Annotated in this window: 58 protein-coding genes (1 of these 58 only partly in view); 25 read left to right on the forward strand and 33 right to left on the reverse strand. The window is 73.7% G+C overall.

The window, feature by feature from the left end; genetic code table 11:
• A protein-coding gene (locus F1C15_RS15065) for an amino acid ABC transporter permease (protein ID WP_056053771.1) crosses the window boundary here: on the reverse strand, nt 1-227 show its start. The gene continues 706 nt to the left of window position 1, outside the view; only the first 227 of its 933 coding nucleotides appear in the window; its start codon is at nt 225-227; its stop codon lies off the left edge, out of view.
• Nucleotides 191-1027 (reverse strand): ABC transporter substrate-binding protein, encoded by an 837-nt coding sequence (locus F1C15_RS15070; RefSeq protein ID WP_185232153.1) that lies wholly within the window; start codon nt 1025-1027, stop codon nt 191-193. Before F1C15_RS15070 ends, F1C15_RS15065 begins: the two co-directional genes overlap by 37 nt.
• Nucleotides 1028-1101: 74 nt before the next feature.
• On the opposite strand from F1C15_RS15070, the gene F1C15_RS15075 reads away from it, so the two are divergent.
• The 4 genes from F1C15_RS15075 to F1C15_RS15090 all read left to right on the forward strand — a co-directional run bounded on the left by F1C15_RS15075 (nt 1102) and on the right by F1C15_RS15090 (nt 3921).
• On the forward strand, nt 1102-2445 hold the full coding sequence (locus F1C15_RS15075) for a glycosyltransferase 87 family protein (RefSeq protein WP_255465341.1): 1344 nt from the start codon (nt 1102-1104) through the stop codon (nt 2443-2445).
• Nucleotides 2442-2615, forward strand: coding sequence for a thiamine-binding protein (locus tag F1C15_RS15080; RefSeq protein WP_185232155.1), 174 nt, complete (start codon nt 2442-2444; stop codon nt 2613-2615). The genes F1C15_RS15075 and F1C15_RS15080 overlap by 4 nt, the downstream gene beginning before the upstream one ends.
• A gap of 31 nt (nt 2616-2646) precedes the next feature.
• Nucleotides 2647-2976: a thiamine-binding protein gene (locus tag F1C15_RS15085; protein WP_185232157.1), complete on the forward strand. Its 330-nt coding sequence runs from the start codon at nt 2647-2649 to the stop codon at nt 2974-2976.
• A gap of 102 nt (nt 2977-3078) precedes the next feature.
• Nucleotides 3079-3921 carry a TIR domain-containing protein gene (locus F1C15_RS15090; protein ID WP_185232159.1) on the forward strand — a complete coding sequence of 281 codons (843 nt, stop codon included), beginning with the start codon at nt 3079-3081 and terminating at the stop codon, nt 3919-3921.
• A gap of 919 nt (nt 3922-4840) precedes the next feature.
• Here the strand turns inward: F1C15_RS15090 and F1C15_RS15095 are convergent.
• The 3 genes from F1C15_RS15095 to F1C15_RS15105 form a co-directional block, all read right to left on the reverse strand.
• The gene (locus tag F1C15_RS15095) at nt 4841-5197 is read right to left on the reverse strand and encodes a hypothetical protein (RefSeq protein ID WP_185232161.1); all 357 of its coding nucleotides are present in this window, start codon (nt 5195-5197) and stop codon (nt 4841-4843) included.
• Between the two features lie 47 nt (nt 5198-5244).
• The gene (locus tag F1C15_RS15100) at nt 5245-5667 is read right to left on the reverse strand and encodes a hypothetical protein (protein WP_185232163.1); all 423 of its coding nucleotides are present in this window, start codon (nt 5665-5667) and stop codon (nt 5245-5247) included.
• 963 nt (nt 5668-6630) lie between these two features.
• Nucleotides 6631-7026 carry a hypothetical protein gene (locus F1C15_RS15105; RefSeq protein WP_185232165.1) on the reverse strand — a complete coding sequence of 132 codons (396 nt, stop codon included), beginning with the start codon at nt 7024-7026 and terminating at the stop codon, nt 6631-6633.
• A 56-nt stretch (nt 7027-7082) separates the two neighbouring features.
• On the opposite strand from F1C15_RS15105, the gene F1C15_RS15110 reads away from it, so the two are divergent.
• Entirely contained in the window at nt 7083-7394 is a 312-nt protein-coding gene (locus F1C15_RS15110) for a hypothetical protein (protein ID WP_185232167.1), read from the forward strand.
• 56 nt (nt 7395-7450) lie between these two features.
• Here the strand turns inward: F1C15_RS15110 and F1C15_RS15115 are convergent, their stop codons facing one another.
• From F1C15_RS15115 to F1C15_RS15130, 4 genes are all read right to left on the reverse strand, one after another.
• Nucleotides 7451-7720, reverse strand: a complete 270-nt coding sequence (locus F1C15_RS15115) for a hypothetical protein (protein WP_185232169.1) — start codon at nt 7718-7720, stop codon at nt 7451-7453.
• 28 nt (nt 7721-7748) lie between these two features.
• Nucleotides 7749-8642: a P22 phage major capsid protein family protein gene (locus F1C15_RS15120; protein WP_185232171.1), complete on the reverse strand. Its 894-nt coding sequence runs from the start codon at nt 8640-8642 to the stop codon at nt 7749-7751.
• A 1082-nt stretch (nt 8643-9724) separates the two neighbouring features.
• Nucleotides 9725-10441 carry a hypothetical protein gene (locus tag F1C15_RS15125; RefSeq protein ID WP_185232173.1) on the reverse strand — a complete coding sequence of 239 codons (717 nt, stop codon included), beginning with the start codon at nt 10439-10441 and terminating at the stop codon, nt 9725-9727.
• A 329-nt stretch (nt 10442-10770) separates the two neighbouring features.
• A complete protein-coding gene (locus F1C15_RS15130; RefSeq protein ID WP_185232175.1) occupies nt 10771-12234 on the reverse strand; it encodes a recombinase family protein in 1464 nt (487 codons plus the stop codon).
• On the opposite strand from F1C15_RS15130, the gene F1C15_RS15135 reads away from it, so the two are divergent.
• From F1C15_RS15135 to F1C15_RS15145, 3 genes are all read left to right on the forward strand, one after another.
• The gene (locus tag F1C15_RS15135; protein ID WP_370543632.1) at nt 12217-12477 is read left to right on the forward strand and encodes an MTH1187 family thiamine-binding protein; all 261 of its coding nucleotides are present in this window, start codon (nt 12217-12219) and stop codon (nt 12475-12477) included. The genes F1C15_RS15130 and F1C15_RS15135 overlap by 18 nt on opposite strands.
• A gap of 90 nt (nt 12478-12567) precedes the next feature.
• Nucleotides 12568-12804: a hypothetical protein gene (locus tag F1C15_RS15140; RefSeq protein WP_185232179.1), complete on the forward strand. Its 237-nt coding sequence runs from the start codon at nt 12568-12570 to the stop codon at nt 12802-12804.
• A gap of 190 nt (nt 12805-12994) precedes the next feature.
• Entirely contained in the window at nt 12995-14281 is a 1287-nt protein-coding gene (locus tag F1C15_RS15145) for an MFS transporter (protein ID WP_185232181.1), read from the forward strand.
• A 73-nt stretch (nt 14282-14354) separates the two neighbouring features.
• Here F1C15_RS15145 and F1C15_RS15150 read toward each other — a convergent pair whose 3' ends face one another.
• From F1C15_RS15150 to F1C15_RS15170, 5 genes are all read right to left on the reverse strand, one after another.
• The gene (locus F1C15_RS15150; RefSeq protein ID WP_197981183.1) at nt 14355-14975 is read right to left on the reverse strand and encodes a response regulator transcription factor; all 621 of its coding nucleotides are present in this window, start codon (nt 14973-14975) and stop codon (nt 14355-14357) included.
• Between the two features lie 109 nt (nt 14976-15084).
• Entirely contained in the window at nt 15085-16344 is a 1260-nt protein-coding gene (locus tag F1C15_RS15155) for a hypothetical protein (RefSeq protein WP_056053792.1), read from the reverse strand.
• Nucleotides 16341-17504 carry a sensor histidine kinase gene (locus F1C15_RS15160; protein WP_056053795.1) on the reverse strand — a complete coding sequence of 388 codons (1164 nt, stop codon included), beginning with the start codon at nt 17502-17504 and terminating at the stop codon, nt 16341-16343. Before F1C15_RS15160 ends, F1C15_RS15155 begins: the two co-directional genes overlap by 4 nt.
• A 127-nt stretch (nt 17505-17631) precedes the next feature.
• On the reverse strand, nt 17632-18840 hold the full coding sequence (locus F1C15_RS15165; RefSeq protein WP_185232183.1) for a homoserine O-acetyltransferase: 1209 nt from the start codon (nt 18838-18840) through the stop codon (nt 17632-17634).
• Nucleotides 18841-18979: 139 nt separating this feature from the next.
• Nucleotides 18980-20308, reverse strand: a complete 1329-nt coding sequence (locus F1C15_RS15170; protein ID WP_185232185.1) for a bifunctional o-acetylhomoserine/o-acetylserine sulfhydrylase — start codon at nt 20306-20308, stop codon at nt 18980-18982.
• 191 nt (nt 20309-20499) lie between these two features.
• On the opposite strand from F1C15_RS15170, the gene F1C15_RS15175 reads away from it, so the two are divergent.
• From F1C15_RS15175 to F1C15_RS15200, 6 genes are all read left to right on the forward strand, one after another.
• A complete protein-coding gene (locus F1C15_RS15175) occupies nt 20500-21276 on the forward strand; it encodes an SDR family oxidoreductase (protein ID WP_185232187.1) in 777 nt (258 codons plus the stop codon).
• 909 nt (nt 21277-22185) lie between these two features.
• Entirely contained in the window at nt 22186-23040 is an 855-nt protein-coding gene (locus F1C15_RS15180) for a glycosyltransferase family 2 protein (protein WP_219731554.1), read from the forward strand.
• Nucleotides 23037-24050, forward strand: a complete 1014-nt coding sequence (locus F1C15_RS15185; protein WP_185232189.1) for a glycosyltransferase family 2 protein — start codon at nt 23037-23039, stop codon at nt 24048-24050. The genes F1C15_RS15180 and F1C15_RS15185 overlap by 4 nt, the downstream gene beginning before the upstream one ends.
• Entirely contained in the window at nt 24047-25459 is a 1413-nt protein-coding gene (locus F1C15_RS15190; protein ID WP_219731555.1) for a glycosyltransferase, read from the forward strand. Before F1C15_RS15185 ends, F1C15_RS15190 begins: the two co-directional genes overlap by 4 nt.
• On the forward strand, nt 25456-26763 hold the full coding sequence (locus F1C15_RS15195) for a hypothetical protein (RefSeq protein ID WP_056053810.1): 1308 nt from the start codon (nt 25456-25458) through the stop codon (nt 26761-26763). Before F1C15_RS15190 ends, F1C15_RS15195 begins: the two co-directional genes overlap by 4 nt.
• A gap of 71 nt (nt 26764-26834) precedes the next feature.
• Nucleotides 26835-27758, forward strand: coding sequence for a PhzF family phenazine biosynthesis protein (locus F1C15_RS15200; RefSeq protein ID WP_255465343.1), 924 nt, complete (start codon nt 26835-26837; stop codon nt 27756-27758).
• Here F1C15_RS15200 and F1C15_RS15205 read toward each other — a convergent pair.
• Entirely contained in the window at nt 27755-28402 is a 648-nt protein-coding gene (locus F1C15_RS15205) for a hypothetical protein (RefSeq protein ID WP_185232191.1), read from the reverse strand. The genes F1C15_RS15200 and F1C15_RS15205 overlap by 4 nt on opposite strands.
• Before the next feature lie 144 nt (nt 28403-28546).
• On the opposite strand from F1C15_RS15205, the gene F1C15_RS15210 reads away from it, so the two are divergent.
• The 5 genes from F1C15_RS15210 to F1C15_RS15230 all read left to right on the forward strand — a co-directional run bounded on the left by F1C15_RS15210 (nt 28547) and on the right by F1C15_RS15230 (nt 32055).
• Nucleotides 28547-29299: a YqjF family protein gene (locus F1C15_RS15210; RefSeq protein ID WP_185232193.1), complete on the forward strand. Its 753-nt coding sequence runs from the start codon at nt 28547-28549 to the stop codon at nt 29297-29299.
• Between the two features lie 69 nt (nt 29300-29368).
• Nucleotides 29369-29977 (forward strand): phosphoribosyltransferase, encoded by a 609-nt coding sequence (locus F1C15_RS15215; protein ID WP_082514309.1) that lies wholly within the window; start codon nt 29369-29371, stop codon nt 29975-29977.
• A complete protein-coding gene (locus F1C15_RS15220) occupies nt 29974-30717 on the forward strand; it encodes a Type 1 glutamine amidotransferase-like domain-containing protein (protein ID WP_082514310.1) in 744 nt (247 codons plus the stop codon). Before F1C15_RS15215 ends, F1C15_RS15220 begins: the two co-directional genes overlap by 4 nt.
• On the forward strand, nt 30714-31412 hold the full coding sequence (locus F1C15_RS15225) for a uracil-DNA glycosylase (RefSeq protein ID WP_185232195.1): 699 nt from the start codon (nt 30714-30716) through the stop codon (nt 31410-31412). Before F1C15_RS15220 ends, F1C15_RS15225 begins: the two co-directional genes overlap by 4 nt.
• Before the next feature lie 46 nt (nt 31413-31458).
• Nucleotides 31459-32055 (forward strand): GNAT family N-acetyltransferase, encoded by a 597-nt coding sequence (locus tag F1C15_RS15230; protein WP_056053824.1) that lies wholly within the window; start codon nt 31459-31461, stop codon nt 32053-32055.
• A gap of 204 nt (nt 32056-32259) precedes the next feature.
• On the opposite strand, the gene F1C15_RS15235 is transcribed toward F1C15_RS15230, so the two are convergent.
• The 4 genes from F1C15_RS15235 to F1C15_RS15250 form a co-directional block, all read right to left on the reverse strand.
• On the reverse strand, nt 32260-32865 hold the full coding sequence (locus tag F1C15_RS15235; RefSeq protein WP_185232197.1) for a TetR/AcrR family transcriptional regulator: 606 nt from the start codon (nt 32863-32865) through the stop codon (nt 32260-32262).
• A complete protein-coding gene (locus F1C15_RS15240; RefSeq protein WP_056053831.1) occupies nt 32862-33200 on the reverse strand; it encodes a multidrug efflux SMR transporter in 339 nt (112 codons plus the stop codon). Before F1C15_RS15240 ends, F1C15_RS15235 begins: the two co-directional genes overlap by 4 nt.
• Before the next feature lie 247 nt (nt 33201-33447).
• Complete coding sequence (locus tag F1C15_RS15245) at nt 33448-35517, reverse strand: cell wall anchor protein (RefSeq protein WP_185232199.1); 2070 nt, start codon at nt 35515-35517, stop codon at nt 33448-33450.
• Nucleotides 35518-35671: 154 nt separating this feature from the next.
• On the reverse strand, nt 35672-36772 hold the full coding sequence (locus F1C15_RS15250; protein WP_185232201.1) for a hypothetical protein: 1101 nt from the start codon (nt 36770-36772) through the stop codon (nt 35672-35674).
• A 168-nt stretch (nt 36773-36940) separates the two neighbouring features.
• Here F1C15_RS15250 and F1C15_RS15255 point away from each other — a divergent pair, with 168 nt between their 5' ends.
• Nucleotides 36941-38377 (forward strand): amidase, encoded by a 1437-nt coding sequence (locus F1C15_RS15255; RefSeq protein WP_185232203.1) that lies wholly within the window; start codon nt 36941-36943, stop codon nt 38375-38377.
• Between the two features lie 141 nt (nt 38378-38518).
• On the opposite strand, the gene F1C15_RS15260 is transcribed toward F1C15_RS15255, so the two are convergent.
• From F1C15_RS15260 to F1C15_RS15280, 5 genes are all read right to left on the reverse strand, one after another.
• On the reverse strand, nt 38519-39256 hold the full coding sequence (locus F1C15_RS15260; RefSeq protein WP_185234435.1) for an ABC transporter ATP-binding protein: 738 nt from the start codon (nt 39254-39256) through the stop codon (nt 38519-38521).
• A gap of 131 nt (nt 39257-39387) precedes the next feature.
• Nucleotides 39388-40167, reverse strand: coding sequence for an ABC transporter ATP-binding protein (locus tag F1C15_RS15265; RefSeq protein WP_185232205.1), 780 nt, complete (start codon nt 40165-40167; stop codon nt 39388-39390).
• The gene (locus F1C15_RS15270) at nt 40164-41105 is read right to left on the reverse strand and encodes an ABC transporter permease (RefSeq protein ID WP_185232207.1); all 942 of its coding nucleotides are present in this window, start codon (nt 41103-41105) and stop codon (nt 40164-40166) included. The genes F1C15_RS15265 and F1C15_RS15270 overlap by 4 nt, the downstream gene beginning before the upstream one ends.
• Nucleotides 41102-42055: an ABC transporter permease gene (locus F1C15_RS15275; RefSeq protein WP_185232209.1), complete on the reverse strand. Its 954-nt coding sequence runs from the start codon at nt 42053-42055 to the stop codon at nt 41102-41104. The genes F1C15_RS15270 and F1C15_RS15275 overlap by 4 nt, the downstream gene beginning before the upstream one ends.
• Nucleotides 42052-43575, reverse strand: coding sequence for an ABC transporter substrate-binding protein (locus F1C15_RS15280; protein ID WP_056053856.1), 1524 nt, complete (start codon nt 43573-43575; stop codon nt 42052-42054). Before F1C15_RS15280 ends, F1C15_RS15275 begins: the two co-directional genes overlap by 4 nt.
• Before the next feature lie 267 nt (nt 43576-43842).
• Between F1C15_RS15280 and F1C15_RS15285 the strand changes: the two genes are divergently transcribed.
• A complete protein-coding gene (locus F1C15_RS15285; RefSeq protein WP_056053871.1) occupies nt 43843-44277 on the forward strand; it encodes a siderophore-interacting protein in 435 nt (144 codons plus the stop codon).
• A gap of 1 nt (nt 44278) precedes the next feature.
• Nucleotides 44279-45235: a siderophore-interacting protein gene (locus F1C15_RS15290; protein ID WP_185232211.1), complete on the forward strand. Its 957-nt coding sequence runs from the start codon at nt 44279-44281 to the stop codon at nt 45233-45235.
• A 25-nt stretch (nt 45236-45260) separates the two neighbouring features.
• Here F1C15_RS15290 and F1C15_RS15295 read toward each other — a convergent pair whose 3' ends face one another.
• From F1C15_RS15295 to F1C15_RS15305, 3 genes are read right to left on the reverse strand one after another with little or no spacing between them, the layout of a single operon-like run.
• Nucleotides 45261-46082 carry an SDR family NAD(P)-dependent oxidoreductase gene (locus F1C15_RS15295; RefSeq protein ID WP_185232213.1) on the reverse strand — a complete coding sequence of 274 codons (822 nt, stop codon included), beginning with the start codon at nt 46080-46082 and terminating at the stop codon, nt 45261-45263.
• Complete coding sequence (locus F1C15_RS15300; RefSeq protein WP_255465346.1) at nt 46079-46435, reverse strand: Fe-S oxidoreductase; 357 nt, start codon at nt 46433-46435, stop codon at nt 46079-46081. Before F1C15_RS15300 ends, F1C15_RS15295 begins: the two co-directional genes overlap by 4 nt.
• On the reverse strand, nt 46432-47832 hold the full coding sequence (locus tag F1C15_RS15305) for an NAD(P)/FAD-dependent oxidoreductase (protein ID WP_185232215.1): 1401 nt from the start codon (nt 47830-47832) through the stop codon (nt 46432-46434). The genes F1C15_RS15300 and F1C15_RS15305 overlap by 4 nt, the downstream gene beginning before the upstream one ends.
• Before the next feature lie 170 nt (nt 47833-48002).
• Here F1C15_RS15305 and F1C15_RS15310 point away from each other — a divergent pair, with 170 nt between their 5' ends.
• Nucleotides 48003-48173 carry a CsbD family protein gene (locus F1C15_RS15310; protein WP_167258932.1) on the forward strand — a complete coding sequence of 57 codons (171 nt, stop codon included), beginning with the start codon at nt 48003-48005 and terminating at the stop codon, nt 48171-48173.
• Nucleotides 48174-48306: 133 nt separating this feature from the next.
• On the opposite strand, the gene F1C15_RS15315 is transcribed toward F1C15_RS15310, so the two are convergent.
• The 6 genes from F1C15_RS15315 to F1C15_RS15340 all read right to left on the reverse strand — a co-directional run bounded on the left by F1C15_RS15315 (nt 48307) and on the right by F1C15_RS15340 (nt 54381).
• A complete protein-coding gene (locus F1C15_RS15315) occupies nt 48307-49104 on the reverse strand; it encodes a crotonase/enoyl-CoA hydratase family protein (RefSeq protein ID WP_185232217.1) in 798 nt (265 codons plus the stop codon).
• Entirely contained in the window at nt 49101-49925 is an 825-nt protein-coding gene (locus tag F1C15_RS15320) for an arginase family protein (RefSeq protein WP_370543602.1), read from the reverse strand. The genes F1C15_RS15315 and F1C15_RS15320 overlap by 4 nt, the downstream gene beginning before the upstream one ends.
• 5 nt (nt 49926-49930) lie before the next feature.
• Nucleotides 49931-51064, reverse strand: a complete 1134-nt coding sequence (locus F1C15_RS15325; RefSeq protein ID WP_185232219.1) for an acyltransferase — start codon at nt 51062-51064, stop codon at nt 49931-49933.
• Nucleotides 51065-51074: 10 nt separating this feature from the next.
• Entirely contained in the window at nt 51075-51797 is a 723-nt protein-coding gene (locus tag F1C15_RS15330; protein WP_056053889.1) for a PspA/IM30 family protein, read from the reverse strand.
• A gap of 100 nt (nt 51798-51897) precedes the next feature.
• Nucleotides 51898-53820 carry a YgcG family protein gene (locus F1C15_RS15335; RefSeq protein ID WP_185232221.1) on the reverse strand — a complete coding sequence of 641 codons (1923 nt, stop codon included), beginning with the start codon at nt 53818-53820 and terminating at the stop codon, nt 51898-51900.
• 153 nt (nt 53821-53973) lie between these two features.
• Nucleotides 53974-54381, reverse strand: coding sequence for a hypothetical protein (locus F1C15_RS15340; protein ID WP_185232223.1), 408 nt, complete (start codon nt 54379-54381; stop codon nt 53974-53976).
• A gap of 89 nt (nt 54382-54470) precedes the next feature.
• On the opposite strand from F1C15_RS15340, the gene F1C15_RS15345 reads away from it, so the two are divergent.
• Together F1C15_RS15345 and F1C15_RS15350 are read left to right on the forward strand one after the other, a co-directional pair.
• The gene (locus F1C15_RS15345; RefSeq protein ID WP_200931966.1) at nt 54471-55358 is read left to right on the forward strand and encodes a DMT family transporter; all 888 of its coding nucleotides are present in this window, start codon (nt 54471-54473) and stop codon (nt 55356-55358) included.
• A 212-nt stretch (nt 55359-55570) separates the two neighbouring features.
• Nucleotides 55571-55786: a hypothetical protein gene (locus F1C15_RS15350; RefSeq protein WP_185232225.1), complete on the forward strand. Its 216-nt coding sequence runs from the start codon at nt 55571-55573 to the stop codon at nt 55784-55786.
• The last annotated feature ends 36 nt before the right edge of the window (nt 55787-55822 follow it).

Genomic DNA, 55822 nt, shown 5'->3' on the forward strand with positions numbered 1-55822 from the left:
CAGCCGGGCGTGCTCGTCACCGCCCACCAGGCGAGGGCCGCGAAGACCACGGTGCTGATCGCCGCGACCACGACCGAGCGGGTCGACTGCCGGCGGCGGTACGCGCGCCGCCCGAGCTCGAGGTCGCTGACCGGGGCGGGGGCCGGGCCGCCGGCCGCGGGGCCCGTGCCGGCGGCGACCGGTGCCGGCGCTACGAGAGCTCCGGCACGTCGTAGTCGGCGAGCCACTGCTGCTGCAGCTCGTCGAGGGTGCCGTCGGCCCGCAGCGCGTCGACGGCCGCGGTGACGTCGGAGGTCAGGTCGCTGCCGAGCGGCAGGACGATGCCCAGCTCGTCGCTCGCGCCCTCGGCGGCGGGCAGCTGGCCGAGGACGACGCCGCCCTCGACGAAGTACGTGGCGGTGGGCACGTCGAGCACGATGGCGTCGACCTGGCCCGACTCGAGCGCCGCCTTGGCGTCGTCGTTGGAGTTGTAGGCCTGCACGCCGCCGTCGGGGTCGATGGCGGTCTCGGCGGCCGTGAAGCTCGTGGTCGCGCTCTGGGCACCGATCGCGAGGCCCTTAAGGTCGGCGACGCTCGTCGCGTCGGCGGCGGCCGTGCCGGGCAGCGTGACGACGGCCTGGCGGGTCTCGTAGTAGGGCGACGAGAAGTCGACGGCCTTCTTCCGCTGGTCGGTGATCGAGAACTGCTGCAGGTTCAGGTCGTACGTCTTCGGGCCGGGCGCGATGGCCTCGTCGAAGGTGGTGCGCACCCAGACCACGTCGGAGTCGTCGTAGCCGAGCTGCTCGGCGACGGCGTAGGCCACGGCCGACTCGTAGCCCTCGCCCGTCGTCGGGTCGTCGCCCTCGACCCAGGGGCTGTACGCGGGCTCGCCGGTGGCGACCGTGAGCTTGCCCTCCGTCACGAGGCCGACGCCCCCGCCGGAGGCGTCGCCCGACTCGCCGGAGGCGCCGGAGCAGGCGGTGAGGAGGCCGACGGCCACGAGGGCGGTCGCGACGGCGGAGGCTCGACGGAGTCGGGTGAGGCGCATGGGACGAGAGTACCGGCGGCGACCGACGGACGACGCCTCGGAGACGCCCCGTGACGGGCGGCTAGCCTGTGCGCATGACCCGCGCCGCGCCTCCCTCGTCCGGACGCGCCGACACGGGGAGCGTGCCCCTCCCGACCGGGTCGACGGCGTCCGCTGCCCCCGTGGCCTCGGGCCGGGGCGCCGCGGGGGCCGTGCGCCGGGCCGCCGCCTCGCCCGTGCTGCTCGGCGTCGCCGTCGTGCTCGTGCACCTCTGGCTCGGGCACGCGGCGCTGACCGGCCCGAACCAGCCGATGGGCGACGTGCTCAGCGTCTACTCGACCTGGATGCAGCGCGGCGTCGGCGCGGGGGACTGGGTCGGCATCGACCGGCCGTGGGTGTACCCGATCCTGGCGGCCGTGCCCATGCTGCTGGCCCGCGTGGGCGGCCCCGAGCACTACGGCACGGCGTGGCTCACGATCGTCCTGCTGCTCGACGCCGCCGCGCTCGCCGTCCTGACCCGCGGCGGCCGCCGCGAGCTCGCCGCCGCGTGGTGGTGGCTGGCGTTCCTCGTCGTGCTGGGGCCCATCGCCGTGGGGCGCATCGACGCCGTCACGGTCGCCCTCGCCCTGGTCGGCCTGCTCCTGCTCACCGCGCGCCCCGCGCTGGCCGCCGCCCTGCTCACCGTCGCCGCCTGGGTCAAGGTCTGGCCGGCGGCCCTCGTCGTCGCCGCGCTGATCGCCGTGCGCCGGCGCCGTGACGTCCTCACCGCGGCGGTGACGACGAGCGTCGTCGTCGTCGCGATCTCGCTCGTGCTCGGCAGCGGCGCGACCGTGCTCGGCTTCGTCGGGCAGCAGGCGGGCAGGGGCCTCCAGGTCGAGTCGCTCACCGCGGTGCCGTGGCTGTGGCGGGCGGCCTCCGGGGCCGCCGACACGACCGTCTACTACGACCGCGACATCCTGACCTTCCAGGTCGCCGGGCCGGGCGTCGCGCTCGCCGCCCAGGCGACGACCGTCGTCATGGCGCTGGTCGTGATCGCCGTGGTGCTGCTGGGGCTGCGGGCCGTGCGCTCCGGGGCGTCGGCCCCGCGCCTCCTCGCCCCCCTCTCGCTCGGGCTGGTCACGGCCCTGATCGTCACCAACAAGGTGGGCTCGCCGCAGTTCGTCTCGTGGCTGGCCGTGCCCGTCGTGGTCGGGCTCGTGCTGCAGCGCCGGGGCGGGCCCTCGTTCGTCGTGCCGGCAGCGCTCAGCCTCGTCGTCGCGGGCCTGACCCAGGTGATCTACCCGTGGTGCTACGACTCACTCCTCGCCGCCGAGCCCTGGATCGTGCTCGTGGCGACCCTGCGCGGGGTCGCCGAGGTGGGGCTGCTCGCGCTCGCCGCGGCCCAGCTGTGGCGACTCGGCAGGACGGCGACGGCAGTGCGGGGCAGGATGGGCGCATGATCGTCGCCTTCTCCGTCTCGCCCAGCGGCGGTGCCCCCGCCGGCCACCTCGACCCGGAGGCGCACGGCGACTCCGTCCACGACGCCGTCGCCGCGGCCGTGGCGGTCGTCCGGGCGTCGGGCCTGCCGAACCGCACCTCCTCGATGTTCACCGAGATCGAGGGCGCGTGAGTGGCATAAGACTACATAGAAGGGGCAAACGATGATCGTGGCTTTTAGCTTGGCGCCCAGTGGCGGTGCCTCTGCGTCAGAGGACGGTGCGGTGCATGAGGCTGTTGCGGCTGCCGTCGGTGTTGTACGCGCCTCTGGCCTGCCGAACCAGACGTCCTCGATGTTCACTGAGATTGAAGGCGACTGGGATTCCTGCATGACAGTTATCAGGGCTGCGACCGAAGCTGTCTTACCGTTCGGAACTCGGGTGTCCCTTGTGATCAAGGCAGACATTCGACCAGGACGAACAGGCGAAATGGCCGGAAAGGTTGACCGACTCGAAACGGCATTGCTCAGCGCATCCAACGGACTCGTCGAATAAGTGTGGCGTTACCGCGGGACCTGACCGTCGGCAAGGCTCAGGAAGGCGACGAACGTATTGTCGCCACTCGACCAGCCATTGACATGAGCTAATGTCCCGAACGTGAAGGTTTTCATTAGCTGGTCGAAAAGCGCGAGTCAGTCTGTTGCGGAGGCGTTCGCGGCTTGGCTCCCTAGGGTAATTCAGGAATGCGAACCCTTCATATCTAGCGATACCGAAAAGGGCGATGCGTGGTTTGACACGATTGAGAAGAACTTGGCGGAGGCACGCGTAGGCGTGCTCTTCTTGACGCCTCAGAACCAAAACGAGCCGTGGTTGAACTACGAAGCCGGTGCACTGAGGACGCTGCGAACCGGCAACATGAAGCGCCTATGCGCGGTCTTCGTAGGAATGAAGACTGCTGATTACACCGGTCCTTTAAAGAACTTCCAAATGACCAATTTTGCGGACAAAGCCGACATGCTCAAACTCATTAGGGCAATCAACGGAACCGCGGAGCGGCCCCTGGAGGCGCAACGGCTCGAAGAGGAGTTTGAAGAGAAATGGAGTCGGCTTGTAGCTGACACGCAAGACGCTGTCCTCGACGCCAGTGCGGAAGGAGCCGATGAGGTTCCAGCCGAGCAGCACACGCGAAGTGCTGAGGACAAGCTGGACGAGGTTCTCGATGTACTCCGAGAGATGCGACGCGAGCGGTCGGTGGTGTCGACGGGCCACAAGTACAGAGCTCAACAAGCAGTTCGTGAGGATCAGGATCGCGAATCGGCTCAGGCCCTTGCCGACTCGATACTCGGAGAATACCTGCTGGACGAGTCGGGAAACCATCGAGGAGAAATCGTAGAACTAAGTGTGAAGGGCGGAACGTACAACGTCGTTACCGATGAAGGTTTTGTGTTCTCCGGTAGTGAGAAGTTGCTGCGAGCGCAGATGACGGATATTCCGTTTTAGTGAGTAACGAGGCCTGCCTGCTGCGCCTGACAGTCGGGTGCCAAAGCGAGTGGCACGCCTGCCGGGTGGAGAGCCCGGGCCTTTAAGGGTCGGCTGAAGATCGCGTCGGAACTCGGGGCAATACTCGCTTATGCCGTGTCCGGAGCGCATTTTGCCGAGCTCGTCCACGCTGTCGTGCGGGAGCCTATGACGCCGGCCTTCGTCCGACACGATCCCCAGCCGCCCGCACCACGCGCGAAACGCCCCGCCTAGGCTTGTCGGACCACGGCCGGGCGTTCGTGCGTTAGGCAAAGCGTGTGCTTTGAGCAGGCCTGTGCGGCCCCTGGCTGGGTTCTTGAAGAGAAGAGGGCACTGTCGCTTCACTGGCGCCGTGGCGCCGGTCGAGATCGGCGGCCGTCTTCCGGCCGTCCGCGGCGCCGAAGATGTGGAACTCATCGCCGCGGCCGAGAGGACCCGTGTGTTGTCGAGGCGTCAGAAAGCCTGTCTTGCTTCATCGGTTCCGCTTGCCGCTGGTTACGGCATGCGCCGGAGCCACCGCATCGTTGTCGGTGGCTGAGGGAAATCTCCAGGTGTGCGCCCTGATCTCTTCCGCCCGCCGTGGGGAGGCCCCGTGCCGACACCCCGGAGCGATTCGCCGAGCGCTACCGGGTCGGCCCGTGGACGCTGCGAGCGGCGCCGGAGCGGGTCGCCCCGCGCGACTTCGTGCTGCGCTGCGATCGGCCGGGCTTCCCGAAGGGCCAGGGCGTGACCCTCGACCTGCACGACGGCTGGACGATGACGGACGGCGGCGAGCCGTTCGTCTCGCGCGAGGGTCCGCTCGCGTGCCTGGAGCGGTGGGCGTCCCGCCACAAATGACGGAAGGCCCCGCCCTCCGAAGAGAGCGGGGCCAAAAGATGGAGCAAGACGATGCGGCGTGTATTCAGGCGGCGTAGGCGAAGGCGCGAACGTCGGCAGAGGCTGTCACGCCAGCGGCTCGAACGGTAAAGGGCCCAAGAGTCCCGCGCTCCAATTTCATGAAGAGCATTCCCATGGACATGTCGTGGTTGACGACATCCACTCCTGCAAATTCTTCGCTCTCTCCGGCGTACTCAAGAGAGCCCAGTTGAAAGGATTTTGCTTTCGCGAGAGCGATATTGGCACTACCCCCCAGAGCCTTCATGCGAGCTATGACCTCGCTGAGGTACTCGTTAGGTGTCGTCACAACCAGCGGCTGACTGCCATCCTCAGCTGTGTACTGCAGGGTGATGGGCGACGGATACGTCGCGATTGTGCTCATCACACGCCTGACTGCTTCTCTTCGGTCCACGCCCGGGGCACGAGATTTCATTTCTCCACCTGTTGTTCCGCGAATGAGATGTACGCGTCGTACACCTCGTCATACGAGGGTTGAAAGGATTGTTGCACGTCCGCCTGAGTGCGGATAGGTCGAATCACGACGGCCGTTTCTCTTCGATGCTTGCCGTCGTGGCGATGGACGAAGCCGTGGCCGCAGTCGATGCAGATCTTCTCGCGAAACTTGCCGTCGGCGTCCTTCATGGACCAGGTAACGGCCCAGTCGACTAGCTGACCGTTCCAACGGACCAGACGCATCGTGATCCGGTGTGTTTCGTCCAAAGCAACAGGCACGACCATCTCTTCGCACAGAGAAGCATCGGGAGGATGCCAAAGCTCTTCTTGCGTTTCCGACTGCGAGTCAATACCGATCGGACGGGAAACGCGCTCGTCCAGTGGGTGAGACTCGTTCATGATCTTTTGACACTAGTGCAGGTAGGGCAGTTGCTCTTGTCGCCACAGCCTCAGGCTGAGCTATCGACTGGCCGGTTACCGGCCAAAAAGTGTTCTCTCAGGACGCGCCCCGCGACTAGAACGGGGCGGGGTTGCTCGCCGTCGGGAGCTCGGCGGGCTCGGGCTTCGCCCAGCCGAAGACCTTGGACGGGTACGCCGCGGCGAAATGGTCGACCCCTCCAAGCCGCTCCAGAGTGGCCCTACGACGTAGCTCTCCCTCATCTCTGAGGATGGCCCCGTATGCCGCGGCTGCGTACGCGCGTCGTTCCTTTGCAGCGGCGTGCTTGTCCGCGTAGCTCGTGGCAGCTGTGACGGCGTCAGGGGTGGTCCAACCTGAAGCGGGTGCCATCGGAGAGAATTGGGGGAGCTCGATAGCGCCTCGCCGCGGGGTTAGCGCATGGGAAGAGAGCCCCGTCGGGCGGCGTCGGCGTGCCACTAGGCCCGGCCTCGCTGCTTATCCCAGCGCGCTCGTGCGGCGGCGCGGGCGGCGCGGGAGGCGGGCGCGACGGAGCCTGTGTCCGTGTCGTCATCTAGCCGCAATGCGAGTAGTCCAAGGAGTCGGACGAGCGTCGCGCGCTGCTGGCGCGCCTCCGCGAGAAGGGGGCTCGGGCGGCCCGTCGGCAAGACCGGTCCAGTTTCGCGGATCGCGTCCTCGACAGTTCGAAGCGTGTCGACGGTTTCCGCGGCTTGGAGGAGCGCCGTTGTCTCCGTGATTGAGAGCTCGAAGTCGGTCGTGGCGGCGGCATACAGGGCTGTGCCTGATGGGCCGAGATGCGCTGGGGCGTCAGTCATGGGGCCTTTCGAGGGTTAGATGTTCGATGTCACGGCAGGCACGCACGGGGAGAGGCGCTGTGCCGCTTCGGACGGGGAGGGAGGGGAGGGGGGAGGTCCTGCCCCACCCCCGCGGCTGATCACCGGGTCTCGTTAGGCGGCAGCGGGCGTCGTCGTCTCGACGGGTAGGCCGGACTCTTTGCCCCCATGCGTGCTCATGGCCTCTTCGAGGTCGAGCAAGCGACGTTCGAGGGCGCGCGCTGTGAGTTCCAGACTCTCCTCAGCGGAGACGACCCTCGCTCGGAGCTTCAGTCGGGAGGTGCTCGCGACTGTCTCGCCCGTGGGGTCGGAGTAACCGACGGAGTGGCGGCCGGCGCTGTCGTAGGCGCCGGGCGTGTACTGGAGGCTCATCGCTGCGTCGACCGCCGAGGAGAGACGGAGAGCGAGCTCAGCGTGTCGCCGGACCTGGACGTGCAGGGGGAGGCGTCGAGAGGCAGGGCGATTGATTGCGGCGACGGGGTAGGGGTGCTGGTTGAGGGTGGGGGGCATGGTGGCTCCGAGGTGGGGTTGCCAGCGGTGTTGGACACGCGGGGCATGATTAGGGCATGGGACTGAAGACGACATTGGATCTGGACGAATTGACTTGGGGCGACCTGCTCGCCTTCTCAGACATCGGCCGCGCGGCAGGCGTGGGCGACGACGAGAAGGTCGAACAGACGTGGTCTCAGAACTCGGAGCTTGAAGCCCTCGCAGTCGACCTGCCTGCCGCTGGCCTGCAGCGTCGGCCGGTCATCTCGGCGGAGGAGGGCATCGACTTCGCGGCCGTACTGGCCGAGGTGCTGCTGGGGGAGGGTGACGCCCGGGCCTACCTCGGCAAGCTCACTGAGCTGCGCGACAGACTCCTCGGGGTCTCGTGAGCTAACGGGGAGGGGGCACGGGGTGACCGTGCCCCCTCCCTCCCTTGCGTCGCCGACTACTTCGAGGGCGTGAGGCGGAGCGCGAGCTCCTCGGCTCGAAGCGATGCCGCCCGTCGCTCGCGGGCGTAGCGCCGGGTTGCCTCGACAAGCTTCGGGTCTCGGCGAGTGGCGGCGACGAGTGCCTCCTCGGAGAGACCGTGGCCGGCGGCCTTGGCCGTCACGGCCGGCCAATCGGTCGGGTCTGTGTCGTCGAGGAGCTTCGGGATGAGTTCGTCGGCAATGACGCCGGCGATGATCGACTGAACTGCTTCGGGGGAGAGGGCCATTAGTGGCGGCCTTTCGTAGGGTGGGGGGCTAGGAGGCGGCGAGGACACGGACGGCGCCGCCATGCTCGACGAGGTCGACAGTGCCGTCCTCGCGGTCGACGGCGAGGGGCATGGCGGTGACCTCGGCGAAGACGCTGAGGAGCGAGCGGTCGGCCGCGACGCTGTCGTCGTAGCTCATGATGTGGCGGAGGGCGAAGCCGCCAGCGCTGACGCTGGCGCCGTAGGCGGCGCCGTCCGGCTTGGCAGGTGCGCGCACGACGAGCGCGAAGGCGGGCTTCACGAAGCCAACGATCTCCGTCGGTGCGAGTCGGGTCGACTCGACAACCTGGAAGCCCCGGACGACGCCGGGCGAGTCGAAAGTCGTGCCGCTCGATCCGACGGGCCCGTCGAGGAGGTCGGCATAGACCTGGCTGCCGACGGCGGCGTAGAGCTGCGCGGAGTCGCCGACGCCGTTCTGTCGGAGCTTCGTCCGAATGGCGGTGAAGACGCGCGCCGGGTTGGCCGGGTCGTAGGCGAGCGTGGTGTCGGCGGGGGTTGCCTTCATGACGGCGACGATGTCGCGCTCGATGCGCTTCACGAGGGCGTCGGTCTGTGGCTTCAGGACTTGCCTGGCGAAGTTCGTGATGTCGAGGTCGAGCTCGCCCTCGGAGAGGGTCACCTTCGAGTAGAGGTGGTCGCTCAGCTTGACGTCGATCTCCTGTTCGATTAGCTCGTCGACTTCGAGAACGCTCGTGGTGTCGTGGAGATCGCGGCGGTGCGCGACGACAGAGCCGGGAACGCGAACGCGGACGGTCGTACCGGCGCCCTTGCGGAAGTCCGATTCGAGGTCGCGGGAGATGAGGCCTGCGAGAACCAGGTCGGCGCCCACGAGCGTGGCCGCGACGGTAGCGACTTCTGAGGGGATCAGAAGGGTGTTGGGCATGGTGCCCCTTTCTGGGTAGGGAGGCCGCGGCGGGCTGCCGCGGAGAGGGGGGCGTCAGCCGTGGGCGGTAAAGAGCCGGTCGACGTGCTCGCCGATGCGGGCGAGCTCCTCGTTGACCGCGGCGCGCTGCTCAGAGGTGCAGGCGCTCTGAAGGGCTTCCACGGCCTGTCGCTCGCGGAGGAGCAGAGCCGCGGCGGCGGCGTCGCGGGCGGCAAGGGTGTCAGCGGCCGATCGGGACACTGCGCGGCGGCAGGCGGCGGAACAGGTGCGCGCGGACGGCCGCATTCCCGCGAGCGAGACAGAACAGTGATCGCAAAAGCGCATGACACCTCCAGGGGTTGTCGGGACTCGAAGCGTGCGCACGCATGAGAAGCAGAAAAAGAGGCCCTCGGCCCGAAGACCGAGGGCCTACCTCCCCCGAATGACAGCGAAGGGACTTCGTCTCCGCACAGGAGTAGGGGACCGTGGCTAGGCCAGACAAAGGCGTTTACACACGCGGCGGACGAGAGGCCAGCGATAGCGCCCGAGGCTCTTGCCTGGTCTGTCTACGAGGATCGGTAGCGAACATGGTTCGATGAGGGAGACGAGTCATTCGTTGTTAGCCCGATCATGAGAGGCGCAATGGAGTCGACTGACAAGCCCGATGACTCGTACCCGGGAAACTCGGTAGCGGCAGCGGGCAACGTGGTCATTTGCGGCCTGATTGCTATCGCCATTCCCATTGGCGCGCTGGCCTCTGTGATGCGAGGCACCAACCTCCTTATCGCCGGGGGCGCTCTCCTCATGGCAGTAGCGCTGGAGGCCCAGTTCGTCCGCAAGATGCTGAGGCACCGGTGTCGAGGCAACTAACTACACCGGTCTTCGCCGGCCCGGTCGGGAGCGGCACACGCGGCACCAGGACCGCCGGCCGGACGCGGAGGTCGAGTCGGCGCCGAATGCGGAGAAGGGCTTCTCCTGCCTGCACCTGGCGCAGGTTTTCCCGGCCGAGGCCTGGCGCCGGGCGAGGGCCCGGGCCGCCGAGTCTGCGACGTCGTCCTCCCAGCCCAGCGCCCGGGTCGCTTCGCGGACGCGCTCCTCGGGCGTCATGCGGCGATCCGGTAGACGCGGTGGCCGTTGCGGCGGACGCGAGGGCCGAGGAGTTCGTCCGCGATGGCGTAGAAATTATCCCGGCCGGGCATGACGTAAGGGCGCCCATCGTCGAGGTCAACGTCGGCAGCGACGTAGTCCTCAATCGCCGCGCAGGCTTGCGCGTAGAGGTCGCCGGCGCGAACTGCTCCTGGAACTGCTGACTCCTGCCATGAGGCGAGCCATTCGCGGGCCGATGCTCGCTGGTGTGCTCGGATGCGCCCACGGCGCCGACGAGCTGTCTCGGCGGCGCTGAGCTGCGGGCCGACGGCGGCGTCGCGGCGTGGTGGCGTGTATTTGGGGAGGGAGCGGGCGAGCTCGCGAACTGCCGAGGCGAGGAGCGCATCCGTCACCGGCCGTCGAGTCGCTCCGAAACGACGGAGATCGACGTAGGGCCGGCGCGCGTCGGACACCTCGGGAAGCTGCGTGACGAGGTCGCGGAGCGCCGTGACGAGTTCTGCTGCGGGGATTGTGGCCGCCGGCGAGCTTCGGGGCGCGACCCCCCGGGACGTCGCGACGAGGTCATCACCGAGACTGCCGAGGGCGAAGGACGCAAGGGCAGTCGCGGACGGTAGCTCGATCGAGAGTCCGAGGCCGTCGTCGTCGATCCTGGCGCGGGCGTTGGCGGGATCGCCTTCGCGGTGGCGGGCGAGGCGAGTTGCAGGGGTTGTCATGGCTTCTCCTCGGCGGACGAGCGGCGGGCGGAGAAGCGCGGACAGTCGCCCGCCGTGGTGCGGCCCGCGCTTCAGAGGAGGAGGGGACCGGGAGGGGCGCCGCTGCTCACTGTCTAGGCCCTTGGGGTGACAAGTGGCGATGTGATGGTCTGAAGAGTCGTTCTCCTTACCTGTTTAGAGACGACACATCTAGACCAACAACAGGAGAGAGAGCTGGAATCGTCATTGTCGCCACTCGTTACCCGGCGACCCGGCCTCCCGGACGCCGAAGAGCCCCTCTCCGGCGTGGAGAAGGGCTCTCAGGGTTGTGTTTACAGCGCGCCCGGCGTCTAGCTGGACGTAAGCGTCAGCGTGACGCGGGAGGGGTCCCACTTGCCGCGCTGCCGTGCCGGAGCAATCTCGACTTCGGCACCACTTGCGAGAAGGAGTTCACGGCGACCGAGCATGTCCCGGCGGTGCCATGAGTCGGCGAAGGTCTCACCCGTCTCGATCAGCTCGACCTCAGGCTCGGCCGGCGTCGCGTCGAGGCGATCGCGCTCCGCGTGGAGGCGCTGGAGCCGATTCACGAGGGGCGTCAGGTCCGCTCCGGGACGACTCAGGGCGGACGTCGTGGCCCGGAGAGCCTCCTCGACCGCTGCAAGGCCGGGGACGTCGCGGAGGGTGACACGTTGCTCTACGACGAGGTAGTGCCCGACGATCCTCAGGAACTGCCGCTCGACTTCCTGTTCGACGCGGTGGCACTCGACGGCCACGCCACGGGGACACGCGCGACCCTGCCCGGCTGCCTGGCAAGCGTAGATGTCCGCGCCGGTCGTGCTGCGGCGGGTCTTCCGCACAAGGTTGCCGCCGCACCCCGGGCAGGAGATCAGTCCAGAGAGCAGGCGAGAGGCCTTCGCGCGCCGTCCCCGCTGTGTCGCCTCGGCTCTGCCGGGAGTGGGCGTCCAGTCTGTTAGGGCTCGGAGGCGCTCTACGTCTTCAACGGGCAAGATCGGCTCCCAGAAGACCACGGGGAGGCCGCTTTCGTCGCGGATCAGCTCGGCTGGCTTCAGGATGTGCGGCCTACCCGTCACGGGGTGTGGACCGCGGACGCTACCCGTACGAACGCGGCCGAGCACGGCGTCGGAGCGTAGGACGCGCTGAAGCGCGGTCGAGCCCCACTCGGCTGCACGCCGGGGCTTCACCCCGGCGGCGTTCAGGCGGACGCACGCGGCGTAGACCGAGGACCCCGCAAGCACTTCGTCAGCCACGCGGCGCACGACGGCGGCCTCCGCGGGATCTGGCTCCAGCGCGCGGCCGACGCCGGACGGGTGGCGGACTGCCCGATAGCCGTAGGGCACAACGCCGCCCGGAAAGCGGCCGATTTTCCGGAGGTGCTCCTGCGAGGCGGAGACGCGGAGCCCGATCGTCTTGGCCTCCATGCTCGCAAAGACCTGAAGAATTTCGACCATCTCGCGGCCCATTGGTGAAGTCGTGTCGAGGCTCTCCGTCGCGCTGATGATCTGGAGTCCCTCGTCGAGGAGCACGCCGACGTCGACGACGGAGCGGACGAGCCGGTCGAGGCGCCAGACCATGACGGCGTCCGCGACCCCGTCGCTCACGAGTTGCCGGACACGCCGCAAGCCGGGGCGGTCGAGGCGGGTCTTCGTCGCCGAGGTGTTGTCATCCTCAATGATCTCGACGAGCGTCAGTCCGCGTAGCTCGCAATGCTTCGTGATGACTTCACGTTGGCGGACGATTGAGGTGGATTCCTCGCGCGATGCTCGGGAGAGGCGGACATAGCCGACAACTTTCATGGGGGCCTCCTGTCTAGGGTGTGCGCCCTAGAAGGGGACCGAGAGATGTCTACCTGCTCATGTGCCACTCACGAGGGCGAGTGGGACGAGGTCATGGCCGTCGTCAAGGACGCCACGGAGGCGGTGGGCCGCTTCGGCACCCGCGTCTCGCTCGTGCTCAAGGCCGACATCCGCCCCGGCCGAACCGGTGAGCTGACCGGCAAGGTCGAGCGCCTCGAGGCCGCCCTCGGCGAGCAGGGCTGAGCCCTGACCCTGGTCGTCCTCGGGGCGCTCCTGGTCGTCCCGGGGCTGCTCGCCTACACGGGCGCCTGGCGCCGCTGGTCGGACTCCACGGTGCTGCACTGGCCGTTCGGCGTCGCGTGGGCCGGCACGGGCGTGGCGACGGTGGGCGCCGGCAGCCTCCTCTGGGCGCGCGCGGAGCCCGTCGCCGACGTCCTCCAGCAGGTGGGCCTGTGCATCTGCGTCGTCGGGATCGTGGCCGCCTTCTGGCTGCCCGCCGTCCTCCTGCCCGCCTGGTACCGCGCGGCGAAGTCCGACACGGGCCCCGGCCGGGGCACCGGCGGCCGCTGATCGGGCCGCCCCGGGGGCTGCGCCCGCGCCTCCCCAGGGCGTACCATCGAGGGTCAGGTCGAATCGATTCGAACCGACACGGTCAGGCCGGAGGCGCGACGTCGCCCCCCGCCGACGCCCCCAGTTCGCTCGACGGAGAGCCCTGGGCCCCCTCAGCCCGACACCTCCGACCCAGCGAAGGCAGCCGCCCGTGACCACCCTCTCCACCCGTCGCAAGACGTTCGCCTTGATCGCCCTCGCGCTCGGCGGCTTCGGGATCGGCTCGACCGAGTTCGTCGCCATGGGCCTGCTGCCGAACATCGCGCAGGACCTCCTGCCCGACCTGTACGCGCAGTCGTCCGACGCGGGCATCGCCCGCGCCGGCTGGCTCGTCAGCGCCTACGCCCTCGGCGTCGTCGTCGGTGCCCCGACCATCGCCGCGATGTCGTCGCACCTGCCCAAGAAGAAGCTGTTGATGGGGCTGCTCGCGCTGTTCGTCGTCGGCACCGTGCTGTCGGCCGTGCTGCCGTCGTTCGGCTGGGTGCTCGCCGCGCGCTTCTTCGCCGGGCTGCCCCACGGCGCCTACTTCGGCATCGCCTCCATCGTGGCCGCCACGATCATGGGGCCGGGCAACCGGGGCAAGGGCGTGGCCCTCGTGCTCAGCGGCCTGACGATCGCCAACGTCGTGGGCGTGCCGACGATCACGGCCCTCGGCCAGGCGCAGGGCTGGCGCACGGCCTACCTCGCCGTCGCCGCGATCTTCGCGCTGACCTTCGTCGCGGTGGCCTTCGCCGTGCCGCGCATGGAGGGCGACTCGTCCGCGTCGATGCGCCGTGAGCTCAGCGCGTTCCGCAAGCCGCAGGTCTGGCTCGTGATGGGCGTGGGCGCGATCGGCTTCGGCGGCTTCTTCGCCGTCTACAGCTACATCGCCAACGCGGTCACCGAGGGGGTCGGGGTCGACGAGGGCGTCGTTCCGTGGGTGCTCGTCGGCGTCGGCGTCGGCATGACGATCGGCAACGTGATCGGCGGCTGGGCCGCCGACAAGAACCTCAAGGCGGCCCTCACCGTCGGCTTCGTGGGCCTCATCGCCGCGCTCGTCGCCTATGCGCTGCTCGTCGACAGCCTCGTCGGCATCTTCGCCACGACCTTCCTGCTCGGCCTGGTCAGCTCGATGATCGGCCCGTCGGTCCAGTCGCGCCTGATGGAGGTCGCCGGCGAGAGCCAGGTGATCGGCGCCGCTCTGAACCACTCGTCGATGAACCTCGGCAACAGCGCCGGGGCCTACCTCGGCGGGGCCGTCATCGCGGCCGGGTTCGGGTTCGCCGCACCGGGCTGGGTGGGAGTCGCGCTGGCCCTGGCCGGGGTCGTCCTGACGGTCGTCAGCTTCAGCCTCCAGAAGACGGGCGACGCTCGCCAGGCGGCGCTCTGCGCCGCCGCCCGCGAGGCGGACCACAAGGAGGACACCGACACGGGCTCCGTGTTCATCGGGCAGCGCTAGCGGCGCGGGCCCTCACGACGTCGAACGGCCCGGCGCCCCTCGAGGGGAGCCGGGCCGTTCGCGGTGCTGAGGGCTAGAAGCTCGTCTGCGCCGGGGTGTCGATGAGGATGCCGTCCTGGAGGGCGCGCTTCCGCAGCGCGACCTTCGTGCCGACGTCGTAGCCCGCGACGCGGTACTTCTCGCGGATGCGCTTGAGGTAGCTCTTCGCCGTCTCTTCGCTGATGCCGAGCTGGTACGCGACGGCCTTGACGGGCTCGCCGCCGCCGTAGAGCGCCATGACGCGGCGCTCCTGGGCGCTGAGCTTGGGCACGCCGCCGATCTCGGCCGCGTTGAGGGCGAGGTCGAGCTCGGCCGAGATGTACGACTCGCCCTTCGCCGCGGCGCGGATGGCCTCGACGATCATGTCGGCGTCCTCGCTCTTGACGAGGTAGCCGAGCGCACCGGCCGCGAGGGCCTCGCGCACGACGTTGGGCTCGGAGTACGTGCTCATCAGCACGGTCTTGACGCCCGTGGTCTTGAGCGTGTTGATCTTCAGCGAGATCGGGATGTTGTCCTTCAGGTCGAGATCGAGGAGCACGACGTCGACGGGGAACTCGGGGTGCGTCAGGAGCTCGGGCCAGGAGGCCACGGCCGCCACCATCGAGATGTCGCTGGCGGCACCTCGGATCCACTCGCTCAGGGCTCCGAGCAGCATCTTGTGGTCGTCGACCAGGGCCAGACGGATGCGGTCGTCGGGGTTCGTCACGGGTGCCTTCTTTCTCAGGACGTGGTGTTCAGACTAGACGGAGGGACGGAACGGGCTGTCACGACTCGGCGGGGTTGTCGACGATGCAGTGCAGCTTGATCATGACGCTCTGCTCGTGGGTCGAGGCGGTGTACTCGCCGACCCGCTCGAGGGCGTTCCAGGTCGCGGGGGTCACGCGGTTGCGCCGGATGCCGGTCGTCGTCAGCACGACGGGCACGTCGACGCTGCGCCCGGCGAGCGACGCGATGGACTTGGTCGACGCCGTGACCGGGCCGAGGGTCAGGGTGATGGTCGTGCCGGGGGTGCGGCTCTTCGAGTCGCCGAGCAGGAGCCAGACCGCCTGGAGGAGGCCGTCGCGCTGCGGGGGAGCGAGGAGGCCCGCGAGCGACGACGGGTCGACGAGCGTGACGGACCGGCCCAGGTACTCGGACTCGGTGACCGCGTGGTGGAGCCAGGTCTCGCGCCGCCCCTCGATGAGGTGCAGGCGGAGCTCGGTCGCGAGCGAGGCGGCCTGCGACGCGACCTTCGGCGCGAGGGGGAGGGGCACGTCGCCGCCGGCGACCCCGTCGAGCAGCTTTTCGGCGGCGAGGTCGAGCCGCGCGAGCTCGTCGCTCGCCAGCATGCCGACGGCGAAGCGGGGCTGCGTGACGTTGCTCTGCACGAGCACGCGGTCGAGCTCGACCTGCACCATCCGCCGGAACCGCTGCACGATCGAGGTCGCCACGGCCGAGGGCAGGACGGCCAGGGCGATCACGGAGAGCTGCTGGGGCACGGTGTCGGACGTCAGCGGCGTGGTCACCAGCACCATGACGACGAAGGCCACGAGCAGGACGCCGCTGGCGACGACGATCTCGCGGGCCGGCCGGAGCGTCACGATCGGCAGCAGCCCGAACCCGACGGCCACGGAGGCGGTGGCGAACGCGCCGACGTCGTGGAGCGGGGCGATGGCGATGAAGTCGAGCGCCACGACGACGACGAGCACGCCGCCGATGACGGCGAAGACGGAGCCCGTCAGGCGCTCGCCCCGGATCGTGACCAGGGCCGCCGTGCCGACGAACGTCGCGATGTAGAGGAGCCACGCCACGAGGGCCGGGGCCACGGAGGGGTAGTCGGCGAGGTGGCTGAGGAAGAAGACCAGGCCGTAGACGGCCTGGAGGCCCGCGATGACCGCGGCGCCGAGGCCGAGGTAGCCGGTGCCGAGCGTGGCCCCGGCCGCGCGCGCCTGACGGAGGGAGCGCGCGCCGGTCGAGCTGATCGGCAGGCCGCGCGCCGCACGACGGCCCCGCACGACGCCGAGGGTGTTCTCGTCGATGCTCATCGCGGTGCCTCCAGGACGACGGTGGTGCCCGAGCCGGGCGAGGAGAAGAGCCGGGCGCTGCCGCCGACCTCGTGCAGGCGGCCGACCACCGACTCCTTGAAGCCGAGCCGCTCCTCCGAGATGCCCTCCAGGTCGAAGCCGACGCCGGCGTCGGTGACCATGGCCCGCACCATGTCGTCGTCGTGGATGATCGTGACGTGCGCCTCGGTGACGCCCGCGTGCCGTCGGACGTTCTCCAGGCACTCGGCGAGGGCGAGCAGGAAGGCGTCGAGCACGTGGGTCGGCAGCAGCACCTGGCCGGTGCCGTGCCAGCTGACCTCGAGGCCCATGCGGCCGAAGCGCTGCTTCACCGACTCGAGGGTCTGGCCGAGGGGCGCCTCCTCGACGGTCTCGAGCGAGTACTCGCCGGAGGCCTGCGGCTGGGGCGTGCCGCCGAGCCGGAGGTGGCGGAGCAGCCGAGCGTCCTCCGCGGCCTGCGCCTGGAGGGCCTGGGCCGTGACCCCGACGCCCGAGTGCGCCAGGAGCGTCAGGGTGGCGAGCACGGTGTCGTGCAGGAGGCGTGCCCCCTGCCGGCGCTGGGCCTCCGTCTCGCTGGCCTGGCGCTCCGCGCGGTGGGCGTTGCCGATGCTGTAGATGCGCCGGGCTGCGAGGGGCACGCTGCGCCCGAGCCAGATGCCGGCGACGAAGACCAGCGCCCAGCCGAGCACGACGGCCGCGACGGGGAAGGTGAAGAGCGAGCCCGTGGCCAGCGCGACGAGGGTGACGGCGACGACGAACGCGACCGACGCCGTGACGACCCGCAGCCGGCTCGACGACAGCACGATCGTGAACGAGGCGGTCGCGCCCCCCGCGAGCGGCACGACGGCGGTGGCGATGCCCGGGCTCGGCTCGCCGGTGGCGGGGAGGAGGGCGACGACGGTCGCCGCGATGCCCGCGGCGAGCCCCACCACGACCCACGCCCGCGCGTGGCCGCCCGAGCGACCGACGATCGCGAGGGCCACGATGAGCACGAGCACGAGGGGCACGACCGCCGCGAGGTGCAGGGGCTCGGCCACCCCGGGGTACGCGAGCGCGAGGAGGCTGACGGCCGCGCAGGCGATGCCGAGGGTGCGCGCCGTGCTGCTCAGCAGCCGGTCGCGCTCCTGGGCGAAGATGTCCATGTTGATCCCGAGTCGGACTGCTGGTGTCGTGGAGGCCTGCCGGGTGACAGCGACCTCACCATGTTTTCACACCCGGACCACCCGTGGGGGTGGTAGCGCGCGCGACGCGCCGAGGGACGAGCCCGATTCAGGTCTCGAGCAGGCGCCGCAGGTGCCCCCCGACCGCCGCGTTCTCGATGAGGAAGCCGTCGTGGCCGAACTCGCTCGAGATCACGGCCGCGTCGCCGCCGTCGAGGCCGTGGGGCAGGAGGCGCGCGATGGTCCGCTGGTCCGCCACCGGGAAGAGGCGGTCGCTGTCGATCCCGAGCACGAGCGCCCGCGCCGAGACCCGGGCCAGGGCCGCCTCGACGCCGCCCCGCCCCCGGCCCACGTCGTGCGAGTTCATCGCGCCCAGCAGCGTCACGTAGCTGCCGGCGTCGAAGCGCCGCGTGAACTTGTTGCCGTGGAAGTCGAGGTAGCTCTCGACCTGGAACCGGCCCGGCCCGCCGAGCGGGCTCACCTCGCTCTGCCAGGCACGGCCGAAGCGGGCGTTGAGCTCGTCGGGCGAACGGTAGTTGAGCAGGGCCATGCGCCGCGCGAGCGCGAGGCCGCGGTACGGGCCCTCGCCGTCGGGGGCGTCGTGGTAGTCGCCGTCGCGCCAGCCCGGGTCCATCTTGACGGCCTCGCCCTGCACCGTGTTGAGAGCGATCTGGTCGGCGCTGGCGAGCGGCGGCGCCGCGAGCACGGCGAGGCGCTCGAGGCGGTCGGGGTGGCCGACGCCCCACTCCAGGGCGTGCATGCCGCCCATCGAGCCGCCGACGACCGCGGCCCACTGCTCGACGCCCAGCGCGTCGGAGAACGCGACCTGCGCCTCCACCTGGTCCCGGATCGTCAGGTGGGGGAACCGCGACCCCCACTCGACGGCGTCGGGCGCGAACGACGACGGGCCCGTGCTGCCCTGGCAACCGCCGAGCATGTTCGGGGCGACGACGAACCAGCGGTCGGTGTCGATCGCGAGGCTGGGGCCCACGACGCCGTTCCACCACCCGGCCGTCGGGTGGCCGGTCGAGGCCGGCCCGACCACGTGGCTGTCGCCGGTGAGCGCGTGCAGCAGCAGCACGGCGTTGCCGCGGTCGGCGTCGAGCTCGCCCCAGGTCTCGTACGCGATGCGCGTCCGGGCGAGCGAGCCCCCGCTCTCGAGCGGGAGGTCGCCGAGCGTGACGAAGGAGCGGTGCCCGGGGTCGTCGCCGTCACGCCACGCGCCGGTGGCCGGCGGCTTGCCGAGCATCGCCAGGCGGTGACGCTCGGAGACGATGCTCGACGGGACGGTGTCCTCTGATGTGCTCTGCCAGTCCATGTCGTCTCCATCATGGGGGTGGTCGGCGGGCGCCGCCCGTTCGTGACGTCGGGGGCCCGGGAGGGGCTGCGGTGCGGGGACGCGCGGGAGGCGCGGTGCCCTGGCCCGGGCACCGCGCCTCCCTGCGGGGCTCAGCGGGTCAGGACGACCGCAGGGCCTCCTGCGTCGTCCGCCGCGCGGCCGCGAAGCCGGCCTCGAGGTCGGCCTTGAGGTCGTCGACCGACTCGATGCCGACGGAGAGCCGGACGAGGCCCGGCGTGACGCCGGTGGTCAGCTGCTGCTCGGGGGTCAGCTGCGAGTGCGTCGTCGACGCCGGGTGGATGACGAGGCTCCGCACGTCGCCGATGTTGGCGAGGTGGCTGAACAGCTGCAGAGAGTCGACCAGCGCACGGCCCGCGTCGACCCCGCCCTTGAGCTCGAACGAGAGGACGGCGCCGACGCCCCGGGGCGCGTACTTGTTCGCCGCCGCGTACCAGGGGCTCGTCGGCAGGCCCGCGTACCAGACGGCCGCGACGTCGTCGCGGGAGTCGAGCCACTCGGCGATCTCCTGGGCGTTCTGCACGTGGCGCTCGATGCGGAGGCTGAGCGTCTCGATGCCCTGGATGAGGGCGAAGGCGCTGTCGGCGGCGTTCGACGACCCGAGGTCGCGGAGCAGCTGCACGCGCGCCTTCACCACGTAGGCCAGCTCATCGCCCACCGCCTGCGTGTAGACGGCGCCGTGGTACGAGGGGTCGGGCTCGGTGAGGCCGGGGAAGCGCTCGGCGTGCTCGCTCCAGCGGAAGGTGCCGCCGTCGACGATGAAGCCGCCGATGACGGTGCCGTGCCCGCCGAGGAACTTCGTGGCCGAGTGCACGACGACGTCGGCGCCGTGCTCGAAGGGGCGGATCAGGTAGGGGGTGGCGATCGTGTTGTCGACGATCAGCGGCACGCCCTCGGCGTGGGCCACCTCGGCGACGAGCTCGATGTCGAGGATGTTGATCTTCGGGTTGCCGATCGTCTCGGCGAAGAAGAGCTTCGTGTTCGGGCGGACGGCCCGGCGCCACTCGTCGGCGTCGTCCTGGTCCTCGACGAAGGTGGTCTCGATGCCGAGCTTCGCGAGCGTGTACTTGAAGAGGTTGTAGGTGCCGCCGTAGATCGACGACGACGACACGATGTGGTCGCCCGCCTGGGCGATGTTGAGCACGGCGAACGTCGACGCCGCCTGGCCCGACGCCACGAGGAGGGCGCCGCTGCCGCCCTCGAGGGTCGCGATGCGCTGCTCCACCACGTCGTGGGTCGGGTTCATGATGCGCGAGTAGATGTTGCCGCTCTCGGCGAGGGCGAAGAGGTCCTGGGCGTGCTGCGAGTCGCGGAAGACGTACGAGGTCGTCTTGTAGATGGGCGTCGCCCGGGCGTTCGTGGTCGGGTCGGGTCGCGCCCCGGCGTGGATCTGCTGGGTCTCGAACTTCCAGTCGCTCTGGTCGGTCACGGTGGTCTCCTGCGTCGGTCGGTGCTGCTCGGGTCGCGGTGGGGCCACGGTACGACACGGGCCGCGCCCGCCGGGACCGCCCGGACACGGGGCGTAACGGGTGCCGGCGCGCGCCCCGACGGGCGGCGGTAGCGTCGGAGGGCGCCGTCCCGCGACCGTGGGCGGCGGGCACGGCAGAGAAGGAGACGCACATGGCGGGACGAGTGGTGGTGACCGGGGCGAGCTCGGGCATCGGGGAGGCCACGGTGCGCCTGCTGCGCGGCCGGGGCTGGGACGTGCTGGCGGTCGCCCGTCGGGAGGACCGCCTCCGCGCGCTCGCCGACGAGACGGGCGCGACCTGGTTCCGCGCCGACGTCACCAGCGACGACGACGTCGCGGCGCTCCGCGCCCACGTCGAGGCGACCGGGCCGCTGCACGCCCTCGTGAACAACGCCGGCGGGGCGTTCGGCCTCGACAGCGTCGAGGCGGGCTCGGTCGACGACTGGCAGCGCATGTTCGACGTCAACGTGCTCGGCACCAAGCGCGTCACGGCGGCGTTGCTGCCCGCGCTGCGCGACGGCGCCGAGGAGGCGGGGGTCGCCGACGTCGTGACCGTCACCTCGATCGCGGGCCACGTCGCGTACGAGGGCGGCGGCGGCTACAACGCGTCGAAGTTCGCCGAGCACGCTCTCGTGGCCGTGCTGCGGCTCGAGCTGGCGGGGGAGCCCATCCGCGTCGTGGAGATCGCGCCGGGGATGGTGCAGACGGAGGAGTTCTCGCTCGTGCGCTTCGGCGGCGACCAGGCGCGGGCCGACGCCGTCTACGCCGACGTGCCGGGGCCGCTCACGGCCGACGACGTCGCCGAGTCGATCGTGCACGCCATGGAGCTGCCGAGCCACGTCAACCTCGACCTCGTCACCGTCAAGCCGGTGGCGCAGGCCGCGCCGCACCGCGTCGCCCGAGGCGCCCTGGCCGTCCGTCGCCCCTGACGGCTCGTCCTCGCCGACCGCCTCGCCGACCGGGAGCGGTCGCTCGGACGGTCGCTCGGACGGCCCCTCGATCGGTCCGTCGGGCGCCCGGGAGCCTCGTGCGGGGGGTGAGTCGGGCGAGGAGCGGGTGAGCCGACCCGCCGCCGTCAGTCTCGAGCATCCCCCAGAACGGGGGGCACGGTGGCCCCCGTCCGCGGGACCAGCGGCCCCCTTCGGGGCCGCTGCGACCCCCGTCCGAGGGGCGTCAGGGCCGACCGTGTCCCCCTAGATGCGGACTCACGGGCGTGATGAGATGAGAAGCCCTCGGATCAGAACGGGGGACGGGGGCGACCCTCCGTCAGCGTCGGGCGGGTCGCCAGCGGCGGCAGGCGCCGGCCGGGCAGAGCGAACAGTCCGTCCCGGCGCGGTAGTGCTCGTGGGCCTCCAGGGCGTGCCCGCACACGCAGAGGGCCGCAGGCTCGGGGCGATCAGCGGTCACGGTGGTCTCTCCGGGGGGCTCGGGCGGACGCTCGGGGCGCCCGTCTGGTGTCTCGCGATCCTATTCGTGGACCGCTGAGGAGGCCCCGGGGGCTGCGACGTCGCACCTGGGAGTCGGCTGGTGGGGGGACAGTTCGGGGGACACGCAGTGTCCGCCATCGGGTACCGACCGGTATCGGGGGACGGCCGCGGAGGTGTCGGCCGCGACGCCCCGACGGCGACGGATCACCCCTCGACACGACCGGGTGGGGGTGCTTGCGCGTCGTCGCCAGGCGCGTATGTTGGTGCTCACCCGACAGCGGCGCCGATCGAACCCGAAACTCGATCGGCCCGCCCAGCCCGGCTCGACGGACCCGAAAACCCCGAGTCGCCGGCTCTCCACCGCAGGCCACCCCACCTGCCGGTTCGCTCACCCACGCAAGGACCCCCCTCGTGAACCCGGTCTCACCCCTGCCCTCGATCGCTCAGCCCCGCATCTCCGTCGTCGTCCCCGCCCGGAACGAGGCCCGCAACCTCGAGATCGTGCTCCCGATGCTGCCCAGCGTGCACGAGGTGATCCTCGTCGACGGCCACTCGGTCGACGACACCGTCGCGACGGCCGTGCGCGTCATGCCCGACATCAAGGTCGTCCACCAGACCCGCAAGGGCAAGGGCAACGCCCTGGCCTGTGGCTTCGAGGCCGCCACCGGCGACGTCATCGTGATGTTCGACGCCGACGGCTCGGCCGACCCCGCCGAGATCCCCCGCTTCGTCGAGGCGCTCGTCGCCGGCGCCGACGTGGCCAAGGGCAGCCGCTTCGTGCAGGGGGGCGGCAGCGAGGACATCACGCGCTTCCGCGCGCTCGGCAACTGGGGGCTCAACGCCCTCACGAACCTCCTGCTGGGCACCCGCTACACCGACCTCTGCTACGGCTACAACGCGTTCTGGGCCCGCATCGTCCCGAGCCTCGAGCTGCTGCCCAGCGGTCTCGCGCCCCGCGCCGACGGCCAGATGCACAACGGCGACGGCTTCGAGATCGAGACGATCCTCAACTGCCGCACCGCCGCCCTGGGCTACGACATCGTCGAGGTGCCGAGCATCGAGAAGCTCCGCATCCACGGCTCGAGCAACCTCAACGCCGTCACCGACGGGTTCCGCGTGCTCCGGGTCATCCTGGAGGAGCGTCGTCGTCGCCCGTCCGCGTCGGCCCGTCGTGCCTCGATGCGCGCCGCGGCGGCCCCGGCCCCCGAGCTCGTGTCGACGGGCACCGGCTCCGTCCGGACCGGAGCGCGCCGGGACGTCGCGTGACCGGCGCCCCGGTCACCGTCTCCGTCGTCGTCTGCGCCTACACCGAGGAGCGCTGGGACGACCTGCTCGCCAGCGTCGAGTCGGTGCGCCGTCTGCCGGAGACGACGGAGGTCGTCCTGGTGATCGACCACAGCGACGCCCTGCTCGCGCGCAGCCGTGATCGCTGGAGCGACGTCGTCGTCGTGCCGAACCGCTTCCGCCAGGGGCTGTCCGGCGCCCGCAACACGGGCGTCGCCGCGGCCCGCGGCGAGGTCGTCGCCTTCCTCGACGACGACGCCGCGGCCGACCCCCGCTGGCTCGAGCACCTCCTCGCGCCGTTCTCGGAGCCCGACGTCGTCGGCGTCGGCGGCCACGCGACCCCGCGGTGGCCCGACGACGCCCGCGCCTTCTACCCGCCGGAGGCCCTGTGGGTCGTCGGCTGCAGCCACCGCGGCCTGCCGACGACGACCGCCGACGTGCGCAACGTGATCGGCTGCTCGATGGCCTTCCGCCGCGCCTCCGTCGTCGCCGTCGGCGGATTCAACCTCGACACCGGTCGGGTCGGCACCGTGCCCCTCGGCTGCGAGGAGACGGAGCTCTGCATCCGCATCCGGCAGGCCGACCCCTCGGCCCGCATCGTGCTCGAGCCGCGCGCCGACGTCCGCCACCACGTGACGCTGCCGCGCGTGACCTGGGTCTACGCCCGTCGTCGCGGCTGGAGCGAGGGCCTCTCCAAGGCCGCCCTCAGCCGTCAGGTCGGCGCCGGCGACGCGCTCTCGAGCGAGTCCGACTACCTGCGCCGCGTCGTGCCCGCCGCTCTCGTCCGCGAGCTCGGGCAGACGGGTCGAGGAGGCGCGGGCCGCGCGGGCGTGCTGCTCACGGTGGTCGTCGCCACCGTCCTCGGCTACGCCGCCGGCACGCTCCGCCGCGCCCGTCTCGCGCCCCACGACCCCGCGGTCGGCCGCGCGCTCCTCGAGGAGGCGACCGCCGCCTCCCCGGGCGGACCCGCCGTCGCCGAGGTCGCCTCGTGACCGCCCTCTCGCTCACGCGCCCCATGGCGAGCACCGCGGTGCCGACCTGGTCGGGCGCCCTGTGGGTGGGCGCGGTCGACGTGGCCGACCTCGCGCGGCCCGACGTCGACGACCTGCGGCTCGTCGACGCGGAGGGCCACCCCGCCGCGCGCCTGCTGGTGCGCGACGGGCGCGAGGTGCTCGGCGTCGTCGAGGTGCCGGTCGTCCACGACCACGTCTCGATCGACCTCGTTCGCTCGGAGGCCGCCGACCTCGCGGCGACGCCCCGCCCCGTGGCCCTGCCCGCCGGCGGGCTCCCGACCGTGACGGTGGTCGTCTGCACGCGTGACCGCGCCGAGCAGCTGCGCGGCTGCCTCACGTCGGTGCTCGCCCTCGACCACCCGGCCTTCGACGTCGTCGTGGTCGACAACGCCCCCTCGACCTCCGCGACCCGCGACCTCGTGGCCGACGAGTTCGACGACCCGCGCGTGCGGTACGTGGTCGAGCCGGTGGCCGGCCTCTCCGGCGCCCGCAACGCCGGCCTCCGCGCCGCGACCGGCGAGGTCGTCGCCTTCACCGACGACGACGTCGTGGTCGACGCCGGGTGGCTGCTCGGCCTCTGCGACGGCTTCGCCCGGGCCGACGACGTGGCCTGCGTGACGGGCCTCGTGGCGAGCGGGGAGCTCCGCACCCCCGTGCAGCGCTCCTTCGACGACCGCGTCTCGTGGTCGCGGAACGTCTCGCCGCGCGTCTTCCGCCTCGACGAGCAGCCCGCCGACCTGCCGACCTTCCCCTTCTCGGTCGGTGCGTTCGGCACCGGGGCCGACTTCGCCCTCCGCCGCGACGTCGCGCTCGCGCTCGGCGGCTTCGACACGGCGTTCGGCGTCGGCACCCGCACCGCCGGGGGAGAGGACCTCGACGTCTTCACGCGCGTGCTCTTCGCCGGGCACGCCCTCGCCGTGCAGCCCTCGGCCCTCGTCTGGCACCGGCACCGCGCCGACCTGGCCGCGCTCCGCGTCCAGGCGGCGGGCTACGGCACCGGCCTGGGCGCCTGGCTCGCCGGCGTGGCGCTCGACGGGCGCACGCGGCGTGCCGCGCTCCGCCGCGCGCCGCACGCGGTCGCGGCCCTCCTCGCCAAGGGGAGGGCGGGCACCGCCTCCGCCACGACCTCCCGTGTGAGCACGGCCCCGGCCGACGCCGAGCTGGAGCGTGAGCTCCGTCGCACCGCCCGCGTCGAGCTCGCCGGGGTCGCCCGCGGGCCGCTGCTCTACCTGCGGCAGCGCTGGGACGGCGCGTCGACGATGCGCCCGGTGCGGGCCCCCGTGGCCGCCGCGACGCCGACGCCCGGGGCGGCCGCGACACCGGTCGCGGCCCCGACGCCGGTGCCGACGCACGCGCCGCTGCCGACCGTCGCGGGGGCAGCTTCGTGACCGCCATGACCGTGCCCGCGCTCCGCGCCGCGACCCCCGCCGAGGGCGGTCGCCGCACCCTGCCCATCTCCGCCGTCGACCGCCTCGCCGCGGGCGCGCACGTGCTCGGCGTGATGGGACCGCTCGTGCTGCCCCCGCGGGCGGCCCTCGTCGCCGCCCTGCACCGCGTCGTCTCCCTCGGGCCCGGTGCGCGCCTCGGGCTCGTGGCGGCCGACCGCCGCGACTGGGCCTGGACCCCCGAGACCCAGCGTGAGCTCTGCGAGCGGATGGTGAGCGAGATCCCGCCGCTCGGCGACGACCTCGCGCCCGACGAGGTGCTCGAGCACCTCGTCGGCATGATCGACGACGCCCTGCCTCTGCAGGTGATCGTCTCGGGCGAGCGGCTGCTGATGATCTACGACCACCAGGTCGTCGACGCACGCTTCACCTCGCGGCTGCCCGCCGCCCTCCTCGACCTCGCCGCCGGCGGCGAGATGCCGGCCTGGCTCAGCGCTGAGGGCGTCCGCCACCCGCTGTGGCGCGCCGTCGCCGCCACGTACCTGCGCCACCCGGCCCGGGTGCCGGCGCTGCTGCGCGCCCGGCGCGTGCAGGTGCCCACGGTGCCGACCGGGGTCGTGCAGGAGCGCGAGCAGGTCGCGTGGGCTCCCTCCACCGCCGTGGCCTGGGGCCGGGGCGACCGACGGACCTTCACCGAGCTGCGGCGCTGGCTCCGGGCACAGCCGCACCCCGTGGCCTTCTCCAGCGCGGTGATCGTCGCGCTGCGCGCCGCGTTCGTCCGGGAGGGCGTGCGGCTCGCCGCCGAGAGCGAGCTCGTCTGGGACGTCCGCCAGTACCTGCCGGCCGGCGTCGACACCACCGGCAACTTCGTGACGGGCGTGCCCGTCACCGGGGTGGACGACCTCCTCGCCGTCGACGAGAGCATCCACGAGACCGTCACGTCGGGCCGGCCCCTCGCGGCCCTCGTCGCCGGTGCCGTCAAGGAGGCCGTCCGCCCGGGCGACCGCAGGGTGCCCGCCACGGCGCCGGCCCACGCGCGCGGCCACCTCGTCGTCAGCAACCTCGGCGTCGCCCGGACGATGCAGGGCCTGCCCTGGGTCCGCGACGGCCGCGCGGCGGAGCTCGGCTACACCGTGCACCCCGTGCCGGCCGAGAACCTCTCCGTGCAGATCGCCGTCATCGACGGCGCCCTCCAGGTGGCGGTCGCCTACAACGACAACGTGTTCGACCGCGGGGTCGTCGACCGGGCCCTGGCGCGGTTCGTCGCCGACCCGCTCTCGCTGATCGACGGCGCGCCGGGCTCCTGACGGGGGCGACCAGGCCGGGGAGGCGCGGGTGGCGCTCGACGCGCACCGCGCCTCCCCGGCACCATGGGCGGGTGACCCCCGCACCGACCTCGACCTCCGACCGCGCCGTGGCCCGCTGGGCCGCCTTCTCCGCCGACCCCGCCGGCGGCAACCCCGCCGGGGTCGTGCTCGACGCGCGCGGCCTCACCGATGCGGAGATGCAGGCGACGGCGCTCGCCGTCGGCGACGCCGAGACGGCCTTCGTCGTCGGGCCCGACCTCGACGGCGACGGGCGTCGCCACCGGGTGCGCTACTTCTCGCCCGTGGCGGAGGTGCCCTTCTGCGGCCACGCGACCGTCGCGACGGCGATCGCGCTCGCCGAGCGCGACGGGCCGGGCCGGGTCGTCGTCGAGACCGCCGTGGGCCCGGTGCCCCTCGAGACGACGGTCGAGCCCGACGGGGGAGCGCGGGCGTCGTTCACCTCGCCCGAGCCGCGCGTCGAGCCGCTGGAGCCGGAGGTGCTCGCGCGGCTGCTCGCGGTGCTCGGACTCCGGGGGACGGAGCTCGACGCCTCCCGGCCCGTGCTGGCGGCCTGGGCCGGCAACCTCCACCCCGTGCTGCCCGTCGTCGACCGCGCGGCGTTCGACGGCTTCGTGGTCGACGCGGGTGCGCTCCGGCCGCTGATGGACGAGCAGGGCTGGGCCGGCACGGTCACCGTCGTCCACGAGCTCGGCGTCGACGACGACGGCACCCTCGTGCTGGAGGCCCGCAACCCCTTCCCGGTGGGCACGCTCGTCGAGGACCCGGCCACGGGGTCGGCCGCGGCCGCCCTCGGGGGCTGGCTCCGCGCCTCCGGCAGGGTCGTGCCTCCGGCCAGGGTCCGCGTGCACCAGGGCGCCCACGTGGGGCGGCCCGGGGTGCTCGACGTGCTCGTGCCGGCCACGGGCGGCGTCGTGGTGTCGGGCCGCGGCGTGCGGATCGACGACGGGGCCGCGGGGGCGGGGCCGGCGAGCTAGGCGCCGGTCTCCGTCGGCGCGCCGGTCTCGGTCGCCTCGCCGGTCTCCGTCGGGTCGGCGGGCCCGACTCCCGCGGGGCCGCCGAGCTCGTCGTGGCGCTCGGCCAGGCCGGCGAGGTCGATGTCGAGCAGGTCGCGGAGCCGCTCGTCCCGGCCCTCGTCGTAGCCCGGGGCCGGCGCAGCCGCCCAGCCGATCCGGTCGACGACGGTGCTGCCGACGTCGTCCCACGCACGGGCCCGCGCGGCGTCCACTACGGCCGCGACGAACGCGTCGTCGCGGCCCGCCCGGCCGAGCTCCTTCACCAGTGCCTTGTGGGTCGCCTCGCGGAGGCGGAGGGCGTCGACGTCGTCGACGCGGTAGTCGAACTGGTGCTGTGACTGGCCGTACGAGCGGTGGGTGCGGCGACGGACCCGTCGGAGGCGGCGGGCGCCCTCGAGCTGCTCCTCGGTCAGGCGGTCGATCTCGGCGCGGACGAAGCCGGTGGCGACCTCCTCGTCGAAGGGGAGGCGCTCCTGCAGGGCGCGGCGGATGACCTGGTTGGCGGTCGCGACCACGAGCGAGGCGCGGATGATGAGGAATCCCTCGTCGACGGCCCGCTCGAGCGGGCTCGGGTCGGCTCGGCGCGCGCTCGGTCCGGTCGTCACGGGGCGGGCCTCCTCGGGTGGTCGGCGGACGGGCGGTCGGGCGGCGGTCCGACCGGCGGTCGGGCGGTGGTCGGCGCCCTCCGCGCTCCCGGTCCGTCGACCCTACCCACGGGGCCGCCCAGGCGTCGTCCGTATCGTGGCGCCATGACCGCTCGCGAGCCCGCCCCCGTCAGCACCGTGGCGCCCGACCTGCTGCGGGCGCCGGTGATCAGCCAGCACTGGGGCGGCCTCGCCTTCGCCCACTGGCGTGTCGAGCCCGAGCGCGTGGCGCCGCTGCTGCCGCCGGGCACGCGCCCCGACGTCCACGACGGCTCGACGTGGGTCGGCCTCATCCCGTTCGAGCTCTCGCGCAGCGCCTTCGGCCCGCTGCCGCCGGTGCCGTGGCTCGGCACCTTCCTCGAGACGAACGTGCGGCTCTACTCGGTCGACGACCTCGGTCGCCGCGGGGTGGTCTTCCGCACCCTCGAGGCCGCGAAGCTGCTGCCCGTCGTCACCGCGAACGCGGCGCTCGGCCTGCCCTACCGCTGGGCCTCGATGAGCCGGCGCCGGGTCGGCGGCACGGTCGAGTACGCCTCCCGCCGCCACGGCCCCGGGCCCCGGCCGTCGACGCGGCTCGCCGTCCGCCCCACCGACGAGGAGGTCGTCGGCGACCCGCTGGCGGAGTTCCTCACCGCGCGCTGGGGCATGCACGTCGCCCGCGGCGGCACGACGAGGTACTGGCCGAACACGCACGGGGCCTGGCCGCTCCGACGGGCCGAGCTGATGGACCTCGACGACGAGCTCGTCGCCGACTCCGGGCTGCCCGGGGTCACCGACCGCGCGCCCGACTCCCTGCTCTGGTCGGACGGCGTCGACACCGTCTTCGCGCCTCCCGGAGGCCGGTGGGAGGCGCCCTGACCGTGCCCCGACGCCGAGGGTGCCCGACGGGCGTCGCGCGCGGGTGCGCGGCCCACTACGGTTGCTGGCATGGTTTCCTCACCCGACGACCCGACCGACCTCGCCGCACCCCCCGCGGGAGGGGCGCCGGGAGCCGGGGTCGGCGAGGCCGTGCCGGAGGCGCCCGTCGCGTCGTCGACGGAGGCCCCCGGCCGTGAGGTGCTCGGCTGGCTGGAGTTCGGCGACGCCGCCCGCCACCTGGCCCGCGACGTCGTCGCGGCCGACTTCACGCCCGACGTGATCGTCGCGGTCGCGCGCGGCGGCCTCGTGCTGGCCGGATCGATCGCGTACGCCCTCGACACGAAGATGTGCGGGTCGATCAACGTCGAGTTCTACACGGGCGTCGACGCCCGCCTGCCGGAGCCCGTGCTGCTGCCCCCGACCCTCGACGCCCCGTCGCTCGCCGGCAAGCGCGTGCTCGTCGTCGACGACGTCTCCGACTCCGGCCGCACCCTCGCGCTCGTGCGCGACCTGCTCGCCGAGGTCGCCGACGAGGTCCGCACCGTCTGCCTCTACAGCAAGCCGCAGACCATCCTCGAGCCGGACTTCGTCTGGAAGCGCACGGCGCAGTGGATCACCTTCCCGTGGAGCGCCCTGCCCCCGGTCACCCGCGACGCGACGGTGAGCCGCGAGGCATGAGCATCCACCTGGTCGGCGGCGGCTGGTCGCCCGACGCCCCCGACATCTACGAGCCCTTCGTCGCCGAGGCCGCCGTGCGCGGCGCCGCCCTGGGCCGCGCCGTGCCCCGCGTCGCCGTGCTGGTCGTCGTGGCCGACGGATCGCCCGGCGACGAGTTCGTCACCGGCTGGCCGGCCCTCATCGCGCACGGCGGGCGCTGCGAGGCCGTCGTCACGGTCGTCCAGGCCGGCGCGGCCTTCGACACCCGGGTGCTCAGCGACGTCGACGGCCTCGTCGTCGCGGGCGGCCTCACACCGGCCTACCTCGAGTCGGTCACGCCGCTGATCGACCAGGTGCGGCTGCTCGTCGCCGACGGCCTGCCCTACCTCGGCTTCTCGGCCGGCGCGATGATCGCCGCCGACCGGGCCCTTCTCGGCGGCTGGCTGATCGGCGACGTCGCCGTCTGCCCCGAGGACGCCGCGGAGGGCCTCGGCGAGGTGACCCTGGGCGAGGGGCTCGGGCTCGTCGACCTCGCCATCGACGTGCACGCCGCCCAGTGGGGCACCCTCACGCGCCTCGTCGCGGCGACGGAGGCCGGCCTCGTGCGGGGCGGCGTCGCCATCGACGAGCACACGGCCCTCGTGGTCGGCGAGGGCGCGCTCGCCGTGCTCGGCACGGGCAACGTCTGGCGCGTGGAGCCGCAGACGGACGACGACGGCGAGATCGTCGGCGTCTCGGTCGGCACCCTGGGCGTCGAGTGACGGCTCACCCCCTCCGCGACCTCGTGCACCCGAGCTGGGCGGAGGCGCTCGACCCGGTCGCCGACGAGGTCGCCGACATGGGCGAGTACCTCCGTGCCGAGGTGCGGGCCGGGCGCGGCTACCTGCCCGACGGCGCGCTCGTGCTCCGGGCGTTCACCTACCCGCTCGACGAGGTCCGCGTGCTCGTCGTCGGTCAGGACCCGTACCCGACCCCCGGCCACCCGATCGGCCTGTCGTTCGCGGTCGACCCGCACGTGCGGCCGGTGCCCCGCAGCCTCGCCAACATCTACCGCGAGCTGCACGACGACCTCGGGGTGCCCGTGCCCGCGCACGGCGACCTGACCTCCTGGTCGGAGAACGGCGTCATGCTGCTCAACCGGGTGCTGACCGTCCGGCCCGGCGAGGCGGCGTCGCACCGCGGCAAGGGCTGGGAGCCGGTCACGCAGCGCGCCATCGAGGTGCTCGCGGCCCGCGGCGGCCCGCTCGTCGCGATCCTCTGGGGGCGCGACGCGGCCGGCCTCGTCCCGATGCTCGGCGAGGTGCCCACCGTGCAGTCGCCGCACCCCAGCCCGCTGTCCGCGTCGCGGGGGTTCTTCGGGTCGAGGCCGTTCAGCCGCACGAACGAGCTGCTCGTGCAGCAGGGCGGGCAGCCGGTCGACTGGGCCCTGCCCGCGGAGCCGGCCGCCGCCTCCTGACGGCCTGCCCTGTTGGCGGGCGACCGCGACGTGCCAGAGTGGACGGGTGCTCGAAGAGGAATACCAGACCCGGCGGCGGCTGCCGCGTGAGCTGCGGCCCGCCCCGCTGCCCGAGCCGGCGTTCAGCTTCGAGATCCGCCCCGCCGTCGCGGCCGACCTGCCGTACGTGCGCGAGATCTACAACCACTACGTGCAGAACTCGACGGTCACCTTCGACGAAGAGCCGATGACCCTCGCCGACTGGCGTCGCAAGGCGGGGGTGGCCGCGAAGCTCGGCATGCCGTTCCTCGTCGCGGTGAACCCCGCGGGCGAGGCGCTCGGCTACGCGACCGCGATGCCCTGGGGCGGCAAGGCCGCGTACCGGTACACGGTCGAGAGCTCGATCTACCTCCGCGCCGCGTCGACGGGGAAGGGCCTCGGTCGCGCCCTGCTGGAGGCGCTGGTCGAGGCCTGCCGCGAGGCCGGCATCCGCGAGATGGTCGCCGTGATCGCCGACAAGAACGCCGAGGCGTCGATCCGGCTGCACGAGTCGCTCGGCTTCACCGAGGTCGGCCGCATGGGCCGCGTCGGCTTCAAGTTCGGCCGCTGGCTCGGCACGGTGACGATGCAGAAGTCGCTGAAGAAGCGGCGCCGCGGCAAGTAGGGCTGGGGCTGCCGTTGCTGCCGCTGTAGCTGCCGCCGCTCGGCTCGGGTCGGGCTCTGGTCGGGCTCGGGCTCGTGCTCGTGCTCTCGAATTTGAGAGTGATCGGCGCGGGTCGGCCGCAGACGCGGGGCGTCCTGGTCGCTCGAGGACGGATGTCCCTCGCATTGCGGAGCGGGACGTGCGGCGGGCGCCGGGCCCGGCGCCTCAGGCGACGACGCGGCGCAGCAGCTGCTCGGTGGCGGCGGCGTCGCCCGGCTCGCCGCGCCAGAGCATGCGCACGATGAGGCCGTCGACGGCGAGCGAGACGACCGGCAGCCGCTCGGCGGGGACGCCGACCCGGGCGAGCACGTGCTCGAGCGACGAGTACCAGGCCTCGGCGTCGTCGTGCAGGCCCGGGTCGCGCACGGCCTGCAGCAGCATCTCGTACTGGGCGACCGCGGCGGCCCGCTCGACGACGGCGTAGCGCACCAGCGTCTCGGCGAGGTCGCCCAGCGTGGGCTGCTCGAGCTCGTCGAGGGAGCGGGTCCAGGTCGCGGTCGCGTGCCGGAGGGCGCTCCGCAGCATGTCGTCCCGCGACGAGAAGTAGTAGGTCGCGGCCGCGAGCGGCAGGCCCGCCGCCGTGGCGACCGCCCGGTGGGTGACGGCGGACGGGCCGCCGGCCTCGAGGACGGTCAGGACCCCGGCGAGCAGGGCGCGCCTCCTCGCCTCGCCCTTCGGCGTCAGGGAGGCGTCTCCGCGAGGGCCGACCCCGGGGGAGTCGCGGGTCGGCTCGTCGGCCGTGCCGGCCCGCTGCTCGCCGGTCCGGGTCACGCGGCGGCCTCGTGCCGGCCGCCGAGCTCCAGCATGGTGACGCCGCCGATCACGAGCACGATGCCGCCGAGCTGCAGGAGCGTCAGCGGCTCGTGGAAGACCAGCCAGCTGATCAGCGCGACGAGCACGACGCCGATGCCGGCCCAGACGGCGTAGGCGATGCCGAGCGGCACGCCCCGTCCGAGCGACTGCGAGAGCATCGCGAAGGCGAAGACGTAGCCCACGACGACGACGGCGTACTGCCACCAGCGCGCGTCGGGCCCGCTGGTGACCTTGAGGAAGCTGGTGGCGACGACCTCGCCGACGATGGCTAGGGAGAGGAAGAGGTAGCCCATGGTGGTGACTCCGAGCCGTGCGACGATCCCGCCGAGCCGTGTGCGTCAGGCGAGGGAGCACGAGTGAGACGAATGTACCAGAAAAGGTCGTCGGTGGCTCGGCTGTCGCGGGAGGGGACGCGGTGAATCGCGGCGTGGCGTGGCGTGACGTGGCGTGGCGTGGCGCGGCTCGGTCGGCCGGAGCGCGGGCACGGCGGAGCACCGCCGCCCCGGAGGGCGACGGTGCTCCGCCGTCGGCGGGGGCCGGTCAGCGACGAGCCTCCCGGCGACGCGCGGCGACCAGCAGGGCGAGGCCGGCCAGGAGGGCCAGCAGGGCTCCGGCGAGCGTCGCGGCTCCGTCGACGCCCGTGTAGGCGAGGGCGGACGTCGCGGCGGCGGCCGTGGTGGTGGAGGCGCCGGTCGCGGCGAGGGCCTCACGACCCGCCGCCGAGGTGGTCGCCGCTGCCGTGACACCGCCGGTGGCGGTGGTCACGGCGGCCGGGCCGACGGGCTCGTCGGTCGTGGCCGGGGTGGTGGGCAGGACCGGGGTGCCGGGGTCGACCGGGGTGGTCGGGTCCGTCGGCGTGGTGGGGTCGACCGGGGTGGTGGGGTCGACGGGCGTGGTGGGGTCGACCGGGGTGGTCGGCGTCACCGGGGTGGTGGGGACGACGGGCGTGCCCCCGTCCGTGTCGCTGTCGCCGATGACGGAGACCGCGGCGCCGCCGACGGTGATCGGCACGCCGATCACGGGCACGACCTGGGTGCCGCCGAGGACGCCGTCGTCACCGCTGGTGACCGGGCCGGTGCCGGTGCCCGTGGTGGGCGTGGTGCCGGTGGTGGTGTCGGTGCTGCTGCTGTCGCCGATGACGGAGACCGCGGCGCCGCCGACGGTGATCGGCAGGCCGATCACGGGCACGACCTGGGTGCCGCCGAGGACGCCGTCGTCACCGCTGGTGGCGGCGCCGGTGGTGGTGCCGGCGCCGGTGCCCGTGGTGGGCGTGGTGCCGGTGGTGGTGCCGGTGCTGTTGCTGTCGCCGATGACGGAGACGGCCGTGCCGCCGACGGTGACGGGCAGGCCGATCACGGGCGCGACCTGGGTGCCGCCGAGGACGCCGTCGTCGCCGCTGGTCGCGGCGCCGGTCGCGGGGGTGGTGCCCGTGCCGGTGCCGGTGCCGGTGCCGGTGGTGGGCGTGGTGCCGGTGGTGGTGTCGGTGCTGTTGCTGTCGCCGATGGCGGAGACGGCCGTGCCGCCGACGGTGACGGGCAGACCCACGACCGGGATCACCTGGGTGCCGCCGAGGACGCCGTCGTCGCCGCTGGTCGCGGCGCCGGTCGCGGGGGTGGTGCCCGTGCCGGTGATGGGCGTGGTGCCGGTGGTGGTGTCGGTGCTGCTGCTGTCGCCGATGACGGAGACCGCGGTGCCGCCGACGGTCACCGGCAGGCCGACGACCGGGATCACCTGGGTGCCGCCGAGGACGCTCTCGTCGCCGCTCGTCGTGCTGCCCGAGCCCGTGCCGGCGGTGGGCGCGGAGCCCGTCGCAGGCGTCGTGCCGCTGCCCGTGTCGGCACCGGTGCTCGAGCTGTCGCCCAGCACCGAGACGGCGGTGCCGCCCACGGTCACGGGTACGTCGAGGTCGATCAGCGCCTGGGTGCCGCCGAGGACGCCGTCGTCACCGCTGGTCTCGGGGGCCGACGACGCCGACCCCGTCGGGCCCGCGGCGGGCGCCGTGGTCGTGCCGCCGGTGCTGCTGCTGTCGCCGAGCACCGAGACGGCGGTGCCGCCCACGGTGACCGGCAGGTCGAGGTCGACGAGCGCCTGGCTGCCGCCGCCGATCGAGTCGTCGCCGCTGGTCTGGGCGGGTGCGGGAGCGGGTGCCGGGGCAGGTGCCACCGGCACCGTCGGGGCGGTGGCCGGTGCCGCCGCGCTCGTCGCGTCGCCGACCACGCTGACTGCGGTGTCGGTCACGGTGACCGGCACGTCGACCGACACGATGCCCTGCGTGCCCGACAGCAGCCCGGCGTCGCCGCTGGTCGTCGTGACCGGCGCGGCAGCGGGTGCGGCGGGAGCGGCCGGAGCCGGAGCCGGAGCCGCGGCAGCAGGCGCCGCAGCGGCAGGCGCGGCCGGGGCCGGGGCCGACGACGTCGCGTCGCCGACCACGCTGACGGCGGTGCCGAGGGCCGAGACCGGGGCCTCGACCACCGCGGCGACCTGGGTGCCCGAGAGCAGCCCGTCGTCTCCGCCGGTGAGGGTGTCCGCCTGGGCGGCGGTGGTTCCGAGGGCGCACAGGCCCCCGACGAAGAGCGCTCCGAGGAGCCCTCTCGAGACGTGCTTGTTCATGGTCTTCTCCGTACGGGTGAGGTGTGGGCGCCGCGCGGGGCGGCGAGGGTCGCGTGTGTCGCTCGGCAGGCGGTGCCTGCGGCGGCGGGTCCGCATCCTGCTCAGCAGGAGCGGCCGCGGCGTGGGCGGGAGCCCACGAGCGACGCGACCGACCTCAGTCGGGGGAGCTGTCGGTGTCGTGCACGGGCGACGACGGGAGGTCGTCGTCGCCGTCGGAGGAGCCCGCCGTGATCGTCAGGGCGGGGAGCTGGGAGGCGCGGGTCGCGTCGGCCACGACGGCCCCGCCCGCGGCGCCCGCGCCGGCGCCCTGCGAGCCCTGGCCCGAGCCGGAGGGCAGGGCGGGCTGGCCGTCGTCGGACGGGCCGGGGAGCGGCGCGGGAGCGGGGGCGAGGGGCAGGTCGGAGGCGCGGGTCGGGTCACCGGCGGAAGCGCGGTCGCCCGCCTGCGCCGCCACGATCGCGGCCCGGAGCGCGGTGCCCGCGTCGACCGCGACGACGTCGGCGGCCTCGGGCGACAGCGACGCCGTCGCGGCCGGGTCGCCCGCGGCGAGGCCGGCGACGGGGGAGGCTGCGACGGGGGAGCCGGTGCCGAGCACGTCGCCCACGGTGGCGGTCGCCGTCGGACCCGCGTCGACCCCGACGCCCGCGCCCGGCGTGACGGGCAGGGCGGGGACGGTCGGCAGGGCGGGCACGAGCGGCGCGAGCACGTCGGCGGGAGCCGGGGCGGCCGCGGCGTCGGCGACCGTGTTGACGGCGGCATCGGCGACGGCGGCGACGGGGGCCACGACGGTCGCCACGGGCGCGGGGCCCGTGACGGCCTGCGCGACCGGGACGGCCGCGACGACGCGGTCGACGGTCTGCGCCACGGGGGCGACGACGCTGCTGACGGGGGCGGCGGCCGCGACCTGCTGCACGACCTGGGGCGCCACGGGGGCGACGGCCTGCACGACGCGCTGGACCGGCGGCGCGACCGCGGTGACCTGGGTGGCGACCTGCGTCGCTGTCGACACCGCGCCTCCGGCCGTCTGCGCCACCGCCGCGACGGGGGCGTCGAGCGAGCCCGTCACGCCCCCGAGGGCCTGCGTCGTCCCGCCGAGCAGCGAGGGCGACGGCACGGTCTCGGCCGAGGCCGACCGCGGTGCGAGGGCGAGCGCGAGGACGACGAAGGCCAGCGCGAGGAGGCCGGAGAGGACCAGGAGGCGCACGAGCGAGAGCGCGGCGGGTCGCCGCGTCGTCGTCTCGGCCGTCTGATCCACGGCGCACCGCCTTCGGTCGCTTCGTCGAGTCGCCGGCTGGTGAGGGCCGGCCGCGGGGTGGTTGATCCCGCGTGCCGACATTTCTACGCCGTCGTCCCCCGCTCGTCAACGAAGGATGCTCAGATGTACCCCGCATTCCCGCCGCGGCATGGTCGTAGGCTCGGGACGATGTTCGAACTCCACCACCTCAGCGCCCACGAGCAGTGGGACTGGCTGCGCCGCGGCGAGGTCACGCCCCGAGAGCTCGCCGACCACTACCTGGCCAGGATCGAGCGGCTCGACCCGCAGGTGCGCGCCTTCGTCACGGTGACGCCGGACGCCGCCCGGAGCCGCGCCGACGAACTCGCGGCCGCGGGCCGCAGCGCGGCGCCGCTCTGGGGCCTGCCGCTCGCCGACAAGGACCTCTACGACCGGGCCGGGGTGCCCACCCGCTCCGGCTCGCGGCTCACGGCGTCGACGCCCGCGGCCCGCGACGGCGAGATCGCCGCCGTGCTGTCGGAGGCCGGGGCCGTCAGCCTCGGCAAGACGAGCACGCCCGAGTACGGCCTCACCGGCTACACCGAGCCGCTCGCGGGCCCGGTCACGCGCAACCCGTGGGGGCTCGGCACGGGTGCCGAGCTCGGGGCGGGCGGGTCGAGCGGCGGCGCCGCGGCCGCGGTCGCCGCCGGGCTGCTGCCGTTCGCTCCCGGCAGCGACGGGGGCGGATCGATCCGCATCCCCGCCGCGGCGAACGGGCTCGTCGGCCTCAAGCCGTCACGCGGTCGCGTGCCGGCGCAGTCCGGCCTGTCGAGCCTCGGCGGCCTCTCGGTGGGCGGCCCGATCGCCCGCACCGTGGCCGACGCGGCCCTGCTGCTCGACGCGATGGTCTCGCCCGACGGCCGGCCGCCCCGGGTCGACACCGCGCTGCGCGCGCCCGACTCACCCGACGGGGCCTGGCTGGGGTCGGCGGTGCGCGGCGAGGGCCGCCACCAGCTCGGGGTGCTGACGGCCAGCCCGTGGGACGACGCCTACGACGTCCGGGTCGACCCGCGCCTCCTCGCCGTCCTCAGCGAGACCGTCGACCTCCTGGCCACGATGGGGCACGGGGTCGAGGAGGCCTCGCTGCCGTCCTCTCGGTACCCGCAGCTCTTCCGCACCCTCTGGCAGGCGGGCGCCGCGGGCATCCCGGCCGAGACCGACGACGACTTCGCCCGGCTCGAGCCGATGACGGCCTGGCTCGTGCGGCGCGGCCGCGAGATCGGCGCCCGCGAGCTCGGGGCGACCCTCGCCGGGCTCACCGACTTCGAGCGGAGCGTGGTGCGGGCCTTCGACCGGTTCGACGCGGTCGTCACGCCCTCGCTCGCCCTGCTGCCGCAGCCGCTCGGCTGGTACGACGCCGACGACCCCGAGCGCGCGTTCGAGCAGCAGTGCCTCGTCTCGCCCTTCACCTCCTTCGTCAACGTGGCGGGACTGCCCGCGATCACGCTGCCGGTGGGCGAGGTCGACGGCCTGCCGGCGGGCGTGCAGCTGATCGGGCGCCCCGGCCGGGAGGACGTGCTGCTGAGCATCGGCGCACAGCTCGAGCGGCGGCTGCGCTGGCAGCGGAGGCACCCCTCCGTCTGGTGATCGACGCACGAGGTGACCCGAGCTGGGCCCTCGAGCACGTCGAGGGCCCAGGTCGGGTCACCTCGATCGCGCTGTGCCGTGCCGTGCCCGCCGAGCACGTGCCCGCCGAGCACGTGCCCGCCGAGCACGCGCCGACGCCGCTCAGTCGATCGTCGGCACCGACGCGATCAGCGACCGGGTGTACTCGTGCTGCGGCCGCCGCAGCACGTCGTCGGTCGCGCCCTGCTCGACGACCCGCCCGTCGCGCAGCACGGCCACCCGGTCGGCGAGGTGCTGCACGAGGCCGATGTCGTGCGAGACCAGCAGCAGGCTGAGGCCGAGGTCGGCGCGCAGCTCGCGCAGCAGCTCGATGATCTGCGCGCGGACGGTCACGTCGAGGGCGCTCATCGGCTCGTCGCCGACCAGCAGCCGCGGGCGGTGCACGACGGCCCGCGCGAGCGCGATGCGCTGGCGCTGACCGCCGCTGAACTCGTGCGGCCACCGCTCGGCGTCGGCGGCGTCGAGGCCGACGCGCTCGAGCACCTCGGCCACGAGCGCGCGGTGGTCGCCCGCCACGTGCAGGTGCCGCAGCGGCTCGGCCACCGTGTCTCCGACGCGCATCCGCGGGTCGAGCGAGCTGTACGGGTCCTGCAGCACGACGCCGGTCTGTCGCCGGAACCAGCGCAGCTGCGCCGCGCGGCCGGGCTCGACCGGTCGCCCGTCGAAGGTGACCGTGCCGTCCGTCGGGCGGTCGAGGGCCAGCAGGAGGCGCACGAGCGTCGACTTGCCGGAGCCCGACTCGCCGATCAGGGCCACGCTCTCGCCCGGCCCCACGTCGAGGTCGGCGTCGACGAGCGCGTGCCGTACCGGGCCCGGCTGGAACGGCGACCGACGCGGCAGCCGGAAGGTGCGCGTGAGGCCCCGGCCGCTGAGCAGGGGCGACGCGGTCGGCCCGGACGCTCCGCGAGCGGCGTCCGTGCTCCCGGCGGCGTCCGCCGTGCCCGCGCTGCCCGCCGCGCCCGTCGGCCCCGTCACGACGCCCTCCACGTGGTGGCGCGGGTCGCGGCCACGAGCCCGCGCGTCACGGGGTGCTCGGGGGCGTGCAGGAGGCGCGTGACCGGCCCGCTCTCGACCGCGCGCCCTCGCGACAGGACCACCGCCTCCTCGGCCACCTGCGCCAGCACGGCGAGGTCGTGGGTCACGAAGAGCAGCGACGCCCCCCGCTCGTCGACCAGGCGGCGGAAGAGCCGCAGGACCTCGGCCTGGGTCGTGACGTCGAGCGCGGTCGTCGGCTCGTCGGCGAGCAGCACGGCGGGCCGGGTGATGAGCGCGGTGGCGATGACGACCCGCTGCCGCTGGCCGCCGGAGAGCTGGTGGGGGTACCTGTCGACGATGCGGTCCGGTTCGGGCAGCCCGACCTCGGCGGCCGCCTCGACGGCGCGGCGGCGGGCCTCGCGGCGGGTCACCGTGCCGTGCAGGCGGAGCGGCTCGGCGATCTGCCGCCCCACCGTCATGACGGGGTCGAGGGCCGTGCGCGGGTCCTGGAAGACGGTGCCGACCACGGCGCCGCGCACGCGGGCCAGCTCGCGCTCGGGCAGGCCGAGCAGCTCGCGCCCGTCGAGGCGCACGCTGCCGGCCACGCGCGCGGAGCGGGGCAGCAGGCCCAGCACGGCGAGGGTGGTCAGCGACTTGCCCGACCCCGACTCGCCGATCAGCCCGAGCCGCGCGCCGTCGTCGAGCCGGAGGGAGAGGTCGTCGACGACGGCCCGGTCGCCGATGGTCACGGTCAGGTGGTCGATCTCGAGCGTCACGAGGTCACCTCCGGGGCGGGGGAGCGGGCGGGGTCGGCAGGGTCGGACGGGCGAGGGCGGTCCACGCCGCCTGAGCGGCTCGCACGGCCCGTGCCGGAGGGCCGGTCGCGGAGGCGCGGGTCGGCCGCGTCGCGGACGGCGTCGCCGAGCAGGTTGAGGGCGAGCACGGTGAGCGTGATCGCGAGCCCCGGCCAGACGACCGTCCAGGGGTGCACGCCGAGGAACTTCTGGAGGTCCGCGAGGAGTCGCCCCCACGACGCGGTCTCGGCCGAGGCGCCGTAGCCGAGGAAGGAGAGCCCCGCCTCCGCGAGCACGCTGGTCGCCATGGCGAGCGACAGCTGCACGACGAACACCGGGGCGATGTTCGGCAGCACGTGGCGGCGGAGGACGGCCGCGGTGCCCGCGCCGGAGGCCCGGGCCGCCGCGACGTAGTCCTCGCGGACCACGCGGCGGATCTCCGCGCGCGACACGCGCGCGATCGTGACCCCGTAGCCCACGCCGGTCGCCACGACGACGACCGCGAGCGAGCCGCCGAACGCCGCCGCGAGGGCCATCGCCACGAGGATCGTGGGGAAGGCGACGAGCACGTCGATGAGCACGGCCGTCGCCTCGCGGACGGGCCGGGCGGTGAGCGAGCCGAGCGCCGCCAGGGCCAGGCCGACGAGCACCGCGACCACGCCGGCCGAGACCGCGACGACGACGGTCGTGCCGGTCGCCGCGAGGACGTAGCTCGCGATGTCGCGGCCGACGCCGTCGGTGCCGAAGAGGTGGGCGCCCGACGGGGGCAGCCAGGCGGAGTACGGGTCGGTCGTGAAGGGGTCGAGCGGCGTCCAGACCCGGCTCACCAGCGCGCCGACGAGCAGCAGGGCGAGCCAGCCGGCCGCGGCGGCGCCGGCGGGGCGGCGGAGGAGGGCGCCGAGCGCGCTGCGCCGCCTCACGCCTCCTGCTCCCGGAGGCGCGGGTCGAGCCGGCGGTGCACGACGTCGACGACGAGCCCGACGAGCAGCACGAGGGCCGTCAGGGTCATCAGCTCGCCCTGCACCTTGGTGAGGTCTCGCCGGCCCACGTCGCTCACCAGCATGCGGCCGAGGCCGGGGAGGGAGAAGAGCTGCTCGACGACGACCGCGCCGACGACCAGGCCCGCGACCTGGAGGCCGAGCACGCTGACGACGCTGAGCAGCACGTTCGGCAGTCCGTGGCGGAGCAGGGCCCGCGTGGTGGTCATGCCCTTCGCGGCCGCGGCCCGCACGTAGTCCTCGTCGAGGGCGCCGACGACGGCGGAGCGGGTGAAGCGGAACAGCACAGCGCCCTCGACGAGGCCGATCGTGACGGCCGGCAGCACGAGCGAGCGCAGGGCCCGGCCGGGCTCCTCCCAGCCGTCGACGGGGAACCCCTGGGTCGGCAGCACCCTCAGGGTGACCCCGAAGAGCGCGATGAGCAGCATGCCGGCCCAGACGACCGGCACCGCGGCGAGCAGCTGCGCGACGACGCCGAGCACGGTGCCCGACGGGCGGTGGTGACGGATCGCGGCCACGACCCCGAGGGGCACGCCGACGGCCAGCCCGACGACGAGCGACATCCCCGCGAGGGGCAGGGTCACGCCCAGCTTCTCAGCGACCTCGTCAGCGACCGGGGTGCCCGTCACGAGCGACTCCCCGAGGTCGAGGCGCAGCAGGCCGCCGGCCCAGTCGAGGTACTGGACGACGAAGGGCTGGTCGAGGCCGAGGGAGGCGCGGATCGCGGCCACCTGCGCGGGGCTGCCGGTCGTGCCCGCGATCGACTGCGCCACGTCGCCGGGCAGGAGGCGCAGGGTGACGAAGATCAGCACGCTGGCGACGGCGAGGCCCAGCGCGAAGAGCGCGACCCGGCCGAGCAGGAACCTCGTCACTCGGTCGTGGCCAGCTCGGAGAGGTCGAGGCGGGTGCTGGTCGACGTGGTCGGGAAGCCGGTGACGCCGTCGCGGATCGCCGTCAGCGTCGTGGAGGTGTAGAGCCACTCGGCCGGGGCGTCCTCCGACACGATGGCCGCGGCGTCGCTCAGGGCCTGCGCGGCGACGGCCGGGTCGGTGGCGGCCAGCGACTGCTCCCAGAGCGCCTGCACCGGGGCGCTGTCGTAGCCCCAGTAGTAGTCGGGGTCGGCCCAGTTGCCGAAGTCGTGCGTCTCGGCGTGGTCGACCATGCTCAGCTGGAAGTCGCGCGGGCCGCCGTCGGCGGGGGCCGTGTAGACGTCGTCGAGCCACGTCGTGAAGTCGACCTGCTCGACCGTCAGGGTGATGCCGACGGCGGCCAGCTGGGTGGTCAGCACGTCGCCGATCGCGGCCGGGTAGAAGTTCGCGTACTCGAGGGTGAGGTCGAGGCCGTCGGCGTGCCCGGCCTCGGCGAGGAGCGCCTCCGCCGCCTCGGGGTCGTAGGCGTCGACCGACGTCAGGTCGGCGTAGCCCGGGTCGAGCTCGGGGATCGGCCCGCCCTGGTCGACGGCCGAGCCGCCGACCGCGGTGATGATCGCGTCGTTGTCGATCGCCATCCGGATCGCCTTGCGCACCCGCACGTCGGTGAAGGGCTCGACGGCGTTGTTGAAGGCGAGCGTGTACTTGTCGGTCGTCTTCCCCTGCTCGAGGCTGACGCCGTCGACGCCCTCGAGCTGCGACGAGAGGGTGGCGTCGACGGCGGTCTGCACGTCGAGGTCGCCGGAGAGCGTGGCGTTGATCGCGGCCGACGGGTCGGTCACGTAGCGGAACACGACGGCCTCGACGCTCGCCGGGGTGCCCCAGTAGCCGTCGGCGCGCTCGAGGCGGAGGTTGTCGCCCTGCGTCCAGCTGGCGACCGTGTAGGGGCCCGTGCCGTTCGCGGTGGTCGACGGGTCGTTCGTGGCGGCCTGCTCGAGCACGAGGCCCGCGCGGCCGGTCAGGGCGAAGAGCAGCGCCGAGTCGGGGCGCGACAGCGTGAGCACGACGGTGTCGTCGGCGGGGGCGGAGATCGACGAGACGGCGGCCAGGTCGGCGTGCCCGGCGAGCGTCTCGTCGGTGCGCACCTGCTCGAGCGACCAGACCACGTCGGACGCGGTCATGGCCGCGCCGTCGTGGAAGGCCACGCCGTCGTGCAGGGTGAACGTGTACGTGAGGCCGTCGTCGCTGATCGTGTGCTCCGAGGCGAGCACGTCGACGACGTCGTTCTCCTCGGTGCGGCCGACGAGGCCCTGGTAGACGTTGTCGATCAGGACCTGGTCGAGCGCGACGCCGTCGGTGTGGCGGATGTCGAGGTCGCTCGGCTCGAGCACGAGGCCGACCGTCACGGTGGCGTCGGCGTCGGGCGAGCCGGAGCCGTCGGAGCCTCCCGAGGTGCAGCCGGCCACGAGGGCGACGACGAGGGCGGAGGAGGCGGCGGCGGCGAGGAGGCGGCGGGAGCGCATGGGGGAGGAGTGGCCTTTCGGAGCGGTGCGGATCGGCGCGCCGTCGCTCGTCGCGACCTGCGCACCCCGGGTGCAGGACGTCCTCCGTCGCTGCCGGACGATGGATCTCGGCTGGCGCTCCGTCGCTGCTGGACGGGCGCCGCCCCTCTGCCCCCGGGTCGCTGCTGGACCGAGGGCTCCCGCGAATCTACTACACCCCTGGGAACCCGCCGCGGGTGTCCGCGGAGAGTGGCGGCTTAGGTGAGCCTCACCTATATTGAGGGGGACATGTTCTTCGACGACCCGAACCCGCCGCTGCCGCACGACGCGATCCGCGTCCTCTTCGCCGGCGACGCCTCCTCGCTCCCCGCCCTCCGCGAGATGCTCGCCAGCCTGCCGATCTGCGCCCGTGGCCAGGTGTTCGTCGAGGTCGGCTCCGCCGCCGAGGTGGAAGAGCTGGCATCGCCCGGCCGCGTCACCGTGACCTGGCTGGCCCGTGACCGCCGCTCCGGCGCCCCCGGCTCGGGTCGCTCCTGCGCCCCCGGCGAGGCGCTCGACCGGGCCGTCCGCGCCTGGCTCGCCGAGATGTACGTCGACGCCGCCGACCTCGCGGCCGGCGAGCACCTCATCTGGATCGGGGGCCCCGCCTCCTTCGCCTACGACCTCCGCCACGACCTGCGTGCCGTGCACGCGGCCGACCACGGCGCCGCCGCGACGCTCTGACGTGAGCCTCGCCGTCACGGCCCCGTCGGCCGCCCCCGTCGCGCGCCCCGCGCACCGTCCCTACCGGGTCCGCGTCGCCGCGGTCACGAGCCTCAGCCCGTCGTTCACGCGCCTCACCTTCACGGCGCCCGACCTGGCCGACTTCGGCACGGACGGCCTCGACCAGCGCATCAAGGTCGTGTTGCCCCTGCCGGGCACCGGCTTCGACGACTTCCCGGTCGACGACTGGTGGGGCGCCTGGCGCGCCCTGCCGGCCCACCGGCAGAACCCCTTCCGCACCTACACGGCCCGGGCCGTCCGCCCCGAGGCCCGCGAGGTCGACGTCGACTTCGTCGTGCACGACGACGGCGGCCCGGCGGGCACCTGGCTCAGCACGGTGGCCGTCGGCGACGAGGCGATGCTGGTCGGCCCCGACGCGACGAGCGGCGTGCACGGCAGCGGCGTCGAGTGGTCGCCGGGGGAGGCCCGCACCGTGATGATCGCGGGCGACGAGACCGCGGCCCCCGCCATCTGCTCCATCGTCGAGCAGCTGCCGGCGGACGCCCGCGGCTGCGTCTTCGTCGAGGTGCCGACGGCCGCCGACGCGCTGCCCCTCGTCGCGCCGGCCGGCGTCGACGTGCACTGGCTGCCCCGCGAGGGCCACGCCGGCACGGCCGCCCACCAGGGCCACGGCGGCCGCCTGGTGGAGGCGGTGCGCGGCTGGACGGCCCGGTACGTCACCGCCCGCCACCACGGGGTCCCCGTCGAGGAGGTCGACATCGAGCACGACGTGCTCTGGGACGTCCCTCAGGGCCACGCCCCGCACGGGGCGTCGCTCGACGGCGACCTCTACGCCTGGCTCGCCGGCGAGGCCGGGGCGATCAAGGCCCTCCGCCGCTTCCTCGTCAGCGAGGTCGGCGTGGACCGCCGCCAGGTCGCGTTCATGGGGTACTGGCGGCTGGGCAAGGCCGAGGGCTAGCAGCCCCCGGCCCCGCCGCGACCGGTCAGACCTCGGAGGGCAGTCCGACGATCGCCGACGTGCGGTCCCACAGGGCCTCGGCCAGCAGGTCGTCCTTCGCCTGGCGCGTGCGCAGGCCGTCGGGCTTGAGCTGGTCGAAGTACGTGCCGCTCGGCACGCCGATCGTGCTCGGCCCGGCGAGCTGGATGAGCGGCAGGGCCCCGGCCTTCGCCGAGATGCCGTAGTTGCCGTTGCTCAGCACGTTGGCCATGCGCCACATCGGCGACGTCTGGCCGAAGCCGGTCTTGACGATCCCCGGGTGGAACGAGAACGCCTCGAGGCCGGTGCGGCGGGCGAGCTCCCGCACGAAGAGGATGGTCTCGATCTTGCTCGTGCCGTACTGGCGCCAGCCGCCGAGCCAGGGGCGCTTCGTCCAGTTCAGGTCGTCGAGGCGCACGTGGCCGAACAGGTTCGCGACGCTGGCGGTCGACACGACCCGGCCGCCGCTCTCCTGCAGCCGCGGCAGCAGGAGCCGGGTCAGCAGGAAGGGCGCGAGGTGGTTCGACTGGAGGATGCGTTCGTGGCCGTCGCTCGTCAGCTCGTGGTCGCTCACCAGGCCGCCCGCGTTGTTCGCGAGGACGTCGATCGTCGGGTAGCGGTCGAGGAGGCGGTCGGCCAGCGAGCGGACGTCGTCCAGCCGGTCGAAGTCCGCCAGGAAGGCCGTGCCGCCGACCTGGTCGGCGACGGCCTGGGTGCGCTCAGCGTTGCGACCGACCACGGCCACGTCGGCCCCTCCGCTCGCCAGGGCGATCGCCGCCTCCTTGCCGATCCCGGAGCTGGCTCCGGTGATGATCACGGTGCGGGTCATCGGTAACCGCCTTCCTCGAGGCCGGCCTCGATCTCGAACCTGTTCGTCAGCGGGTCGCTGCCGGCCAGGGCGTACAGGAACGGCATCAGCATGCCGTACTTCTTCCACTGCGCGACGTGCCGCGCCTCGTGCCGCAGCACGGCGGGCCCGTCGTTGTCGCGGGTCAGGTACACGCGGCCGACGCAGGTGCCGCCGCGCTTGAACGCCCAGCGGGGCAGGCCGCGGCAGACGATGAGGTCGCCCACGACTCGGACCTTGCCGACGCTGAGCGGCACGCCGACGGCGAGGCCGACCGCGGTCGCCCAGGCGCAGCCCGCCCGCGAGATCGGCGAGTCGACGAGGGGGTTGATCACGGACGACCGTAGGCGTCGAGCAGGCGCAGCCAGATCTCGCTGACCGTCGGGTACGACGGCACGGCGTGCCAGAGGCGGTCGATCGGCACCTCGCCGACGACGGCGACCGTGGCGGCGTGCAGCAGGTCGCTCACGTCGGGGCCGACGAAGGTCGCCCCGACGATGACCTTCCGGGCCTCGTCGACGACGATGCGGGCCTGGCCCTCGTACGAGTCGGAGTGGATCGCCGAGCCCGCGACGGCGGCGAGGTCGTAGTCGACGACGCGCACGTCGAGGCCGCGCTTCTGCGCCGCGTCGGCGGTGAGGCCGACGCTCGCGACCTCGGGGTCGGTGAACGTGACCTGCGGCACGGCGGCGTCGTCGGCCGTGGCCACGTGCGCGCCCCAGGGCTCGGTCGCCAGCTCGCGGCCGAGGGCGCGGGCGGCGATCACCTCGCCGGCGGCGCGGGCCTGGTACTTGCCCTGGTGGGTGAGCAGCGCCCGGCCGTTGACGTCGCCGACGCCGTAGAGCCAGTCGGTGCCCTTGACGAGCAGGGTGTCGTCGACGTCGAGCCACGTGCCGGCCTCGACCCCGACGGACTCGAGGCCCAGGTCGGAGGTGCGGGGAACGCGCCCGGTCGCGACGAGGATCTCGTCGGCGATGACGACGGAGCCGTCGTCGAGCGTGACCTCGACGGTGTCGTGCTCGGTGCGGCTGACCTGCACGGGCGAGGTGCCCTCGCGCACGTCGACGCCCATCGCCCGGAGGCTCTTCCCGACGAGCTCGCCGGCGAACGGCTCCTGCCCGCCGAGCAGGCCGCTGCGCGCGACGAGGGTGACCGTGGAGCCGAGCTGCTGGTAGGCCGTGGCCATCTCGGCCGCGACGACGCCGCCTCCGACGACGACGAGGCTCTGCGGGACGCTCTTCGCGCTCGTGGCCTCGCGGCTCGTCCAGGGGCGGGCATCGGCCAGCCCCGGCACGTCCGGGAGGAGGGCGGACGAACCGGTGACGGCGGCGACCGCGTGGCGTGCCGTGTACACGGTGTCGCCGACGGTGACCTCCTTGACGCCCGTGATGGTCGCGTGGCCGCGGATCAGGTCGATGCCGGCGCCCTCGACCCACTCGGCCTGGCTCGAGTCGTCCCAGTTCGAGGTGAAGGAGTCGCGGCGGCGCAGCACCGCGGCGACGTCGACCTCTCCCGTGACGGCCTGGGCGGCCCCGTCGACGGCCCGCGCGGCCCGGAGGACGGCGGTGGAGCGCAGCAGCGCCTTCGAGGGCATGCAGGCCCAGTAGGAGCACTCGCCGCCGACGAGCTCCGCCTCGACGAGGGCGACCTTCAAGCCGCTCCGGGTCGCGTAGTCCGCCACGTTCTCGCCGACAGCGCCGGCGCCGATCACGATGAGGTCATAAGTCGTCATGGGGAGAACCTAGTCCCGGGCCCCCGGGTGGTCACCCAGCCGACGCGCGTCGCGGACATGTCCGTTCCGTGAGTGGTTCCTGAGGAGGAGGTGGGAGGCGCGGGTACAGCCGTCCCGGGACGCGTACTTTCTGACCCATCGCGCAGACAGCGCTCATTGAGGAGGTCACCATGGGACTCGACGACAAGATCAAGAACGCCGCTCAGGACATCGCCGGCAAGGCCAAGGAAGCTCTCGGAGACCACAAGGGCGACGAGAGCCTCAAGGCCGAGGGTCAGAAGGACCAGACCAGCGCCTCCGCCAAGAAGGTCGGCGAGGACGTCAAGGACGTCTTCAAGTAGGCCGATCCGCCTCGTTCTCGGGCCCGCTTCCCCCTCGGGGAGGCGGGCCCTCGACGTTCCCGGGGTCCCGGCCGCGTCGGGGCTGACGCGGCCGTCGGCCGTCGTGCCCGCGAGAAGGCTCCCGAGGGGGGAGTCAGCGGCCGGTGAACTCCGCGTCCGTGCGGGCCAGGAACGCCTCGTGACCGATCCGGGCGTCGTCCGTCCGCATCAGGCGCACGAGCTCCGGCTGCAGCTGCGACTCCGCCGCGCGGTCGCCCTCGCGGACGGCGAGCCGGGCGTTCGCGAGCGTCGCCTGCACGGCGAGCGGTGCCTGCGCGGCGATCCGCCGGGCGAGCTCGAGCCCCCGGCCGAGCGCCTCCGCGCGCGGGAGCACCTCCTGCACGAGACCGATGCGGAGCGCCTCGGCGGCGTCGAGGAGGTCGCCGGTGAGCATCCAGCGCATCGCGTCGCCCCAGCCGACGCGGCGGGGCAGCCGGACGGTGGCGCCGCCGAAGGGCAGGATCGCCCGGCTCACCTCGATCTGCCCGAAGCGCGCGTCGTCCGCGGCGACGACGACGTCGCTCGCGAGGGCCAGCTCGACGCCGAGCGTCAGGCAGGTGCCCTGCACGACCGCGACGACCGGCTTCGACAGCTGGCGTCCCTCCACCTGCCAGGGGTGCAGGCCGCCCTCGGGCACGACGTCGAGGCCGTCGGGGCCGACGGCGGGGGCCACGTCGGCGAGGTCGAGCCCCGCCGTGAAGTGGTCGCCGTGGGCGTGCAGCAGTCCGACCCTCAGCTCGGGGTCGCGGTCGAGCAGGCCGTAGGCCAGGCTCAGCTCGCGGAGCAGGCGCAGGTCGGCGGCGTTGCGCTTCTCGGGGCGGTCGAGGCCGATCAGCAGCACGTGGCCGTCGCGGACGACGCTGACCCGCGGCCGCTCGCCCCCGTCGCTCATCGCGACAGCGCTCCGACGACGCGGAGGATGGTGCCCATGTCGTCCGACGCGTGCGTGGCGTCGACCGGCGCGAAGCCGCAGAGGCCCGCGCCGACGAGGGTGAAGCGCTGCTTCAGCGCGGTCAGCGTCTCGATGAGCACGCTCGGCTCGAGGCCGAACGGCTGGGGGTCGAGCAGCCCGGTGAGGGCCGAGGGGTCGAGCACGTCGAGGTCGACGTGGAGGTAGACCTCCGTGGCGCCCGTCTCGGCGACGGCGTCCACGACGTCCTGCGGGGAGAGGTCGAGCGACGACACCGAGCGGATGCGGCGGCTCTCGAGGTGGACGTCCTCGGCGTCGTCGATGGAGCGGACGCCGGCGAGGACGACGCGCCCCGCGTCGACAGCCTCCGGAGCGGGCCCCGAGGAGAAGGTCGGGAAGTCGTCGCCGCCGTCGATCAGCGTGCGGAGCACCATGCCGCTGAAGGCCCCGCTCTCGCTGCTGCGCGGGCTGTGCAGGTCGGGGTGGGCGTCGAACCACACGACGGCCGTCTGCGGGGTGACGGCGTGCCGGACGGCCGCCAGCTCGACGCCGCAGTCGCCGCCGACCACCAGGGCGGGGGAGTCGTCGCTCCGCAGCTCGTCGGCGACGGCCTCGGCGGCGGCGAGCACGGACGACAGCCGGTGCACACCCGTGCCCAGTGAGTCGCCGGCGCCCACGGGCACCTCGACGAGGGCGGTGGCGCTCGGGGGGAGGTCGGCCAGCACGGCGTAGGCGCCGTCGGCGAGCCTCATGGCCCGCGACGACGGCGAGCCCTGCCACTGGGGGACCACGACGAACCTCACGGGCGTCAGTCTGTCACAGCGCGCGGCCCGCGCGACCAGGGCGAGCTGAGCCGGCCGACGGCGCGTTCGAGGGGGCCCCGGCCGACGAAGCGCTGCCAGAGCACGGCGTACGTCAGCGTGGCCACGACCGCCACCGCGAGCTGCCAGAGGGGCAGCCCGTACGACCCGCCCTCGGTGCGGTACGCGAAGAAGAGCGGCGCCGTGAGCAGCAGGTGCGCGGAGTAGACCGTGAGCGGCTGGGCCCCCGTGGCCGACAGGGGTCGGAGCGCCGTGGCCACGCCACGGCCCCAGGCCCGGTCGGGGCTGGTGAGCAGCAGCAGCAGCCCGACGACCGCGATCGCGACGCCGCCGCTGCCGACGATCTCGGCGGGCATGCCCTCGTGGTCGGCGGGGTCGAACGCCGGCACCGCGGCTGCCCCGGGCAGGTACCGCACGGTGTAGCCGACGAACGCCGCGACCGTGCCGGCCCCGAGCATGACGAGCTGCGTGCCGCGGCGCCGGAGGTCGCTCCGGGCGGCGACGAGGCCGACGAGCAGGAAGGGCAGCCAGACGAGGGCGGGGTAGGCCCCGACGAGCAGGGCGTCGGTGGCCACGCCCGCGGCCCCGGGGAGGCTGGAGTCGCCGTAGGCGTCCTGGGGCACGAGCGTCGCGAGGGCGGGCGCGCCGACCGCCACGACCGCGGCGATCACGAGCAGCACCCCGGGCGGGGCGAAGAGCACGACGAGCAGGAGGAGGAACATCACGCCGTAGTAGGGGAGGATCACCAGCACGTAGCCGTTCCAGGCCTGCAGCAGCAGCCCGAGGGCGATGAGGACGCCGGCCCGGATCGCGATCGACCCGACGACGCGGGCCCGTCGGCCCCGGGGCGTGGGCGCGGCGCCGCCCGACATCAGCCCGAGCGACACGCCCGCCAGCGTGGCGAAGAGGATGGCCGAGCGACCGTCGAAGAGCCGTTCGTCGAGGTCGACGCGCGGCCACATGTGGGCCGCGAACATGCCGAGCACGGCGAGCCCGCGGGCGACGTCGACGCCGACCACGCGGGAGCGCCCGGCTCCCCGGGCGGCACGGGGCCCCGTGCCGTCCGAGCGGGGCTCGACGACGGGCGGGGAGGGCCAGGGGGAGCCGGGCGCGGTGGTCACTGGGTCGTGCTCACTTGTCGAGGGCGCCGAGCTTCAGGGCGGCGAGGCGCGCCTCCACCTCGGTCTGCTGGTCGAGGTCGTCGAGGCTCTCGAACTGGGCGTCCAGGCTCGAGGCGGCGAGCTCCTGCTGGCCCAGCACCCGCGCCTCCTCGCGACGGATCTTGTCCTCGAAGCGGCTGATCTCGCTGGTGGGGTCGAGCACGTCGATGCTGCCGATCGCGTCGGCGACCTTCGACTGGGCGGCGGCGGTGCGCGAGCGCGCGACGAGCTCGTTGCGCTTCGAGTTCAGCTGCTCGAGCTTCGCCCGCATCGAGGTCAGGCCGGCCTTGAGCTTGTCGACGACCTCGGTCTGCGAGGCGATCGTGGGCTCGGCGTCGCGCGCCTCCTTCTCGGAGGCGATCTGGCGGCCGAGGGCCACCTTGGCCAGGGCGTCGAACTTGTCGGCGTCCGCCGTCGACCCCGAGCTGCGCAGCTGGTCGGCCTTCGTGCTGGCGGCGACGGCCTTGCGCTCCCAGTCGGCGGCCGCGGCGACGTCCTCGGCGTGGTCCTGCTCGAGCAGGCGCAGGTCGCCGATGGTCTGCGCGACGGCGGCCTCGGCCTCGCGGATGCTCTCGGTGAAGTCGCGCACCATCTGGTCGAGCATCTTCTGCGGGTCCTCGGCCTGGTCGAGGAGGGCGTTGATGTTGGCGCGGGTCAGCTGGGCGATGCGCCCGAAGATCGACTGCTTCGTCATGGGGTGGTCCTTCCGGTGGGGGTCGTGGGGGTGGGTGGGTCTGGTGCCGGCCGGGGCCGGGGGGAGTCGCGGGTCGGCGGGTGCGGGAGGCGCGCGCCGGTCAGAACCGGCCGCCCCCGGAGCTGCGGCCTCCGCCGCCGCCGCCGCCGAAGCCGCCGCCGCCTCCTCCGCTGCCGAAGCCGCCCCCGCCGCCGAAGCCGCCGCCCCCGCCGTTGAGGAGGCCGCCGATGACGAGGCCCGTGACGATGCCGCCGAGGTCGGCGCCGCCCCGGCCCCGACCGCCGTAGCCGCCGCCGAGGCCGACCTGCTGGTACTGCTGCACCTCGGCCGCGGCCTCGCTGGCGGCCGCCGCGGCGAGCTGCGCCGCGTCGTGCGCCTCCACCAGGGCCGCGTCGCGGTCGCGCACCGCGAGGGAGACCGCCGCGGCGAGGTGCCGCTCGGCCTCGGAGAGGCGGGTGCGCGGGCGGGTGCCGATGCCGCCGCGCCGGGTCTGGATGAAGTCGCGGGCGGAGCTGATCTGGTCGCGGGCCGTGCGCAGCGCCTGGTCGAGGGCCGCCTGCGCCCGGCGGTCCTTCTCGCCCTGCTCGCGCACCGCCGCCAAGACGGCGTCGATGCGGGCGTTCGCGGCCCCCAGGTCGGCGAGCACCGCCAGGGGATCGTCGGTGGTCGTGCCGGTGAGGGCGACGGCGGCGCGCGCGGCGGCCACGGAGCCGGCGACGTCCACGCCGTCCGGGGCGCTCCCCGGGGGCAGCGCCTCGGCCGTCGCGACGTCGGCCCGCAGGTCGGCGGCGAGGGCGGCGATCGTCGTGGCGGCGGTGCGCAGCTGTTCGCCGGCGTGGTCGACGGAGGAGAGCAGCTGGTCGACCTGCCCGAACGCCTGGCGGACGGCGCGGACACCGGCGACGGCCTCGCCGGGACGGGAGGCCGCGAGGTCCTCCCGCGCCGCGTCGGTCGTCTCCCGGGCGAACTCGACGAGCCGGTCGGCCTGGTCGGCGTTCTCGGCGACGCCGGCGACCGCGCGGGGCGAGTACGCGGTCGCGAGACGGGCGAGCACCTCGCGGGCCTTGGCGACCCGGGCGACGCGCGACTCCAGCTCGGCGGACAGGGCGGCCACGTCGGCAGGCACCCGCTCCTCGGCGGCACGGCGCTCGTCGAAGGCCCGCGACTGCTCCTCCAGGGCGGCGTCGGCGGCTCGGCAGAGCTCGACGATGCGCTCGGTCCACTCGCGTCGCTGCTCGGCGGAGTCGGGCACGGCGTCGTCGAGCCTCTGCTGCAGCTCGAAGGCCTCGCGGGCCTGGTCACGGGCCCTGTGGAGGGCCTCGACGAAGGGCCGGGCGGCGTCGTCGCCGAACTGGGCCGCGGCGAACCCGACCTCCTGCTGGCCGGCGGTGATCTCGTCGTCGAGGGTCACGAGCATGCCGGCGGCCTCCCGCTCGAGCTCGGCCTGGCGGGCCGCCGCGGCGTCCTCCGCCTTCCGGCGACGACGGGTGCGCAGCACCACCACCGCGACGCCCACGACGATCGCGAGGACGACGACCACGAGCACGACGCCGAGCAGCCACGACATGTCGGGGCCCGCCTGGTCGTCACGGATGCCGTCCGCGAGGGCGACCGCCGCGCCCGCCCAGTCGTCGTCGCGGAGGCGGGGCTCGACGACGTCGGCCTGCAGCCGCTCGCGCTCGGCGTCGGAGACCGGGCCGGTGGAGTCGGTGGAGAGGTCGTAGACCCGGTCGCCCACCGCGACCGAGAGGAGGACGTCGTCGGGGCCGAGCTGGTTCAGCGAGGCCGTGGCGCTGCCCCACGCGGCGCGGTCGGCGGGGGAGGAGAAGGAGTCGACGTAGACGACGAAGAGGTCGACGCCGGAGTCGGCGGAGAGGGCGTCGAGGCTCTCCTCGACCCGCTGCTCGTCGGCGGCCGACAGCACGTCGGCCTGGTCGAGCACGTACGCCCCCGACAGCGAGACGGGCGGCTCGGCGTGGGCCCGGTCGGCACCGACGCCGACCACGGCCGACCCCAGAACCACGGCGGCCGCGGCCAGAACGGCCCCGACACCTGCCCCCCGACGGCTTCGTTCACTGACGCGCACACTGCTCCCCTCGGTCGTTCCGCGGAGTCTATCGACGCCGGGTCGGCGGGGGCCCGGCCGTCCCCGGATCGAGCGGTCGACGGCGACGGACTACTCGACGAAGAGGAGCGCGACGGAGGCGACGGCGCAGGCGGCGCCGACGCCGACCAGCACACGCCCCACCGCGCGCAGGGCCCGGCCGTCGTCGTGCGGCGCGTCGGTGCGCGGCCGGGACGGGCGGTCGGGGTCGTAGTGCACGGTGATCTCGGTCTCGACCGGGGTCTCGAGGGGGTGGTCGCCGAACTGGGTCTCGTGCAGCTCGCCGGAGGAGTCCATCCACCGGGCGACGGCGGCGCGGGCCCAGGCCGGCGGCGGGATGACGACGGCGACCGTCTCCTCGTAGCGGGCGGCGCGGTGCCGGGCGTGTGCGCCCAGGAGGAGGAAGGGCACGCCGACGACGAAGCCGAACCAGCCGAAGAGCTCCACGACGGGGGAGATCACGGTGAGGGCGTCGGACACCCTGCGATGCTACCGGCGGCCGGCCGGGCGGCGGCGCAGCCCGTCGCAGCACGTCCGGGCCAGCGGGGCCACGCCCCTAGACTCGCCGCGTGAGCCGCCCCCTCGACCGCGTCCCGTCACCGCTCCTGGCCGTCGCGGCCATCGTCTCCGTCCAGTTCGGCGCGGCCCTCGCCCGCACGCACTTCGAGGCGCTCGGCCCGACGGGCGCCGCCGCCCTGCGCCTCGCCCTCGGCGCGCTCATCCTCGTGGTCGTCTTCCGCCCCCGCGTGCGTCGCTGGTCGCGGCGCACCTGGCTCGGCGTCGTGCTGCTCGGGCTCGCCCTCGCCGGCATGAACTCGCTCATCTACCTCGCCATCGACGTCGTGCCCCTCGGCGTCGCGGTGACCCTGGAGTTCCTCGGGCCGCTGGCCGTCGCGCTCGCCCAGACCCGGCGCTGGCTCGACGCCGCCTGGGCGCTGCTCGCCCTCGTCGGCGTGGTCGTGCTCGGACTCGACTCGTCGGGCGCGACGCCCCTGGTCGGCGTGCTGCTCGCCCTCGGCGCCGGGGCCTTCTGGGCCGGCTACATCGTGGCGAACGCGAACCTCGGCCGCTCCGACGACGCGATGGGCGGGCTGGCCGTCTCGATGGTCGTCGCGGCCGCCGTGGTGGTGCCCGTGGGCGCGGCCGACGCGACGCGGGCCGTCGTGGCCGACCCGCGACTCCTCGCGGTCTTCCTGCTCGTGGCGCTGCTGACCTCGGCGCTGCCGTACTCGTTGGAGGTGGTCGCGCTGCGACGCCTGCCCACGAGGGTGTTCGGCGTGCTGTCGAGCCTCGGCCCGGCCGTCGCCGCGCTCGCCGGGCTCGTGGTGCTGCGCCAGGCCCTCGGCGCCCGCGAGCTCGTGGCGCTGGCCCTCGTCACCGCCGCCAGCGTCGGGGTGACGGCGACGGCGGGGCGGGGGAGGCCCTCCCGCGACGTGGTGGAGGCGCCGCCCGTCTGAGGTCGTGGCGGTGAGGTCGTGGCGGTGAGGGCATGGCCGCGCCGGGTGCGCTCGTGTCCCCCGCGGAGCGGACCCTGCCTCCGCTCAGCCCTCGCACTCACAGGTAAGCGGCAGGTGGACGGCAGCCGTCTCGCCGGTGTTGTACCCCGAGCGCGGGGTACGCTCGGCAGACGAGCCCCCGTCGGCGGGGTTCCTGAGGCCGGGAGGACATCATGGGAGCTGTTCTGGAACGCACGTCACGGGCCGAGGTGATCGACCTCGGAGACGGTTTCCACCGCGTCTCCACGCCCACCGCGGGCGTCATCGGGTTCGTCCACGAGTCCTCGGGCCGCTTCGAGGTCCTGCGGGGCCGGAGCCGCCAGGCGACCCGTCAGGAGGGTGCGTACCGCACCCTCGACGTCGCCGTCATCGCGCTGACGTACAGCTGATCGACGAAAGGTGAGCTCCGCGGGGGAGGCCCCGAC

The sequence above is a fragment of the Frigoribacterium sp. NBH87 genome (genome assembly GCF_014217665.1).
GTDB classification, from domain to species: domain Bacteria; phylum Actinomycetota; class Actinomycetes; order Actinomycetales; family Microbacteriaceae; genus Frigoribacterium; species Frigoribacterium endophyticum.

Coding starts and splice junctions, on each gene's coding strand:
- F1C15_RS15310 (WP_167258932.1), top strand. CDS start 48,003: ATGGGACTCGACGACAAGATCAAGAACGCCGCTCAGGACATCGCCGGC.
- F1C15_RS15315 (WP_185232217.1), bottom strand. CDS start 49,104: ATGAGCGACGGGGGCGAGCGGCCGCGGGTCAGCGTCGTCCGCGACGGC.
- F1C15_RS15095 (WP_185232161.1), bottom strand. CDS start 5,197: ATGAGCACAATCGCGACGTATCCGTCGCCCATCACCCTGCAGTACACA.
- F1C15_RS15155 (WP_056053792.1), bottom strand. CDS start 16,344: ATGAGCATCGACGAGAACACCCTCGGCGTCGTGCGGGGCCGTCGTGCG.
- F1C15_RS15150 (WP_197981183.1), bottom strand. CDS start 14,975: ATGCTGCTCGGAGCCCTGAGCGAGTGGATCCGAGGTGCCGCCAGCGAC.
- F1C15_RS15280 (WP_056053856.1), bottom strand. CDS start 43,575: ATGCGCTCCCGCCGCCTCCTCGCCGCCGCCGCCTCCTCCGCCCTCGTC.
- F1C15_RS15075 (WP_255465341.1), top strand. CDS start 1,102: ATGACCCGCGCCGCGCCTCCCTCGTCCGGACGCGCCGACACGGGGAGC.
- F1C15_RS15110 (WP_185232167.1), top strand. CDS start 7,083: ATGGGACTGAAGACGACATTGGATCTGGACGAATTGACTTGGGGCGAC.
- F1C15_RS15295 (WP_185232213.1), bottom strand. CDS start 46,082: ATGACCCGCACCGTGATCATCACCGGAGCCAGCTCCGGGATCGGCAAG.
- F1C15_RS15125 (WP_185232173.1), bottom strand. CDS start 10,441: ATGACAACCCCTGCAACTCGCCTCGCCCGCCACCGCGAAGGCGATCCC.
- F1C15_RS15330 (WP_056053889.1), bottom strand. CDS start 51,797: ATGACGAAGCAGTCGATCTTCGGGCGCATCGCCCAGCTGACCCGCGCC.
- F1C15_RS15080 (WP_185232155.1), top strand. CDS start 2,442: ATGATCGTCGCCTTCTCCGTCTCGCCCAGCGGCGGTGCCCCCGCCGGC.
- F1C15_RS15305 (WP_185232215.1), bottom strand. CDS start 47,832: ATGACGACTTATGACCTCATCGTGATCGGCGCCGGCGCTGTCGGCGAG.
- F1C15_RS15085 (WP_185232157.1), top strand. CDS start 2,647: ATGATCGTGGCTTTTAGCTTGGCGCCCAGTGGCGGTGCCTCTGCGTCA.
- F1C15_RS15240 (WP_056053831.1), bottom strand. CDS start 33,200: ATGGGCTACCTCTTCCTCTCCCTAGCCATCGTCGGCGAGGTCGTCGCC.
- F1C15_RS15100 (WP_185232163.1), bottom strand. CDS start 5,667: ATGAACGAGTCTCACCCACTGGACGAGCGCGTTTCCCGTCCGATCGGT.
- F1C15_RS15130 (WP_185232175.1), bottom strand. CDS start 12,234: ATGAAAGTTGTCGGCTATGTCCGCCTCTCCCGAGCATCGCGCGAGGAA.
- F1C15_RS15120 (WP_185232171.1), bottom strand. CDS start 8,642: ATGCCCAACACCCTTCTGATCCCCTCAGAAGTCGCTACCGTCGCGGCC.
- F1C15_RS15210 (WP_185232193.1), top strand. CDS start 28,547: ATGACCGCTCGCGAGCCCGCCCCCGTCAGCACCGTGGCGCCCGACCTG.
- F1C15_RS15160 (WP_056053795.1), bottom strand. CDS start 17,504: ATGGACATCTTCGCCCAGGAGCGCGACCGGCTGCTGAGCAGCACGGCG.
- F1C15_RS15070 (WP_185232153.1), bottom strand. CDS start 1,027: ATGCGCCTCACCCGACTCCGTCGAGCCTCCGCCGTCGCGACCGCCCTC.
- F1C15_RS15215 (WP_082514309.1), top strand. CDS start 29,369: ATGGTTTCCTCACCCGACGACCCGACCGACCTCGCCGCACCCCCCGCG.
- F1C15_RS15255 (WP_185232203.1), top strand. CDS start 36,941: ATGTTCGAACTCCACCACCTCAGCGCCCACGAGCAGTGGGACTGGCTG.
- F1C15_RS15245 (WP_185232199.1), bottom strand. CDS start 35,517: ATGAACAAGCACGTCTCGAGAGGGCTCCTCGGAGCGCTCTTCGTCGGG.
- F1C15_RS15175 (WP_185232187.1), top strand. CDS start 20,500: ATGGCGGGACGAGTGGTGGTGACCGGGGCGAGCTCGGGCATCGGGGAG.
- F1C15_RS15105 (WP_185232165.1), bottom strand. CDS start 7,026: ATGCCCCCCACCCTCAACCAGCACCCCTACCCCGTCGCCGCAATCAAT.
- F1C15_RS15285 (WP_056053871.1), top strand. CDS start 43,843: ATGTTCTTCGACGACCCGAACCCGCCGCTGCCGCACGACGCGATCCGC.
- F1C15_RS15350 (WP_185232225.1), top strand. CDS start 55,571: ATGGGAGCTGTTCTGGAACGCACGTCACGGGCCGAGGTGATCGACCTC.
- F1C15_RS15220 (WP_082514310.1), top strand. CDS start 29,974: ATGAGCATCCACCTGGTCGGCGGCGGCTGGTCGCCCGACGCCCCCGAC.
- F1C15_RS15165 (WP_185232183.1), bottom strand. CDS start 18,840: ATGGACTGGCAGAGCACATCAGAGGACACCGTCCCGTCGAGCATCGTC.
- F1C15_RS15115 (WP_185232169.1), bottom strand. CDS start 7,720: ATGGCCCTCTCCCCCGAAGCAGTTCAGTCGATCATCGCCGGCGTCATT.